Origin of the sequence: Acinetobacter vivianii, from assembly GCF_014635885.1 — a bacterium.
In the GTDB taxonomy this organism is placed as follows: domain Bacteria; phylum Pseudomonadota; class Gammaproteobacteria; order Pseudomonadales; family Moraxellaceae; genus Acinetobacter; species Acinetobacter vivianii.
Map to the genome: position 1 here is coordinate 57,672 of NZ_BMDR01000005.1, position 57,671 is coordinate 115,342.

Below are 57,671 nucleotides of genomic sequence, written 5' to 3' on the forward strand. Positions count from 1 at the left end.
GGCTGGACCGGGCGCTGTAGCTTTTGGCGCTGTAGTGGTCTTAACCATGTTTGCTTCCATGAGTTTTGATCCACGGATTATTTGGGATAATTATTTCAAGGCAAATTCAGTGCATGATCCACACGCTGAACATTTAAAAACAACCACGATTCATCAACTGAAAAGTTAAAACTGTAAAACCCTGTTTTTGACCCATAAAAGAACGATCACTATGTCAGAAAATACACACAATAGCCAAGATTCTGAAGAGAACCTGACCGAGTTAACTCAGCAGGATACGGTTTTCGCGGAACCCGAAAAAAAGAAAGGGCGCTGGAGACCTGCGCTGATCTGGCTGGTTCCTTTTATTGCCTTGTTAATCGCGCTTTCACTTGCTGCAAAAGCCGTGCTGGATACGGGCCCAACCATTGAGGTGTCTTTTCGTACCGCTGAAGGCTTAGTTGCAGGGAAAACCACGGTTCGCTATAAACAGGTGGATATTGGTCTGGTTCGCCAGATTGATTTGTCTGATGATCGTTCTCATATCATTGCCAAAATTGAATTGCGCAAAGATGCCAGTAATTTTGCAGCCAAAGATTCACGCTTCTGGGTGGTGCGACCTCGTATCGGTACAGGCGGGATTTCCGGAATTGATACTTTATTATCAGGCGCTTATATCGAAGTGGATGGGGGCAAGGCAGAAGAAAAGCAGGAAGACTTTGTTGGACTTGAGGTTCCACCTGTTGTTTCCTCGGATATACCGGGTAAAGTGTTTTTTTTAAAGGCACAGGATTTAGGTTCGCTGGATATTGGGGTGCCTATTTACTACCGCAGAATTAATGTTGGGCAAATTACGGCGTATAAACTGGCAAATGATGGCAAAAGTGTAGAGCTCCAAACATTTATTCAATCGCCTTATGATAAGTTCGTGACCACAGATGCACGCTTCTGGCAGGCCAGCGGGGTGGATGTGACCTTGAATGCTTCAGGATTTAATCTGGATACCCAGTCGCTTGCCAGTATTGTTGCGGGTGGGATTGCATTTGGCTATCCAGAAAATTCGTCGGCAGGCATTGCACCTAACCACAGTTATTTTACCTTGTCAGATTCTCGCAAAGAGGCCATGAAAGAGCCTGATGGTAAACCTCGCCCGATTATTATGTATTTTGATCATTCTTTACGTGGTCTGACGGCAGGTGCACCAATTGACTTTATGGGCATTGAAATTGGAAATGTTAAAGCCATCAATGTGGAGTTTGACCAGAATTATACCCAGTTACGGATGCGCGTCGATGCTGTGATTTATCCATCTCGTTTAGCACATGGCAAAGAACTTGATCCAGATGGTGAAATCTTTAGAAACTTCATTGCAAAAGGATGGCGTGCTCAAATGCGCACAGGTAATCTGTTAACAGGGCAGAATTACATTGCATTTGATAAATTTCCGAAAGCCAAACCTGCTGCTTTAAAAATGCGTCCAGATGGGCGGGCTGAGGTGCCAACCACAGCAACTGAACTGAGTGGATTGCAAGCGCAAGTGTCACAGATTGCGGATAAGGTAAGTAAGTTCCCACTTGAAGAGATTGGTCAAGATGTTCGTAAAACCTTGAATAATATGAATACCACCATTGAATCAACCGACAAATTGGTGAAACAGTTAGATGGTAAAGTGGCACCTGGTTTACAAGCGACTCTGAATGATGTCCGTAAAACCATGCAATCGAGTGAATCGATTTTATCTAGTGACGCGCCAATGCAGCAGGACGTGCGTAAAGCATTACAGCAAATGACTCGGGCAGCGGCATCATTACAATTGATGGCAGATTATATTGAACAACATCCTGAATCGTTGATTCGCGGGAAAAAAGCAGAGACGAATAAATGATCATTACAACATTGAAAAAAGCATTTACTGCTCAGGACGCGATACGTTGTGCTGGAATTTGTACGACGACTTTATTAATTGCTGCATGTTCCACTTCACCTACACCGAATTACTATACTCTGGCAAATAAAGTCACGCCTTTGCCGAGCTCTAAAGTGAAGGTGATCGAGGTATTGCCTGTGGGTTTACCTGATCGAATCAATCGTGCGCCTCTGGTGATACAGGAAATCAATGGTCGATCAAATATTCTGGATAATGAACGCTGGACTTCAACCTTAGGGGCAGAGTTAAGAGATAATTTATCTGCTGGCTTACAGCAAAAGCTTGGTGCCGTCGATCGCTATAATAGTGGGATGATCGGTGGAAAGGTGTCTTATCGGGTTGCGACGGACTTTTCCCATTTTGATATTGTGAATACCACTTCTGCGAATAATAAGAATGTTGAAGTTTCTGTGGCATGGATCATTAAACGTAATGATCCGAGTATCACGATCAATCAAGATTCTACCCAGAATCAGCAGTTGGCTTGTCGGATGACATTCACTCAGCCTGTCAGTGCCAATAATAACCAGATTCCAACGATTGTGAGCAGTGCAAGTGCTTCACTGGGTCGCGTGATTGATGCAATGGCAGTTTCGATTGCTGCTTTGGATTCAAAAGTGCCCGTTCGAGTGGAAGGAGCGGTTTGTTCTTAAATCTTTATAAATCAGGGTCGATAGATTCTTAGTGAATAAATACGACTAAATCATCAAAATTAAAAATAGCTTAAATCAGGCTAAAAACTATTTTTATCCTTATGATAAATTTAATTTTTCTTTAAGCTATTTTTTTTATCGTGCTGACATCAAATCATCATGGATCGATTGGCAATGTCAATTGAAGATGTAAATATTAATATATTTCAGTGGATTAATGCCGCTGCGACGCAAAATACATTTTTGGATAAAATCGCTATATTCGCTTCGCATAATTTAATTGGCGGTTTATTAGGATTTTTACTCATTTCTGTATTTTTTAAGAATAAAAAATACAGAACACAATTTATTAAATCTTTAATCTTTGTGCTGGTCGCATTGTTATTTACCAATGTTATCCATGCATTCTATTATCATCCGCGTCCATTTGCGATGGGGCTAGGACATACGCTGGTCGGGCATGGTTCAACTTCATCATTTCCTAGCATGCATACGTTGACCGTTGCCACGATTGCTTTTTCTTATTTGCTGTCAGGATTTAGAAAAATAGGAAGTATCGGATTATTACTAAGCGTTATTGTAGGCTGGTCAAGAATTTATGTCGGTGTACATTTTCCTTTTGATGTGATCGGTTCATTTGTTTTTGCATTTATGATCGTTTGGGGAACGAATTATATATATGAAGAATATAGAATAAAATTAATGAAAATGATTGCTGTTCCTGTGATCGAGGAAAATATACTTTAAATCATTTTTATTAAAATGCTTGTGGTCACTTTTATTTGCAGTAAAGACAGATAATCATCATTATTATAGGTCTATGTATTTTAAAAACTATGAATCACCTGATTTTGCTGTTAATTGACCTTCAGCAATCAATTGATCCGCCATTTCTTTGGTTTTCTTTAAATCTGGCATACGATATTCGGTATGACCATAATCTTTAATTGATTTCCAGCGACCGCCCCAAGTCAAGCCAACCGATTCGGCGACTTGGCCATATAGTTCATAACCCCGCATTGCCCACGGATCTCGTTCACTAATCACGACTTTCCCATTGCGTTTAAAGGCGACATCGGCTGCCAGACCAAATTGGTGATAACTTTGATAGCCTTTGGCACGCGTGGTATTCGGGTTACCCGCCAGCATATTTTGACGATTTGGACTACGATAACCTTCAAGTAGTACCAGTTCATAGCCATGCTGTTCTTTCATGATTTTAAAGACCATGAGCAGACGCTGTTTGTAACGTGGGTTAATTTTATCCCATTTACGATCCACCATTGATGAGTCCAGACTGCCATGAGAATGGGTCAACGGCACTTCAATTTGTGAAGCATCAATGCTTGGATCGGTCATATGCTGAGCCTGATAAGCCTCTTCTAAGCGTGTTGCTTCCACAATCGCATCTTGAATAAGAGTTTCATCGACATCTGGTGGAGGACTGAGCATTTCTCCATTGAGTAGGGCATAGACCTGCGGATCAGTTTCTTTTAAGTATTCAGCTTCAATCCGTGTTGAACTGATAGGACGCGTAAACGCAAAGATCAGAATACTGGCAAATAAAAAGAAACCTGCGATCAAGATCCACCATTGTTGCAAATGCCAATGTGATTGTAATTTTTCTGGAGATGCTGCCTGATGCATATGCTCTGCAAATTGCATGGCATTGGCGATTTTCTTTTTCCCGCTTGGAAGTAAGGATTGTAAAAGCTGCGTACATTTGTAACGCAGCTCATAGGACATCAGTAAAATAAGCCCAATTGCAACCCCGACAAAGCAGAGAAAAATAAACCAGATCATGTGTTACTTGAGTTCATTTACAGCGAAAGGCTTCTGGGTAACTTTAATCTGTACGGTTGCATCAGGTGCTTCCGCTTCTGGCTCTTTGGGTGCGACCACTTTAGCAGGCTGAGCTACGGGTTTTACCACTTTTGCTGGCACAGCTTCGCTTTTTGGATGAGCTGCTTTTGCTGGAGCAACAGGCTGAGCTGCTTTGCCATTGGGTTCATTGGCAAATGGCGATGCATGTTGTGCCGTTTGAGCAGGCGCAGCAGCAGGTGGCGGAGTACGCTGGAAGAACTTATTTAGATCATTACTACCTGGTTGAGTAAAGTTACTGTCTTCTTCTGACTCAGTCGATTCATATTGAACAGGAGCCGCTACTTCTGTTGCCTGTGTCGTTTGCTTGGCACCCGGAAGTACCGTGGTATTTTCTTCTACAACCTGAGTCGGTTCGACATATTCACTGGATGATCCTGTTCCTGTGGACAACATAAAGAAAAATAATGTGGTCAAAATAATCCCTGAAATAAATCCAATCAGTAAATAGATCACAGGAGATAATGTTTTTTTCTTATTTGTCTGTAAGATGCGTAAAGAGGTAGTTCTTTCCTGACTCATACTTCAATCAACTAAGGCAAATGGATAGTAATATGTGCTTCTTCTGCTGGCGCTGAAATCACATTTTGATAGGGTGTTAAAGCATTATGATTTTGTTTGTTCAGCATAAACTTTAAACCTGCGAAGGTCAGCGCTGCGAATAACAATAAGAAAATCAGGATCCAGAAAAATGGCAATTCATGATGAATAATATGTTTGATCTGATCTGGAATCGCGGCGAACGGAGAGAATGCTGCTTTTTTGCCTTTGAGATAATCAATTTCATCACCCACACGTGCAACCAGATGATTGAGGCTTTCAACAGACTCAAGACGATATTTGCCTTGAAAACCAAGCAATAAACAGTAATGAAACACTTCAAGCGATGGCAGACGATCTTTGCCGCGACTACGCAGTTGCTCTAGAATCTCAAAAAAGCGATAACCGGCAAGCTGAGAGCCAAATAAACTTAACTGTAACGGGCTGATGAGCCAGCTATTTTGCAAGTTAAAGTAGGCAGCATCTTGTTGCGTTGCAATGGTTTCATCAATCAATGCACAAAACGCATATTTAGCATCATGAATATCATCTGCTGAAAATTGCAGTCGCTTCGCCTGTTGCTCAAAACGGTTGAGTAAATCCAGAATTTTTTCACGAAAATCACTTGGATTTGAGGGGATATAGCGATTACGCAGCAAGAAAACTAAATAAAATCCATCATGTAACAGATCAATCAGATTCGTTGCTTGTGCTTTATTTTGTGGTTGGTCAGAGCTAGGTAAGCCTGAACCAATTTTTCCATCATCAAATAAAGAAGGAATACCAGCTGGATGTTGAGTCATTGTTATTCTCTTAACTATTCATTACAGCAATGAGTTCAATACTAATATCTTGGAAACCTGCTGGCACATAGACACAGATGGATTCTGACTCAAGCATACGTTGATAGAGTTCGTGATGCGGTTCAATTTCGAAATAACTCACACCTGAACGCACTGGAATTGCTGTTGGGACTTGCATCAAATGATGCAGTGGAACCGCAGGCAATGCCGCAATCACGCGTTGCTCTACATCAATGGTGCTACCGACTTTAAAGCGTAACGGCACAATCTGGATGAGTTCATGCGTTTGCATCATACTGCTTGAGACTGCGATATAAAGACGCGTATCACGGGTAATCTTGTCAGACTCAAGGCTGCCGACCCAGTAAGATGGGCGTGTTTCTTTCAAGGCAATGCTGAAATAGCGACTTGAAATAATGGTATCCAGCAAATCTCTCAGAATGACATCGAGTTGCTGGAAACTGTCCTGTAACTGATGGTGCTTATAATGCGGTAAATGATCGACATCATAGGCGGTTGAGAAGGTCAGCAGGGAACCAGTCAGACGTAATAACTCTGAGAATAAACGTTCTGGATGAATTTGCGGATAATGCAGTAAATGATTCAATCCTGCATAGGCCGTATTCAAGGCATTGATTAACCAGAATGAAACGATATCTCCTGAACGGAACTCAATCAGTTTTTGCTCGTTTTCACGGTTATTGCTTTGAATGGTTTTAATCTTGGCTTTAATCACATTCAAGGTACGTTTTAAGTTGTTGATTAAAGACTCTGACGCAGCCACATGTAAAATTGGTGGAATGAATTTGCTATCCAGCTCAAATGTACCTGAACTTTGGCGTTTTAATCTTCCTATAGCCAAATACAAGAAGCCATCAAGATTCTGGGTCGGTTGAACATGCGGATCAAGCAATTTAAATTCTGCACGACGGCGCAACAAACTTAGCTCAGCAGGGCTAGCATCTGTAAACAGGTCGTGTGTTTCTGACAGATAGTTGTGATAACGGCTCGACAGGGAGCGTGTCTCATCGGCAATATTTTTCTTATTTGCCTGCAAAATTGGCAGGGCAAGGTAAACAATCATTTCACCTTGCAGATTTAAATCATCCAGCAATAGTGGTTCTGGTAATAAATCTTGTGCTGGTGCATGATAGATCTCACCATCTTGCCAGATGATTTCAGCTTCTTCTAAAGCCAGAATATGAGTTGAAAGCTGTACTTCATCAAATTTGAGCTTTTGTACGCCATAAGCATGCGGAATTAACGCCCGAACCGTATGATTCAAGCGTTGCTCGTGGTACGTGTCCTGTATCTGGAAATGCTGAGGACGTAAAAACAGGCCCTCACCCCAAAGAATTTTCTCTGCTTTAAACATATCGATTTACCAACAATTATTCGTATTCATTCTTTGGTTGCACGCCGAGCGTATCTTGCAGCATTTGTAATGGATGCTCATCTTTAATCACTTGGGTTAACCATTCATGCAGCGGCATTTGGCTCCACTTAATGGTTTTTTGCAACATATAGCTCACAGGACTATGCGGTTCATTCTTTTGGAAATAGGTCGCAATTTCCTGTAAAACGCGCATCGCTTGCTCACGATTTTCAACATGCGATTGAACTTGGGGCTGGAAGGTTGGTTGCGCCTGAACCGCAGTCGGTTGAGTCGTCACGTTTTGTGTTGTCGTGGTCATAGCGGGTTCACTGTCAGTCGCCACGGTTTGAGTCACTTGCTCAAACTGTTCTGTTTTATAAATTTTCTTCAGACTAATATGAATATTATCAAGGCTAGAGTCAATTGCAGCAAAGCTTGGTGAATCTAAGCCAAGTAAACCATCCAGCACATTTTTCAGTGTCGACCACTGTTGAAAAATCTCGGTAAAATGCTGATAGTTTTGGCGCTGGAAAGCTTTATCGGTACTGAGTAAAGCTTGCTCAAACTGTTCTAGCTCGCTTGTACTGCTCGCACTTTCATAATCATCACTTTGTTTACGACGGATATTTTCATGATAAAGAAAATTATCATAGTCGAGTAAATGATAAAAAGGTGCGTGATTAATCAAAGGAACTTTTTTAATCAGCAATGGTAACTGGTTAATTAAACCCTGTAACAGCCCAATACGTTGATCCAGATCATCATCTTCTACTTCTGGATGAAGTGTCAGCCAATACTGTTCAAGTAAGCGGTGACTGAGCTCAAGGCTCTTCGCGATACCTTCGAAACCATATAGATTTGCCCAAGCTTCAGAAAGCCAAGTGAGGATACGGATATCTTTACTTTTGGTTTGCAGCAAATCAATCGATGTTGCTGCAACAAAATCCCAATCTGCCTGTTTCGGTTCCGTGACCCAATCGCCTTGATCAAGCAAAAGATCATCTTGAGTTCGGGCCTTTTTAATGGCATGGAACTCATTTGAAAAAGAGTAATCTTCACCACAAGGTGATTGCTCATTAATCGGTGTCAGTAATGGGTTAATATCCATATGTATCACAGTGTTGGCTCAATCTTAAATTTCAGCTTTCGCTTTTTTGCTGGTACGCTTTTTCGTGGTTTTTATAACAGGATCAAGCTGATAGATGATTTCATCATCTTTGGTATCAATATTGATCAGTTTCGGCAGTTTATGATCTGCCAGCGCCACCAGAATTTCTGTTGCCAGCGCTGGTAAAACGGTCGAATTTAAAATGTTGTCCACATTTCGCGCACCACTATCGACTTCAGTACAACGACTTAAAATCAGTTCAATTAAATCTTCTGAATATTGAACCTGAGTTGCATATTGTTTTTCAATACGCGCAACAATCTTCCCAAGCTTGTGTTTGATGATACGAACCAGCAAATCATCATGTAAAGGAAAGTAAGGCACGATTCGCATACGACCAATAAATGCTGGCTTAAACTGTTTATATAAGCTTGGCTTTAAATGCTCGACCAAGTCATCCGCATTTGGCCATTCTTCTACAGGCTGATTTAGGCAAGCCTGCATGATGGCGCTTGAACCCGTATTCGAGGTCAGGATGATGGTGGTGTTTTTAAAATCGATTACACGACCTTCACCATCTTCTAAAGTCCCTTTGTCGAATACCTGATAAAACAGTTCCTGAACGTCACTATGCGCTTTTTCAATTTCATCCAGAAGTACAACACTATAAGGATTACGACGTACCGCCTCAGTTAAAACACCGCCTTGACCATAACCGACATAACCCGGAGGCGCGCCTTTTAATGATGAAACCGTATGTGCTTCCTGATATTCAGACATATTAATGGTGATGAGATGCTGTTCACCACCATATAATTCATTGGCCAAGGCAAGGGCGGTTTCAGTTTTACCCACACCACTTGGGCCGATCAGCATAAATACACCTTGCGGTTTATTTGGATCTTCCAGCTTGGCCTTAGAGGTCTTGATGCCTTTTACCAATTGATTTAATGCATAATCCTGACCCATGACACGCTCGCCTAGCTTATCTTCAAGGGTTAGAATCTGTTTAATTTCATCATTTACCATATTGCCAACTGGAATACCGGTCCAGTCTGAAATGATCTCATTGATGATGCGTGCGTTGACACGCTCAAAGACCAAGGGTGCCTGACCTTGTAACTGAGTGAGTTCAGCTCTTAATGCTGCAATTTGTGCATTATTTTCATCATTATTATCTTGAGTGCTGAGCTGCTGAATCTGTTTAACCAACGCTAGTTCTTGCTGCCACTTAAGCTCAATATCCTTAATTTCTTTATCTAAAGAGGCCAATTGCTGATTGAGATCTTCTAAACGTTCGTGATGAATCGGGAAGTGCTGATGCTCATTGGTCAAAATTTGCTGTTCTAATTTCAGGTTGTGCTGTTGTGCCTTTAATTGATCTAAAACGACAGGTTGCGCATTTTGCGTCAAGGCAACACGAGCGGCCGCAGTATCTAGCACACTAACGGCTTTATCTGGAAGCTGGCGACCACTGATATAACGATGCGACGCTTGAACGGCAGTAATAATCGCCTGATCTTCAATATGCAGATTGAAATGATTCTGCATGACAGGAATCATGGCACGTAACATATCAATAGCGACTTCTTCAGTCGGTTCTTCAATCTTAACCAGCTGAAAACGACGACTTAAAGCTGCATCTTTTTCGAAGTATTGCTTGTATTCAGCCCAAGTGGTTGCAGCAATTGTTCTGAGTTCACCACGCGCCAAAGCTGGTTTAAGCAAGTTGGCAGCATCATTTTGACCTGCCTGACCACCAGCACCGATCAGCGTATGTGCTTCATCAATAAATAGAATAATCGGATGAGTTGAAGATTGAACTTCCTGAATAACTTGTTTCAAACGATTCTCGAATTCACCTTTAACACTGGCACCTGCCTGTAATAAGCCCATGTCTAAAACATGCAAGTGAACGTTTTTAAGTGCTTCTGGCACCAGACCTTGTGCAATCTTTAATGCAAGACCTTCTACAACCGCTGTTTTACCTACACCAGGTTCGCCCGTCAGGATTGGGTTGTTCTGGCGACGACGCATCAGGATATCGAGCATTAAACGAATTTCAAACTCTCGACCAATAACAGGATCAATTCCGCCTTGTTTTGCTTTCTCTGTCAGGTTAATCGTATATTGATCCAGCGCAGGCGTTTTTACCGTCGTTGTAGCGGTGGCTTGAGTGTCATCTGACGATAGGTCAGACGCAGCAGAGGGTTCGGTTGCAGGTTGTTCCGTGCTTTTTCCGCAAATATCCAGAAACTTATGTTTCATGGTATCAATAGGGAAAAGCTCAAATAGACTAGACGCTCGGAAAGCGATCTGTTGTAAATCTGGCGCAGTGAGTAGGGCGATCAATAAATGACTGCTACGAATCACGGGTGTTTGTTCAGCAGACGCTAACAACCATGCCTGTTCAAATAATCTTACAATTGATTTAGCAAAAATAGGGGTGCGGGTATTGCCTTTTGGTAAAGAACCGATGGTTTCTTTTAAATCATTAATTAAGGCTTCAGCAGAGATATTATTTTTTTTTAATAAAATGTGTAAATCATTGGCAGGAGTTTGATTTAATAACTCAACCAGTAAGTGTTCAATCTCAATCTCATAGTTTAATTGGTTAATACAGTAATTTGCTGACTTTTCTAATGCAGTACGAGTAGGAGGTGATAGTTTTGTAATTAAAACCTTTAAGTTACTCATTTAATACTCACAGTAATTTTTAAATACCAAGTTCTATTCGGTACGTATTAACTTGATATGGTTGTTTTCTCTTAAAAAATATTTTTTGAATAAAATCAAAAACTTATCTAAACTCTACAAGAGTATACAGATTATTCTACAACAAAAAATGTCACTTTTAAACAAAAAATGCACGCTATTTAAGTTTTTTTTTACAAGAATGTCTGTCATGAAACTTTAATAATGTTAATAAACGTAACTAGTATTGACTTTATGTGTGTTTTTTTTGTTAAATTCGCGGAAATGATGTAAATGTACAAAAATTGACGAGTAAGAGGGTTTTTTAACAATAATTGTCAGCTCTTCAATTATAAGTTAAATAATGACGAGGCATATTTTGAAAAAAGGTATTGTAATATCAATTCTTTGTATAGCGACTGGTTTAATCGGCAATTCAGTTTATGCTGAAGAGCAGGCGGCGAAACCAATTAAATTAAAAAGCAAATGTATTAAACAGAATCCGTTGGTGGCGAACCAAACGGATCAAACGCTATTGGGAATTTATCAACAAGTTTGTGATAAAGATAATGCTTCACGCGTCAATGACCTGTTAGCTCAAGCAGCAATGCGCATGTATGAAATCAAGCAGCCAATGAATGCTTTGAAACTGGCAACACAATTACAAGAGCAAAATGTACGTGGCGCGGCGTTAACCGATGTTGCTTTTCTAGCGAGTGTTGAACTTGCCAATGAAGCACTTCAGCATATGCGCTCAAGTGAAATGCGTTACTTAAGTAATGAATTGACTTACCCACCTGCAAAACAGTTGAGTGACAATATCCGTGCGGCGGTACCAGCACCTGATACCTCAACCAGTAAAGCAATTACTGACGAATCTTTGAAAAAAGAGGTTCGAAATACGTCGTCGAATACAAATACTCGACGTACAACAAACAGAAAAGCACCTACAACCCAACCAGCACGTAATAATGTAACTCGTACAGCTGCGCCTAAACGACAGGCGCCTGCGACACCAGCAGTTACTAAACAACCAAATACTGTTCAAAAGACAGGTTCGAATCCTTTTGATTCGTTGAAATAATAAGCAAGGGTAGAAAGTTATGGCAAAGAGAGAAAGCGTACAGAAGAAACTGCAACGCATACGTCCTCCTCGTGTTCAGCTGACATATGATGTTGAAGTTGGTGATGGCAAAGAGTCAAAAGAACTCCCTTTTGTTGTCGGCGTTATGGGTGACTTCTCAGCAGCATCTGAGTTAGAGAAAACCAAATTAAAAGATAAGAAATTTATCAATGTCGACCTCGATAACATTGATGAAGTTATGGAATCACTGGCGCCGCGCGCAGCTTTTCAAGTTGAGAATACCTTGACTGAAGAGGGTGGTCGCATGTCTGTTGATTTAACGTTTAATTCAATGGAAGACTTCCGCCCAGAGCAAGTTGTACAACAGGTTGATCCGTTACGTAAACTGGTTGCTGCGCGTGAGCGTTTAACTGATTTGCGCAATAAGATTTCAAACAGTGAACGCTTGGAAGACTTGTTAGATGAAGTATTGAAAAATACTGATCAAATCCGTCAATTGAGTGCGGAGGCAGACAATGAGTAATTTACAAGCTGCTGCTGCGGCAAATAATGTAGAAGCTGAATCAGCGAATCTACTTGACTCAATCGTTGAGCAAAGCCGTATTGCACGTAATGATGATGAGCATGTTCGTGCAAAAAGTCTGATTGGCGAGCTCGCGAAAGAGGTTATGGCTGGAACCATTACGGTTTCTGAGAACATGACGCTATCGATTGATAAGCGTATTGCTGAAATTGATGCTTTAATTTCGAATCAGCTTAGCGAGATCATGCACCATGAGCAATTCCAGAAAATTGAATCGACATGGCGTGGTCTTTACTATTTCTGTCAAGAAACACCTTCTAACTCAATGATTAAGATTCGTATGTTAAATACGACGAAAAAAGAGTTGGTGAAAGATTTTCAGGGTGCGACTGATTTCGATCAAAGCACACTATTCAAAAAGATTTATGAAGAAGAATATGGCTCATTTGGTGGTGCACCGTATGCAGCCCTGATTGGTGATTTCGAGTTCGATCGTACGCCATCAGATATGTATTTACTGGAACAAATCTCTCATGTTGCTGCTGCGGCACATGCACCATTTGTTTCAGCTGCAAGCCCAAGTATTTTAGGCCTTGAATCATTTACTGATATTGATCGTCCACGTGATGTTTCAAAAATCTTTGAAACAGCAGAATACGTTCAATGGCGTTCTTTCCGTGATAGTGAAGATTCACGTTACGTTGCATTGACCATGCCACATGTCTTGGGTCGTCTGCCATACCATCCAAAAGAAGGGACTGCGACTGAAGGTTTCAACTTCATCGAAGATGTCTCTGGTGAAAACCATGATGATTATTTATGGATGAATGCGGCATATGCCTTTGGTACACGTTTAACCAATGCATTTGATATGCATGGCTGGTGTGCTGCGATTCGCGGTGTAGAAGGTGGTGGTTTGGTTGAAGGCTTACCAGTACATACCTTCAAGACTTCAGATGGCGAAGTGGTATTCAAATGTCCAACTGAAATTGCAATTACAGACCGTCGTGAGAAAGAACTGAGTGATCTTGGTTTCATTCCACTCGTTCACTGTAAAAATACAGACTACGCTGCTTTCTTTGGCGCGCAATCGACGCAGAAACCGAAGAAATATGACAGCGATACGGCCAATGCCAACTCTGCACTTTCGAGCCAGATTCAGTACATCATGGCAGTTTCACGTATTGCACATTACTTAAAAGCAATGATGCGTGACAAAGTCGGAAGTTTTGCATCTGCAGGCAATGTTGAAGCCTTCTTAAATGAATGGTTATCTCAATATGTCTTGCTAGATGATGGTGCATCTCAAGAAGCAAAAGCACAATATCCGCTTCGTGAGGCATCTGTAAAAGTTGTAGAAGATCCAGCTCAACCGGGTCACTACAAGTCTGTGGTTTTCTTAAGACCACATTTCCAGCTGGATGAGTTGTCTGTTTCTTTACGACTCGTGACTGAACTACCTCAGTCCTCAAATTAACAATGAGATCAGCTAGATAATAACTTTAAATAAAATAGAGGTAATTTTTAAATGAAAGATATATATGTTGAGTTTCGTGGCAAGTACAAGGTAGACGGAGAATCTCGCGATTCTGAACACAAAGGTTGGCTTGAAGTTAACTCTTGGTCTCATAACATTCGTCAACCAAAATCTGCAACTTCAAGTAGCGTTGGTGGTCATACTGCTGAACGTGTTGAACACTCAGACATGATCTTCGTTAAAGATTTGGATGCAACTAGTCCAAAACTTTGGGAAGCTTGTTCAGCTGGTTATACATTTGATGAAGTACAAATCGATTACTACCGTGCAAATGGTGACAAGCGTATTAAGTACTTACAAATCAAATTGAAACACGTTCTTGTTTCAAGTGTAACTCCAACTGTGAATGAGGAAGGCGTTCCTACTGAAACATTTGGTTTGAAATATGCTGCTGTTGAGTGGACATATAACCAACAAGACATTAACGGTACTGCGAAAGGTGCTGTTACTAAGAAATGGTCACTTTCTAACAACACAGCGTCATACGCTGCGTAATAGAAATCGTGATGTTCTAGTAGAGGTTAATAGTTGCCTATTAGCCTCTATTTTTCCAAGATATTGTTCTTAAAAAATGAATTTAGATCATTTATATCCTTACGGTTTTCGGTCAACTTTGTTTGATCGTTTGGTGCCTGAGCAGGAAGATTATTTAAGAGGAATGTCGATTCAGCAATTACGAGAGTCTGTCGCTCGTGATCTGGAAGACTTGCTCAATAGTCGGATTGCACAATTTGATCGTGATATGGATGAATATCCACTCGCCAAGAAATCTATCTTGCAGTTTGGAATTATCGACTTCGTTGGCCTATCAACAGCCAATCCCCTAGATCGGGATAAGATTTGCCAGTCAATTGAGCAGTCAATTGCAGCACATGAGCCAAGATTGAGACAGATAAAAGTAGAAATGTTATTAGATGGTCACAATATGGGTTCACTTTGTTTAAGCATTCAAGCTTACTTAAACATACATCCTTTATATGAGCCGGTGTTCTTTGACGCTTTACTCAAACCTACAACACAACAATATGTTATTTCTGCCAGAACTTAGTGTGAGCGAACTGTGATAGAGCAACTTTTACCGTATTATGAAAAACAACTACAAGAATTCGGTCAACAATCCAGAGAGTTTGCGCAGAAGTATCCAAAAATTGCGCAGCGACTTTCCTTAAATCAGGAACAGATTGATGACCCGCATATTGAACGGTTAATTCAAGCTTTTTCCCTGATCGCTGCACGTATTGATAAAAAATTAGAAGACAGTTACGACGTATTTACTCATTCTTTGTTTGAGGTGATGTTTCCTCAATATTTACGTCATTTTCCCGCGTGTACGGTTGTTAGCTTTGAAGATATTAATAAACTAAAACAGCTTACGGCTGCCCATATTATTCCGCAAAAAACAGCTTTGAAATCGCGTAGCTTTAAAGGGGTTCAATGCGAGTTTAATACCACCAATGATGTTCGCTTATTGCCGATTTCATTGATACAGTTAGAGTTTCAAACCTCGCCAAGTACCCACATGCATTTGAACCAGAATGCCACTTTGAGCCTGAAATTTGAAATTTTTAATGATGCACAAAAGTGGATGTTAGATGAGAAATTGCCGATTTATCTGGATGCAATTTCAAACTTTCCGTTGCAGGTTCTGGACAGTATTTTCCGCAAAGATACTGGCTTCGCCCTACGTGTTGGGCAGCATGTGGTAGAAATCAGTAATCCATTTGAGGTGATGGGTTTTACGGAGCAGGAAAGCTTGTTACCGATTGATCAGCATACCCATCATGCTTATCGTTTACTGATGGAATATTTTTGCTTCCCTGAAAAATTCAATTATCTGAATCTGGATTTAAGCCGCTTAAAAGGATTGCTTAACCAGCAAAATCAGTTTGAAATCCTGATTCATCTCAAACTGAATTTAAATGATCAGGCGGTAGTACGGAATTACTCTGAGCTGAATATCGCAAACTTTAAGCTATTTACCACACCTGCCATAAATCTGTTTGAAAAACAGGCTGAGCCGCAGAAAATTTCTCATACCCAATTGCAATATCCATTGATCACCGATGCGCATCATCCTGAGCTTTATCAGGTCTATTCGGTGATTGAAATGAATATGGTACGTGAGAAAACCAATCAGGAACAAACTCATCTTCCTGTATTGCCATTTTTTGCGATGAGTCATTACCAAAACGATAAAGTACAGTTCTTTTATTCGCTGAATTACGTGCCTGCACAAAATAAAACCACACAAATGGGCTATTCAATCGTTTCAAAACATTTGAAACCTTATGAAATTAAATCAGATTTTATTAGTACCCGCTTACTTTGCTCAAACGGTGATTTGCCGCATGAGGCTTTAAGCCAAAGTAATAATATCCTGAATCTGAATGACAGCAGTCTGGCGCGACGTGCATTGATTTTAAAGCGTCCGACATCGCCTTTCCATTTTGACAAAAATAAAAATGAACAGTGGCGTATTATTTCCCATCTTTCACTCAATACTTTGGCATTGATGAAAGGGGATGCCTTGAGTCATGTCAAAGAGTTGTTGGCCTTATATAATTTACCGCATTCAAAAGAAAATATTTTACTCATTGATGCGCTTAAGCAGCTGAGCTTTTCAACCACCAATAAACTGGTGAACTCTAAACCTTTCCCGATGTTTATTCGCGGGGTTAAGGCCGAACTTGCCGTCAACAAGAGCGTATTTAGAGGCCATAGTTTATATATTTTCAGTCAATTGCTTAGCCATATTTTCAATCTGAAAGTTCAGATTAACAGTTTTGTCGATGTGGTCGTGAAAGACAGTCTTAATCAGCAGGAGATATACCAATGCGTGCAGAACGTTGGTGGCAAGACTCTTCTGTAGTCGACCAGATTTTTAAAAAAGCAGGCTCATTTGAGTTTATTCAGTCGACGCGTTTATTACGTCATTTACCTGTACCATCTCGTCAGCAGGACTGGTCTGATGACTTTAAGTTTGGAACGTCATTCAGCCTAAGTTTCCCTGCGACCGAAATTGAAGAGCTGAGCTATCAGGATGAGCGTATTCATTTAACCAATCTGGTGGTCGGTCTCACCGGTACACAGGGTGCACTACCTTATACCTATACCAATAAATTAAAGCAGAGTTCGCGTCAGCAACGTCAGGAAATTAAAGCATTTTTAGGCTTGTTTAACCATAAGCTCACGACAAAATATGTCGATGCCAGCATTGCCTATAATCTCCCTGTTCGCTATGAGATTGAGCAAAAAAATCATTATCTCGATATTTTACATGCCTTAAATGGTTATATTCGTTCCCAGCACGAACAGCATGATCTGGATGAATATTTTGCTGAATTTTCTGGTTTGATGCAGGGGCAGAATAATACTGCGCATGCCTTGAAAACCATTTTGGGACGTGTCTTTGATACCCAAGTCCAGATTCAGGAATTTATCAAAGAAAAATTCCAGTTGGGCGATGAACAGAAAACCACTTTAGGCGGTAGTCATCCAAGTTTACTGGGCATTAATACTTTCTGCGGGGATACTGTTGAGCAAATTGACGGAAAAATTGAAATTCAAATTGGCCCACTAAACCGCGAACAATATCTGGCTTTTTTACCGAATCAACCGCTGAATAAAAAATTAAAAGATCTGATCCAGACCTGGTGTAGCCCGACACTGTTTATTGATGTGCGGTTAATTCTCGATAAAAATGAAATCAGTCCGATTTGTCTGGATTCATCTCATGAAATGGGCTTGGGTCAGGGTGCATTTTTAATGCCATCGGTACAGTTACAACATAACAGTGAAACGCGTTATGCGCTTTTAGGAGCTGCATAATGATTAAGAAAATACTCGCGACTTTAATCACCTGTTTTATTCTGGTTGCACTGATTGTGATCTTCTATTGGAGAGATACGCAATATTTACCTGAATCAGCTGACCTGATTAATTACTTCCTGATTCTGCCTATTGTCATTACATTTGTATTGCTTTCGCCTTGGTTGATTTATAAAGGCTACCAAAAATATAAAGAGAAAAAGCAACAAGCTTTGGCCGCTGAGCAAAATAACAATACAGCAGAAGATGAGCAAGCACCTGTCGCACAAGAAAGTAAGTGGTTGAATGTTAATTTATATTCCGCTGCGGCTTATAGTGCATTAGGTGAAAATGATGCCATCCTGACAGGGATTAAAGAATTTGCCAGTCCACAGCTCGATCCACATTTATTGAGCTTTCAGGGATTGCCGATTTTATCCTATCGTATTGAAGAGCTGGATCAGCAAGTCCGTCAGGATGAAGAGGATGAATCGCAGTTTTTATCTATTCGGCAACAGCGGATCATGGCGCTGATTCAGCATCAGATTGAACAGCACAGTGATATTCTAGTTTCTATTTCAGACCATTTAAAACGGTCTAGTCTGTTTTATGAAAGCCAGAATTTGCATGAATATCGTATGCATCCTGCATGGATTGACCCGAGTTTTTCAGGAGAAGAGCACAGTGAAGAGATTCAGATCGAACAGGTTTACCGCTTAGATAAGTTAAATTTACATATTTTGCTGTCTGAGGATGTTGTTCATACATGGAATGACCAAAGTAGTAATGAAATGATCCAGACGATTTTCTATGATCTGGGCATCATTCCACAAAAATTCCATATTGAATATCATTTTATCAGTGCAGCATCGACGGATCAGAATGTGGTCGAGTTAATCGAACGGATTCAAAAGCAGCCCAATGAAATTTCATTGATCATTACTGCAGACTCGGAAATTGATCAGGAAATCGTAGATGAAAAGGTATGGGGCTTGAGTGCCTATACGCCTGCTGAATTTGTCGGTAGTAGTTGTGTGGCGCATCCAGATGTACAGCTGCTACAGCAACAGCCTTTAAAAACGTTAAAGCTGGTCTCTCATCAAAATAATTTAGACCAAATATTCAAAGAGCTAGAAATACATGATTTACCACAATACCAAGATGAAGAACCTTTTGTACTGGTGGTCGAGGATGGCACCGATATCAAGGTGGTCAAAAAGCTGGATCAGTTTTTTGCACAAAGCCCAGTAGAGCAGCATCATTATTTATATTGTAAACCTGCTGCTGGGAATACCCAGAACGTGGCAAAAGTTTTTGGATTGATGTTGGGGGCACATCTTCCAGATCAACAGGTTGCCTTTGTTTATGGACAAAATTTAAAAGCATTTATTCAAACTTTCCCAGAGATCTCACCAGATCAGGAAAGTGTAGCAATTGCTGATTGATTAACTTTATTAAGAATTTGAGAACTCAATGTATACCATTTTAGGTTATCTGTGGCAGTACATCACTAATCCTAAGGCAATCATTGCTTTGTCCTTATTTGTGGCGCTTATTTCTTCATATTCGTCGATTCCGCGTCATATCTTCTGGGCGCTGGCGGCGACTTATGCTTTTGGCCTGATTGTGTATGGAATTTACTGGTTGATCCAGCGAAAACGCCATGCGGAACAAGGTGAGGAACTTGCCAATGCGATTGAGCAGGACAGCAAGGCTGAATACGGACAACAAAAAGATAAAGCCGAACTACAGCTAATCCAGCAGCAGATGAAAGAATCGATCCAGTTGATTCGCAAATCTAAACTGGGCGATAAAAAGGGCAATGCCGCTTTATACGAATTGCCTTGGTATATGGTGATTGGTAACCCAGCCGCAGGTAAGAGTTCGGCAATTTATAATTCTGGATTAAAGTTCCCATTTGAAGAAACCCATCAAAAGATGGTGTCAGCTGGGTTGAGCGGTACACGTAACTGTGACTGGTTCTTCTCAACAGAAGGGATCTTGCTCGATACTGCAGGCCGTTATTCGGTGTACTCGGAAGATCATTCTGAATGGTTGGGTTTCTTAAATATCTTGAAGAAGAACCGTTCTAAGGCACCTGTGAATGGTCTGATCGTGATTGTCAGTATTGCTGAATTGATCAGCCAAAGTCCTGAAAACTCATTGAAACTAGCCAAGAATTTACGTGCCCGTATTCAGGATTTAACCGAGCGACTTGAAGTTATTGTTCCTGTTTATCTAGTGTTCTCTAAAATGGACTTGATTGCAGGTTTTACCGAGTTCTTCGATTGTTATGAATCACAGGAATACAATCAGGCTTGGGGCGCAACGCTGCCGTATGAGCAAAACTCATCTCAGAATGCCGTCGAATTATTCGAAAAACATTACAGCATTCTTTACGATGGTCTCAAAAGCGTCAGCACCACGCATTTAAGTCGTCGTCATTCGCAAAATATTTCTCCAAGTGTGATGACATTCCCACTGGAATTTAAAACCTTAAAACCTGCATTAAAAAGCTTTATCGGCACTTTGTTTGAAGATAACCCGTATCAGTTCCAACCTGTGTTCCGTGGTTTTTATTTCACTAGTGCTTTGCAGGAAGGCATTATTGAAAGTCCAATGACGGAAAATATTGCACAAGAGTTCCAGCTTCAGCAGATTCAGGCCAATGGTCAGGAGGGCGTGAGTCCATCTCTTGCACCAAATCACGGCTATTTCTTACAAGGTCTATTCTCCAATGTTATTTTGCGAGATAAGGACTTGGTCAAACAGCATATTAATCCTGCGAAAAAGCGTCAGCGCTATATTGGGTTTATTGCAGCACTGGTGGGCGTTTCACTGGTCTTGGGTGTATGGGTGTGGTCATATCGCAATAACCAGCAATTGATTGCAGATGTGCAGGCCGATTTAGATAAAGTGGTGCATTTGGAAAAAGCCTCAGGTCAACAGCTTTCAACCCAGCTTGAAGCTTTACTGATCTTGCAGGAACGCTTGCAACAGCTGGATGAGTTCAACGATCATCGTCCACTCAAATTTAGCTTTGGTTTGTACCAAGGCAATCAGTTGCGTGAGAGCTTAAAAGCAGAATACTTAAAAGGGATCAAGCAGATTGTTTTGACGCCGACCCAACAAAATATTGCTCAGTATCTGCAACGTGTAAAAAATAATGAAGCAACCTTGAAAGCCAACCACGTTAATGTGGAAATCAAACAGGTTGCCAAGACTCAACAATATCTGGAGCCTTCGGACAGTAATCCGCAAGATGCCTATAATGCATTAAAAGCATACTTAATGATGAGCAATCCAGAATATATGGATAGCAGTCATTTAAGTGATCAGGTGTCGCGTTTCTGGCGTTCTTGGCTGGATGCCAACCGTGGTCAGATGCCGCGTGGCGAAATGATTCAGGATGCGGAAAAAATTCTTTCTTATGCCATGACATTGGCAAATCAGGAAGGTTTCCCTGTACTTGAAACAGATGCGCAAGTGGTTGATCAAACACGTCAGGTACTGTTGTCAGTCATTCGTGGTATGCCAGCACGTGACCGTGTTTATAACGAAATCAAGATGCGTGCAGCAGTCCGTTTCCCTGCGGTGACAGTGGGACAGATCGTCGGTGAGCAAAACCGTTCAATTGTATTGGGCAGCTATGCATTACCAGGTGTGTTTACACAAAAAGCATGGGATGAATATGTTGAAAAAGCGATTGATGAAGCTGCGAATAAACCAACAGACAGTAAAGACTGGGTGTTGAATAGCCGTCAATCTGATGATTTAACCTTCTCGGGTAGCCCGGAGCAGATTCGCAAACAGCTGGTTGCATTGTATAAGCAGGAATATGTGACGGAATGGAAGAAGTTCCTGAGCGGTATTTATTATGCCAAAGCCGTTCAGTTTAGCCAGCAAGTCAAGACCATTGATATCTTGGGTGAACCACAAAACTCACCAATCCGTACGTTATTACAACGTATTGCTATCGAGACCAACTGGGATAATCCGATTGTACAGGCTGAGCTTGCTGTACCTGAAAAAGGTTTTGTGGCTTGGTTCAAGCGTAAAGTATTGAACAACTCGGATGATAGAGCTGCTGCTCAAGCGGTGAATAGAGCGCAGGGTGCGATTTCTCAAGAATACCAGATGTTCTATCAATTGGTTCGTAAGCGCGATGATTTACAAGATAAATCTCTGTTTGATGAATACATGAATAATCTTGCGCAAGTACGCAGCAAGTTCAATGATCTGAAAACAGCAGGCGAGATTGGCCCAAGCGCGATGGCCTTGGTGAAACAAACCATCAATGACCAAACTTCAGTTTTCAACATCACCCAAAAATATGTGGATGAGAAAATGATGGTAGGTCTTAAAGATACCGATCAGCAATTATTACAAAAACTGTTGATGGGACCGTTGACTCAATCATTTGCCAGCTTGATTGCACCGACACAAGATGAGTTAAACAAATTGTGGGGTATTCAAGCGTATCAACCATTTAAAACCAATTTGAGCCAGAAGTATCCATTTAACTCAAGTGTGACTTTACAGGCAACCAGTAATGAAATTGGTCAGATCTTTGGTGAAACAGGTAGCATTGCACGCTTTGTCAAAGAAGCCTTAGATCCATTTGTGATTCGCCGTGGCTATGTGTTGACTTCTAAAACTTGGAAAGATCTAGGTATTAGCCTGAACCCACAATTTGTGATGGCATTCCAGCAATATGTCGCACCAATCAATGGTATGGCAACCGGTAGTCTGGATCAGCCAGCCGCTGCGCCTGTGTCAAATCAGTCGAACTTCCAGTTCTATCCATTACCGAATCCACAGTACTTGTCGTACACCATTGACATCGATGGTCAGCGTATGGTGTTTGAAAATGGCATTCAGCAATGGGTGAACTTCGTATGGCCAAATCAGGGTGCGATTCCAGGTGCTCGCATTACAGCAGTGGATCTTGAAGGCAAGACCCATACCATTTTCGAAGAGCCAGGCGAATATGGGATTAACCGTTTAATCGATGCGGCACAGCGTAAAGAGCAAAATGGTAGCTTTGAAATGACATGGACCAGCAAAGCTGAACCATCGTTAACCTTAAAAGTGAACTTCCGCCTGATTAGTGGTAATAGCTCAGGCAATATCGGCTCAAGCCGTGGTTATGCTGGCCTGCAACTGGTAGATAAAGTGGTGACAGAAAAAGCGGTACGTGTGGTTTCTGCGCAGGCAACCCCTGCGGGTGCTGCACCTAAACCACAACCAGCTGCACCTGCTCAGCAGGGAGTAACACCGTAATGTTAGGGACAATCACGGAACATCAGGAGGTGCTGGGATGCAACAAGTAAAGACGACACCTTTGTATTACGGAAAGACACCCGCGCGTGGTGACTTTCTAAAATCCAAAGGACAATATGCGTTGATTCAGGTGCTTGATCAATGGATCACAGAAGCACTTGAACATGCCATGCGCGCGCCTGACTTCAAACAACGTTATGAGTCTTTGCCTGCCTTAGATTTCTTTATCGCCAATCCTGCTGAGCCAATGTTTCTGGCCGCCAACCTGATTGCCAGTCAGGACAGCTCAGGGCGAGCATTTCCGATGGTGTTAAGCCAGCTACTGGAAGTTGAACAACCGTATCAGAATCTCTTGCTGGCGCCGTATTATTACAAGTCGGTATTGGTTGATTTGTTTCAGCGTAATCGAGTATTACGCAGTATCCGTGATACCAACATCATGCTGGAAAAGCTGAATAATCTGCCAAACACGGTTCAGTTATTTACGCCGACCGAATGTAATGGTTTCTATGAAAATCATACCATGCACTCATTTGCGCAATTGATGAAAATCAATGTCTATGAACTTGCGCAAAGCATGATTGGTCTGGGGCTATTACTGCAACCGATTTTAAAGAATGGCACCAGTCGCTTAAACAAGGTATTGATCCTGCCGATCAATAATCATATGTATTGCTATGAAATTGCTGCCTTTTGGGTAGGCATGATTGGACGATTCTTAGGAATTAACAATACTGAAATCCTGATTGGTATCTTGCATCGTGAGGAACCGATTCTATTTATTGGTTTTCAGGGAGCAGATATCATGGCATTGAGCGATATCTTTACCCAGAATATGCAGAGTGAACACTGGGTTTCATTGATTCAGGCGCAATGGATCGATGCTTATCTGGAGCAAAATGCTGGCCTTGCTACACTCGAACAATCACTTTGTCAGCGTCAGATGAGCCTTAACCAAGGCTTAAAGCTATTTCGACAAACTTTTTTAGATGAATAAATATGAGAAATAATTCGAAATCTTTATGGGCTGGTTTAGTCTTTGGTTTAACCGTCTTAGGCCAAAGCGCAGTGCTCAATGCGGCTCCGATCGTCGTGGAAGGTGTGGTGCCGAATGATGCCAGCAAACAGGCAATTCTGGTCAAGATGCAGTCTGTTTATGGTGCAGATCAAGTGGTCGATAAAATACAGGTTCGTCCAGTTTCAGCGCCAAATGGATGGAGTGATTCCGTAACGCGTGTGATTACACCTGACTTGAAAAAAGTTAAGCAGGGGCAATTGCGTGTGAGAGGAACACAAGTTGAATTAACGGGAAAAATGACTGATCCTAATGATATTCAGCCGACCACCAATAATTTTCAGGCTTTAGTCCAGCAGCCATATCGTTTTAATGCACAGCTTTCTGTGAATCAGGCAGAGCAAAAAATTATCGATGATGCACTTAAGAATCGAATCATTGAATTTGAATCAGGCAGTGCAATTCTGACTGCGGCAGGGCAACAGATTCTCGATGAAATGGCAGTGGCTTTAAACAAGGTTGGCGGCAAGAAAGTCAAAATTATTGGGCATACCGATAGCTCTGGCGATGCCAATAAAAATACGGTGTTAAGTCAGCAGCGTGCTGCAGCGGTACAAAGTTATCTGGTCGGTAAAAGTATTGCTGCCGACCGTTTGAGTACGGAAGGTAAGGGTTCTAGCCAACCCGTTGCTGATAATGCAACAGCAGATGGACGTCGTAAAAACCGTCGAATTGAATTTGAAGTGCTTTAACAGTTTAAATACCTACATGCGAGGGATGTGATTATGGCAACACCCTATATTGTTGTTGGTTGTCCAACCACGGGCGGTGGACAAGTCATTAGTGGAAACAGTAGCTTTTTGATTGAGGGTATTCCGATTGCCTGTGTGGGCGACAAGGCGACCTGTCCAAAGCATAAAACGGTTGCTACGATTGTGGCGGGTGACCCAAATATGCAGGTGATGGGCAAAGCAGCAGCACGCGTGAATGATCCTTTATCATGTGGTTGCAAGTTGTTGCCGAAGCAGAGTTTGGCGGTTAGAGGCTAAATAAATTTTAAAGCTCTTTGATGTCTCAACGGGCTTTAATTTCTACTATAACTTAAGAAATTGGTTGAATCATTAACATTGATATAACAGGTAAAAGCCTCTATTGGTGTTTCCGAGAAAGTAGTTAGTTGCTTGAATTTTTTATTTTTCGAATGAGGCTTATATTGTTTTGAAACGGGCTTCTATGATCTTGTTATTGACTTTTCTTTGGGGGTGCAAAGAAAAGCAAGTGGAAGATTTTAAATATGAATTTTATGGGAGTAAGATTTGTGCTTTAAAAACAAATGATATGAGAGCGGCTAATGAGTTTGGGCTATTAGATAGTTCATTTAAGTATAAAGAAAATATTTTTGATGAAAAACTATCAGTTGATATATATGGCGAAAGTTTAAAAAATTTATCTAATAAACAAAGTAAGTATATTTTCTGTTTTGACCCATTGAAAGTAAAATATAATAGTTTAGAAACACAAATTAGACTAGAGATTAAAAAAGGTAAATATTTGAGGCAGTATGAATTTATAAATTATTCATGCTTGTCGGGACGTGATTCTAAGTTGAATTTATCGAAAAATGAAATTGTTAAATGTAAATAAAGTGGGAAGGGTTATGAGTGGTAGTAAATATTGATTGTCTTTTAGTTTTTCAAATATGAATAAATATACTTTATTTGTTTTTCTTATTATTCTTGCATGCTTAACTGGATGTAATCCACAAAGTAAGGGTCTTGAGGTAAAACTTAATCAGGATAATTTATGCGTATCTACGAATAATCCCAAAACCTATTATGGTACTGATAATACGTTCCTCATTTATTTAGGTAAGATTGACTACAAGAAAGATTTTAAAAGTACTTATGAAAAACTATACACCAATACTCCTCTGCCTATAGACGAAAAAAATTGTGTTGCAATACCATTAAACGAAATTGAACGTAATATTGCTTATGAAATTATTTTAGATACAAATAAAAGCTTTCATACAAGTATTTGTGTTATGGATAAAGGTAATAAGCTAGAGGTTAAATATCTTGAGCCAGGGAAATCAACTTGTAATTAATTTATAATATATCTAACCAATTTTTAACTGGTCTAATAAAATAATAAAAATATTTTATGAGTTCGATTTTGGGTAATAGGGACGGTTAGTAGAGTTTTGGTTTGATGCATGTTATTTACAAGAGGTTAGACCGGGAAGATTACATCATCAGCGCAGTTTAAAACTTTTAGATCACATAGAAAGAATCTTTATAGATTTTATTCTAAATCCATATGATAAATCATTATTGCTGAGATCATAAAAGATGAAGTCTACATATTTAAATCTATTATTTTTTTTGGGTTTTTGTGTTTTTATCACTGGATGTAATCCTCAAAGTAAGGATCTTGAGGTAAAACTTAATCAGGGTAATTTATGCGTATTTAAGAATAATCCTAAAACCGATTATGGATATGATAGTAGTATTGTTATCTCTACAGGTAAAGTAGATCATACAAAAGAATTTCAAAGTAATTATGAGCAGCTTTATAAAAATGGAGTATTGCCTATAAATGAAAAAAGCTGTACCAAGGTACCTATAGATATTTTTGAAAAAAATGTTGTATATGAAATTACTTTGGAAACAAATAAAATTTATCATAGAAGTATTTGTCTGCTGGAGAGCAATGGGCGGATAGACATAAAATATATTGATCCTGATAAAACTATATGTGAATAATCTAAAAAGAAAGGGTGTCTCAAGTATTTAATATAGTTTTTTTATTTAGTCCGTAAAGTTGAAAGAAAATCAGAGATAGTAAATCATATTGCTGGTCCATTTGTTACTGTCTCATTCCTAAGATAACAACTCCTGTTATCCACTCAAGATAGACGACGTCTATTCAGCATCATTAACTTGATGTTTGAATAGACGTTTTTTTGTTTTTGCATCTAAAAATACTGATCACAACACATAACGTTCGATACTTGATGACGTTACAAACAGATGAATGATTAAGAAGAACAAGACTAGCGAATTGTTATTTTTAGTGTATCTTTATTAAGCGATATATTTTTGAAAACATATCGAAATTTGAGGACAGAATAATGTCAATAACGATGAAAAAGACCTATCAATACTGTGCAGTTTTAGCCACCAGTTTATTTATCCATACGCATGCGTTTGCGGGGAATACCATCACTGTTTATGCAGCGGCCAGCTTGACTAATGCAGTGAATGAACTTGAGAATCTGTATGAGCAAAAAAATAAAACTGAAGTCAAAACCTCTTATGCGGGGTCTTCAACCTTAGCTAAACAGATTGAAGCAGGCGCGCCAGCAGATGTATTTATGTCGGCTGATGTACAATGGATGGATTATTTACAGAATAAACAGTTGGTTGTGCCAACAGATCGCATCAATCTATTAGGCAATCGTTTAGTGGTGATTACACCTAAAGATCGTCCGATTAAATTAAAAATGGATAAAAGTGTTGATCCAACCAAAGCCATTCAAGGCAAGCTCTGTACAGGCGACACCAAAAGTGTGCCTGTGGGGAAATATGCAAAACAGGCTTTAACCTCACTCGGTTGGTGGGAGAAACTTGAACCACGACTGGTTGAAACCGAAGATGTACGTGCTGCGTTGAACTTTGTCGCACGTGGTGAATGTCAGGTTGGGATCGTTTACGCGACAGATGCTGCGATCAGCAAAGATGTCGTAGTTGCAGGAATCTTCCCTGAGAATACCCATCCACCGATTATCTATCCTGTGGGTCTGATCAAGAAAAATGCGGATTCAGTCAAATTCTACAAGTTTCTGCAAAGTGGGCAGGCAAAGGCCGTATTTAAAAAATATGGCTTTAGTGTGTTGCAGTAACTGAATGATGATCTTGAGTCCTGAAGAAATCGAAGTATTGAAGCTGTCATGCAAAGTGGCGGCAGCGTGTTTGCTGTTTAGCCTTATTCCGGCAACGCTGGTCGCTTGGGTTTTGGCGCGTAAAGAATTTTGGGGTAAATCACTGTTTGAGACGCTGGTGTATTTACCTTTGGTTTTACCGCCTGTAATTCCGGGTTATTTATTACTGCAATTGTTTGGTAATCGAGGATTATTTGGACAATATCTTGCGCCACTTGGTTTGGAGTTTGCCTTTAACTGGAAGGGCGCTGTATTAGCCTCTGCGGTGATGGGTTTTCCATTGTTGGTGCAATCGATCCGACTGGCAATTGAACTGGTCGACCAGCGCTTGGAAATGGCTGCGAAGACTTTGGGGGCTTCTTCCTTTGGCGCATTTATGCAGGTGACATTACCGCTAGCTAGTAGCGGGATTTTGGTGGGTGGGATTTTATGTTTTTGCCGAAGTTTAGGTGAGTTTGGAGCAACGATTACTTTTGTGGGGAATATTGCGGGTGAAACCCGTACTTTACCTTTGGCAATGTATAGTCTGATGCAACAACCTGATACTGAAGCAGCATTGTGGCGATTGATTATTTTGTCATTGTCGGTAGCGTTCTTCGCCTTGTGGTTTGCCCAGTGGTTTAACCGTTACCAAAAAAATAAGCGGGGTCACTCAGCATGATTGATTGTCATATCCAACTGCAACAAGGGCAATTTTGTCTGGATCAACGCTATCAATCTGATCAGCCTGTGATTGGCTTATTTGGAGCTTCTGGCTCAGGAAAAACTACGATTTTACATAGCATTGCAGGTTTAATTCGGCCGCATTCTGGCTGGATTCGAGTTCAGGATCAGACGTGGTTTGATCAAGCTCAGAAAGTTAATCTCAGCACACAACAGCGTCGGGTCGGGCTCGTCTTTCAGGATGCACAGTTATTTCCGCATAAAAATGTTAAACAGAATTTACTGTTTGGTTTTAAGCATATTGCACTACAGCAACGTCAATTTGAACTGGACTATATGATTGAGCTGCTCAAATTGGGACATTTGATTGAACGTATGCCGATTAAGTTGTCAGGAGGGGAAAAACAGCGAGTGGCTTTAGGGCGAGCTTTGCTGTATTCACCGCAATTGCTGTTACTAGATGAACCTCTTTCTGCGTTGGACACGGCACATAAAGCAGAGATCATTCCTTTTTTTCAACGTGTGAAAGAGGAGGTGAAAATACCGATGCTCTATGTCAGTCATGATCGATCTGAAATCGAACAGCTTACTAACGAAATTTGGCACTTATAAATAGCGTTGCAATAATGCAAGAAACTGTTGGACTTCCTCATCATTAACGTGATCAGCATCTTTAAGCACATGCTCTTTTAAATGCTGTTCAATCAGTTGATTCATTAGGCCATTCACAGCACCTTTAACCGCAGCGACTTGTTGCAAAACTTCGATACAGGAACTTTCAGGACTTGAAAGTGACTTTTCAACGGCATTGAGCTGTCCTTGAATCCGTTTAACCCGATTTAAAATTTTTTTATCATGATGCAGATGAGCCATACTTTTTTTCCTAAAAAATATATACTGGGGTGGAGTATATTGGAAGCCTAGAATAAATGCAGCATACTAACCTAGAACGACGTCATTCTCATCAGTTTGATCAAGGAAATCCATTAGCACAAAAAAGAATTTTAATCGCAACGATTTTGACCGCCATAATGATGGTACTGGAAATTCTGGGTGGCTGGTTTTTTAATTCCATGGCTTTACTTGCCGATGGCTGGCATATGAGTTCACATATGCTGGCGTTGGGACTGGCCTATTTTGCTTATCGTATGGCGCGACATTATGCACAAGATCAGCGCTTTAGTTTTGGTACATGGAAAATTGAAATTCTGGCAGGTTATAGCAGTGCTATTTTATTGATGGTCGTGGCCTTGTTGATGGGCATACAGTCTCTAGAACGTTTATTTAGCCCGGTGACTATTCATTTTAATGAAGCGATTCCAATTGCAATAGTGGGTCTCGTTGTCAACCTAATTTGTGCATGGTTATTACATGATGGCGGTCACGATGATCACCATCACCATCACCATCACCATCACCATTCGCATAGCCACAATCATGAAACGCATCATCATGGACATGACCATCATGATTTAAACCAAAAAGCAGCATTCCTGCATGTGGTCGCTGATGCGGTGACTTCAGTTCTGGCGATTATTGCTTTATTTGCGGCCAAATATTTTGGCTGGAATTTTCTGGATGCTTTGCTCGGGATCGTTGGGGCATTGCTGGTTGCAAAATGGTCTTGGGGATTGATGCAGGAAACCGGAAAAACTTTACTGGATGCAGAAATGGGGCATCCCGTTGTAGAAGAAATTAAAGAAGTTATTGCACAGTTTCCACAGGTCGAAATCACGGATTTACATGTATGGAAGGTTGGGAAAGGGAAATTCTCTTGTATTCTAGGATTAGAAACCGTACTGGCTGATCTGACTCCTGATCAGGTTAAAGCTGGATTAGCGATTCATGAGGAAATCGTGCATGCCTCTATCGAGATCAATCATATTTAAACCGCAAGCATTGAGTAGATAACTTTACTCGATGCATTGAACTAAGTACCGATATATAAAATGAGGCCACAAAAGGCTGAGGCAAAAATCACATACAGGACATTGAGCTGAAATTTAAATAAGGCAATCAGTGCACCTACTGTAATCAAGGCTGCTTCGTAATTAAATGGATGGTGAAAACCCTTTGGCCATAACACATGATAGCTAAAGAACAAGGCCAGATTTAAAATAACGCCAACTACGGCCGCAGTTATCGCAGTGAGCGGTGCAGTAAATTTCAGTTCATTATGAGTCGATTCAATAATGGGCGCGCCAGCTAAAATAAAGACAAAGGAAAATAAAAAGGTAAACCAAGTGACAATCACAGCACCTATTGCACCAGCTAAAAATAGCTGATGATTGCCCAATAAGGCATGATTATAAGCCCCCAAGAAGCCTACGAAAGCCACCACCATAATCAGTGGACCCGGGGTACTTTCGCCGAGTGCCAAACCATCAATCATTTGGGTCGGGCTGAGCCATCCATAATGATTGACTGCACCTTGATAGACATAGGGCAGAACCGCATAAGCACCGCCAAAAGTGAGTAAAGCCGCTTTGGTAAAGAACCATGCCATTTGCGTATAGCCATGTTGCCAACCGAGACTTAGGGTTAAAAGCATGATTGGAATCAGCCAGAGCAAAGCTGCGATGACGATGATTTTTATCAGGTTTGACCAGCGAAAAATGGCATGTGCTGGTGTCGGCCTATCATCATCAATCAATGCTGTACCATAGTTTTTTTTGCTATTTTGATGAGAGGTTTGATGGGTAAATAAATCTGGTTTTTTCTTACTCAGCAAATAGCCTGCAAGCGCGGTAGCGAATACGATCAAAGGAAAAGGTATGTTAAAAACAAAAATGGCAATAAAGGCCGCAGCTGCAATTAACCAAAGAAATGAATTTTTGAGCGTTCGGCTGCCTATGCGGTAAGTTGCATGAAATACAATGGCAGTAACCGCAGGTTTGATCCCATAAAACAGTCCTGCAATGATGGGCACGTCTCCAAATTTTACATAAATCCATGACAGTGCAATCAGGATGAACAAAGAGGGCAGTACAAATAGAATTCCTGCAATCATACCACCTGTGGTTCGATGCATGAGCCAGCCGATATACGTCGCGAGTTGTTGTGCTTCGGGACCTGGAAGTAGCATGCAGTAATTCAGTGCATGCAAGAATCTTTTCTCAGAAATCCAGCGTTTTTGTTCCACCAGTTCCTGATGCATCACTGCAATTTGCCCAGCAGGGCCACCAAAGCTAATAAATCCTAATTTCAACCAGAACAGAAAAGCTTGCCAGAAAGGAACTGATTGAATTGGGGGCGTTATATCAGTTTGTGGCATGGTGGTTTCCAAAGCGTTTTATTTTTATCGTTGTATCATAGGGGATGATTACAATTGAGCTTAGCTATTTTAGTGGCTTAATAATTCAAAATAATGAAAACAAGCGGTCTATAGATCGATTTCTTCAGTTTTAATATGGAACTCAGCTACTCAATTCCTTTAAAAAAGCCCAAGGGAAAATCCCTTTATCGTGTCCATCATCAAAACAAATTTGAATCCCATACCCTTGAGAAAAGATGGCGGAGATGGCAACACGATCTGGATATTCAATCTCTCGTTGCTGTAGGCGCTTGGTTCTACAAAAACCGCAAGGGCAACTGGCTCTGAGATGAGCATGGCTAAAATCCTTTTCTGTACCATCTTCCCACGAGAGAAACAGACGTTGTTGTTCGATATCTACTTTAAGTTGACTCGGTTCAAGCGGCATTGAATTTCTCCTGAATGAGTGCCAATCCAATACGAATCGATTTACGGACTTCGGGATCAGGATCTTCGGCATGCTGTAATAAAATATGCTGAGCTGATTCTCCGCCTATTTCCCCTAAAGCAATCGCGACTTCTTTACGTAAGTTGCTGATGTCATGTTGGAAATTTTCTTGTAATTTGGCAATGGCTGCTTTGGATTTGAGTAAACCCAGACCACGGCTCACAGCAATTCGGACTTGCCAATAAGCATCGTCGAGTTGTTGCAAAAGAGGTTGTTCTAATTCAATCGCTTTTAATTTACCGATAGTCAAGGCGGCTTCAACTCGGAGTTGCCATGCTTCAGCGATCAGAGAACGGTGCAAGGCAGATAAAATTTCGGGCGTTAACGTTTGGCTAGCCGCTAAAGCACCTGTCGCAATACGACGAATTTCGATATCCACATCTTGCTGTGCGATCTGTGCCAGTGTTGCCAAGCTGTCCTGTTTCTGCAACCAGCTCAAGGTGCTGACCGCCTCTTTACGGACTAAAGGATTGGTATGCTGAACATGCTTGAGAATGGCATCAAATAACGATTCAGCACGCAACTCTTTAAGTGCTCTCAAAATGGATGCAAGCACAAAGTCATTAGTATGCTGCAAATAGGTAGCCAGATGATGGGCAGATTCAGCATGTTTGATTTCACTAAGACTTTGCGCTGCTGCGGTACGTACATTTTCATGTTTATCACTCAACGCTTGAGCCAACGTATGTAAAAAGGTTGCATCTTCCCAACCTTCTAAGCGGGTGGCTGCCAATTCACGTACTTTACTGGCGGGGTCATGTAAAACGGCATGCTGTAACCAAGGTAATAATGCTGTTTGTTCTTCATCGGCAATATTCATCAGTGCGACAAAGCGGATGTTTTCGTCGTCCTGATTCAGTTGAAAGAGATAATCCGCATAATCGTCATCAAGATCTGCAAGGCTTGGATAATTTAGGCTCATATTTATTCTCCCCAAATTAGACTATTTGCCAAGTTATTAAATCTCATGCTGTTCCCTTTATTTAAGTAAATATGGAATGTTGACCTGAATGGCATCGGTCGGGCAGTCTTTCTCGCATGGCATGCAATACCAACATTCATCAAACTGCATATAGGCTTTGTTACTTTCTGGATGAATCGCCAATAAGTCCATCGGGCAAACATCCACACAGACGGTACAGCCTTTGTCCGCAATACATTTGTCTTCATCTACCAATACGGGTGCGGTAGTACGATGGGAAATTTCTTTAAAAATAAATGCCATGTGATATTCCTTATTCGGTTGTTTCAGCCACTAATTTTTTATTAATCCGTAACAGGTTGTATGAATTGGCCTCATCTTCATCAATCGGAATCAGATAAGGCTCAACCGCTTTTTTAAAGCTGACCATAGCGCCGTGCTGATCTTTTTTCAGATGGGCATGACAGAACCATTCCCGATCATTCTTTTCTGGGCAATCTGCACGATAGTGATAGAGGCCCCAACGGCTTTCTTCACGGAATAGCGAGGCACGTGCTGCCATTTCGGCGCAGTCGCGAATCACGGCAACTTCGGCAGCACGCATCAATTCATGTGGATGGCTGGCATTGATTTGCTCAATATCAGTTTTAATTTCTTCAAAGCGTTTTAACGCAATCTCAATTTTTTGTCGGGTTTTCGGTGGCTGTAAATAGTCATTCACCATACGGCGTAACTTGTATTCCACCTGTTCGGATGACAATCCTTCTGGACGGTGTAATGGGGCAAAAATACGGGCTTTTTCGGCTTCAATTTCATCGGCATTCAGTTCTGAATCTGTCTGTTCTACAACATATTCAGCGGCATTCACCCCAGCAAACCAACCATAGGTAAAGGCACCGAGCATGTAGTTATGTGGAACAGCTGCCATATCGCCTGCGCTATATAAACCCTTGACCGAGGTTTCCGCTTTTTCATTGACCCAAACCCCAGATGCACTGTGCCCACTACAGAAGCCAATTTCTGAAATCTGCATTTCCACCATATCCTGACGGTAATCTGTGCTACGTCCTTCATGAAAACGACCACGGCTTGGACGTTCATTGGTATGTAGAATATCTTCAATGGTTTGAATGGTTTCTTCCGCCAGATGATCCATTTTTAGGAACACGGGGCCATTGCCACTTTGCAGTTCCTGATAAAATTCCCACATCATTTGACCTGACCAGTAGTCACACTCAATAAAGCGTTCACCTTTGCTGTTAGCGGTATAGCCACCCAAAGGTCCCGTTACATAGGCGCAGGCAGGGCCGTTATAATCTTTAATCAGTGGATTGATCTGGAAACATTCCAGATTGGAAAGTTCCGCCCCAGCATGGTAAGCCATGGCATAACCATCACCCGCATTGGTTGGGTTTTCATAAGTTCCCATGAGATAGCCAGATGCAGGCAAGCCCAGACGTCCAGCAGCTCCACAGCATAAAATCGCAGCCTTGGTTTTGATTACATAGAAATCACCATTACGACAGTCAAAACCCAGTACCCCGTTGATGGCACCTTCTGCATTTTTCAGCAGGCGAGTGGTGACAATGCGATTATTAATTTTGACCTGAGCGCGTTTCAGTTGGCGATACAACACTTTTTTAATGTCGTGACCTTCGGGCATTGGTAATACATAAGCGCCCATGTGATGGACTTTTTTGACCGCATATTCACCTGTTTCATCTTTTTCAAATTTCACGCCCCACTGATCCAGTTGCTGAATGGTGGTGAAACTGTGTTTGGCATAGGCATAGACGGTGGCTTGATTAACAATGCCATCATTGGCAATGGTAATTTCCTTAGTATATTGCTCAGGCGTGGCATAGCCCGGAATCACGGCATTATTCAAACCATCCATGCCCATTGAGATTGCGCCGCTGCGTTTCACATTGGCTTTTTCAATTAATAAAACTTTCAGGTTAGGGTTGGCTGTTTTGGCTTTGATGGCTGCCATTGGACCAGCCGTCCCCCCACCGATGACGACAATGTCATAGTCCAGTGTAATCGTATTCATGTTGTACCTTTTTTGAGTGCGTTTTAATTCACAAAGTAATAGTGCTTAGGTATTTCGCTTTCGGTCTACTCTTAAACGGTATTGGAAGCACTCTCCTGAAAAATAGAGATATTCGAAATCAATAGGATGTCCTGCATGATCGTGAGTCAGTCGCTCCACTCTTAATAGCGGTGCATGGACATTAACTTGCAAAAGTTCACTGAGTTCTTCGTCAGCAAGTGTGGCATCAATATTTAAATCGGCATGTCCCAAGGCAATCGATAAATCCTCTTCAATCGCTAAAAACACATCGCGAGTGGAGAGATTGATCTGTTGCAAAGCTATTCCAATCGCTTCGGGTAAATAAGTCAGTTCAAATGAAACGGGCTTACGATTGAGCAAACGAATCCGTTTGATTTCCACCACCGTGCTGTTGACTGAAATTTTTAATTTCGAGGCAATGTGCGGTGTGGCGGGAATAAAGCGAAATTCTTTGACTACGTTAAAGACTTCATGTCCCAGATCGGTCATAGCTTCGGCAAAGCCTTGTAACTCAGAAATATTCTGAAAGCTTTTCGGTGCGCTAACGAAAGTGCCTTTGCCTTGAATTTTGTAAATCAAGTGTTCGAGCTGAAGTTGATTAAGTGCCTGACGAATGGTGATACGACTGACATTAAATAATTCGCTCAGTTCTTTTTCCGACGGCAACTGCTGATGAATCTGATAAATTCCATCGACGATCTGCTGGAGCAGGGCCTGATAGACTTGATCATACAACGGGCGTTCGCCGTTCACTTTATTTACAATCGCTTGGTTCATTGAACTTAAACTTGTTATAACAACTTGGTTGTTAGATTAGCGATTATGTAAAATGAAGAAAAATAACTTATGCAGCAAAAAATATCTGTTTTTGTGCATTACCTGATTGGTCGAATGAGAAATAAAGATGCTTTTTATTGTTTTATATATCTCTATATATTATGGTTAAGTAATTAAAAAATAAAATTATTGTTGTTTTATGGGCTGCTGGTTTATTTGCTATTTTTGCTTAATTTATAAATGAAAGTGATCGTTTTAATTTGGATTGTTTTGCTGAAAAAGGACGGGTTCAGCGGCTAATTTTTCAGCTAGATATTGAATGAAAACACTCAGTTTAGGCGGAACATGGCGGGTAGGTGGATAGAGTAACCATGCGCCACCGCTGTAGTGGGTTTTAAAATGCCAATCAGGTAAGACTTGAACCAGTGTGCCTTGTTCCAAAGCATGGCGTGCCACGAAGTACGGCAAACTGGCAATGCCTAAATGTTGTAAAGCGGCACTGAGGCGCACCCCTGTATGATTGGCAGCATAACGACCACGCACCGCAACGGTAATGGATTTCTGTTCCTGCTGGAATTTCCATTTCGAATCGTTGGGTTGTTCGCCCAAATAGATACATTGATGCTGTTTTAAGTCGTGGGGATGCTGTGGGATGCCATTTTTCTGCAAATATTCAGGTGTGGCACAAATCAAATGATCAATATCAATCAGTTTACGTCCCATCAATCCACCGGGCGGTTGTTCGGTAATGCGAATTGCCAGATCTACACCGTCATCAATCAAGTCAATATAACGATCTTCCAATAGCAACTGAATATCAATTTTTGGATATAACGCCAAGAACTCAGGCAAGTGAGGATGCAGCATAAAATGCCCAACCGCCTTGGGCACACTGATCCGAATCACGCCTTGTGGTTCGATATGAAATTGTCCTGAACTTTCCATGACCGCTTGTGCTGCATTGACCAGATCCACGCAGCGCTCATAGACCTGCTGACCACTTTCACTCAAGCGTAGTTTTCGTGTGGTGCGATGCAATAAGCGTGTGCCCAGAGCACGCTCTAAACGGGCAATGGCACGACTAACCGCAGAAGGGGTGGAACCAAGCTGACGTGCCGTTTCAGAAAAGCTTTCCGTTTCGACAACTTTGACAAAGGTTGCCATTTCATTTAACAGAATCAGACTTTGATTTGTGCTCATGACGCAAAAGTTATTTGGATTTTGATTGGATTATCGCGCTTTAAAAATCGCAATACAATCTTTTCCTGTAGTCATGATGTGGAGTTAAATGAAATGTGGCAGTTGTATGGACATGAGTTTCTGGCCTTGGCATTGATCCATTTTATGGCAGTTGTTTTACCAGGACCTGATTTTATTATTACGGTACGACAGAGTGTTCGATATGGCTATTTAATTGGCTGTATCACCGCGATTGGTATTGGTGTCGGCATCTCGGTACATGTGTTTTACACCTTGGTCGGCGTTGGGGTATTGATTCAGCAGAGTATCTGGTTAATGTCGTTACTACGCGTGGCGGGTGCCGCTTATTTGATTTACTTGGGCTGGCAATGTTTACGTAGTCAACCGAATGCCAATCTAGATATTTTGGCAGGTGAGGTAATGGGTAAACCAAGCTTAATCCAAGCCTTTAACATGGGTTTCTTAACCAATGCGTTAAATCCGAAAGCGACCGTTTTCTTTCTGGCGATTTTTACCACCATTGTGAATCCCGCGACACCGTTGAAGGTTCAAATTGGTTATGGCATCTGGATGTGTTTAGTCAATGCACTTTGGTTTATCTTGGTGAGTATTATGTTTTCACAACCGATTGTACGGAAACGCTTTTTAGAGTTTGGGGTGTATTTTGAACGCGTGATGGGCGTTATCCTGAGTGTGGTTGCAATACGATTAATCTGGAGTGTTGCATTTTCCTGAATATAAAAAAGACTGCACTAAGGCAGTCTTTTTTATTGGAGAGTGGTTAAGCACTGCGTTTGTTTCTGGTCAATTGATGCAAGACTGACACTAGCAAATCAATTTCTTCCGTGGTGTTATAGAAGGCCAAAGAGGGACGTACGGTCTGTTCTACACCAAAACGACGTAAGATTGGCTGAGCACAATGATGTCCAGAACGCACTGCAATGCCATGTTGATTCAGTGCTTTACCCACTTGCTCTGTCGAATAACCTGCAAGGGTAAAGGACATTACACTGGCTTTGTTTTTCGCCGTACCAATGGGTCTTAAGCCTGCAACCGTACTCAATGCATGCTGACCATATTCCAGCAAGTCATGTTCATAACGGGCAATATTATGAATGCCTAGGCGTTCCACATATTCCAGTGCTGCACCGAGACCCACAGCATCGGCAATATTACCTGTCCCTGCTTCAAACTTATTGGGGGCAGGTTGGTAGACAACTTGTTCAAAACTTACATCCTGAATCATATTACCGCCGCCTTCCCACACAGGCATAGTCTCTAGGATTTCAGGCTTGGCATACACTGCACCAATTCCTGTTGGTCCAAAGACTTTATGTCCTGAGAATACAAAGAAGTCGGCATCAATCGCTTGGACATCGGTTGGCATATGCGAAACAGATTGGGCACCATCGACCAAGACGCGGACACCTTTGCTATGGGCAATCTTGATCACTTCAGCCACAGGAGTGACTGTACCTAAGGCGTTAGACACTTGGGTAATCGAGATCAATTTAGTCCGTTCATTAATCAGTTTGGGTAGTTCTTCCAAAATGATTTGTCCCGTATCATCCACAGGAATGACACGCAGTTTGGCACCGACTTTTTTGGTCAACTGGAACCACGGTACGATATTGGCGTGATGTTCAAGATGCGAAACAATAATCTCATCACCCTCACCAATATTCTGTTCACCCCATGTCTTGGCAATCAGGTTGATGCCTTCGGTGGTGCCACGAACAAAAATAATTTCTTTTGATGATTTTGCCCCAATAAAACGTGCCACCACATTACGAGCGTGTTCATAAGCATCAGTTGCACGTGCTGCTAGTTCATGTGCAGCACGGTGAATATTGGAATTTTCGTGCTGATAAAAATAGGCAATCCGATCAATCACGCTTTGTGGTTTCTGTGTAGTTGCTGCATTGTCAAACCAGACCAAAGGGCGACCATTGACGCGTTCTTGTAGAATGGGAAAGTCACGACGGATCGCTTGAATATCCAAGGGCTGAGCGGCATTGGCAACAAACTGTGGTTGTGAAGGTTGATAATTTCCATAACCCGCATTGTGTTGTGGCAGATCCAAGAAGTAAAAGCCTGAAGAGGCGTTATTTTTTGCTTGAGTTGAATTTTGAGTATCTTGCTGCAATAAGCTTTTCAGTGCATCACCATGAGGTAATTGAAAAGATTGCGCTGCGGCAAAATTGGCAGCATCAAATTCAGAACTTGATGAACTCGGTGCTGAAAAATCATTTAAAAAATAAAATGGTGAAGTTTCACTGCTTGAAGGACGAGATGATTCAACCACAGGTACATTCGGCGCACTATGAACCACCTGTGGAAAATTAGGTTCAATGGGCGGACGTGGTAAATTGGCACCGCCCACGACCGGCGCAGAGGCAATCGCACGACGTTCAGGATAGTCGGGATAATTCGGAATATGCTCCGGGTATTCTGGATTTAAACTTTTTTCATAAGCAATATTGGGCGCACGACCACTCAGCGCCGCTAAAGGTTCAGCGGGCTGGGGTTGATGGGGCGGCGTACCGACATTGGGTAAGTCCAGATTTAGACCAGAAGAATGTCCATTACCAGCACTTGGTCGGGCAGCAAAAAATTCAGAGGCAAGCCGTGAAAGTGTTGCTTCATCTGGGAAGTTGGACGGTGGGTGAACACCATCCACTTCAGACCCTGATGGACGACTGTTTAAATTACTTGTAGTTAACTGGGTAGTCATGATATTTGTCCACCTCCACATCTTCGAGCACAGCCAAGGCATCCTCGGTCAATACCGCCAATGAGCAGTACAGCGAGATCAGATAAGAGGCAATCGCATTGCGGTTGATGCCCATGAAGCGTACCGATAGGCCAGGGGATTGTTCACCTGCCAAGCCTGGCTGGAATAAGCCCACCACGCCTTGACGTTTTTCACCCACACGCAATAACAAGATTTTGGTTTTACCATCTTCCACAGGAATCTTATTCGATGGAATCAGGGGAACACCGCGCCATGTAATGAACTGCGAGCCAAATAAACTGACGGTTGGTGGTGGAACTCCTCGACGGGTACATTCACGACCGAAGGCCCCAATCGCATCTGGATGAGCGAGGAAGAAGCCCGGTTCTTTCCAGACTTTACGGAGTAAATCATCAAAGTCATCGGGTGTTGGTGGCCCATTTAATGTGGAGATCCGTTGTTCATCTGCAACACTTGCCAATAGACCGTATTCAGGATTATTGATTAATTCGCTTTCCTGACGTTCTTTAATGGTTTCAATGGTTAAGCGTAATTGTTCTTTAATCTGGTCATGTGGGCTGCTATACAGATCTGCAACACGGGTATGAATATCTAAAACGGTTGAAACTCCATTCAAGAAATATTCACGGGGTTGCGGATCATAATCCACAAAAGTTTGTGGCAAAGTTGCTTCATCACGTTGTGTACAAGCCACTTGAATGTCATCTGTATTATTGACACGGTTAACGCGATAAATACCTGCTTCGACAGGAATCCATTGCAATAAATGCGTGAGCCAACGCGGTGTAATGGTTGAAAGTTGTGGAACGGTCTTGGTGGCATTTGCAAGCTGTCTGGCTGCATGGTCCCCAAGCGCAAGTTGGACTTTGTCTGTGGTTTTTGCCATGAATCATTTTCCTGTTGTTTTGGCTTTGTTAAAAAATAATTAATTTTTAATGACGCATTTATTGAATGAAATAAAAGAGTTTTTTGAATACATATTTTAATTGGGAAATAATTGGTTGTTTTTATCCAGTTAAAATATCAATATAAATTTTTAGCGTTTTGTATTTTCAAAATCATTTCACTTATTTATTTCATTTAATTAGACATTAATATTCTGTAAAGACTCACTTGGTGACTGTAGAATCTGGCTGCCTGCTGCAACGTTATGGGTAAGCCATACATTCCCGCCAATAATTGAACCTTTGCCGATGGTGATGCGCCCCAAAATTGTTGCACCTGCATAAATCACCACATGGTCTTCAACAATGGGATGACGGGCATAATCTTTCTTTAAAGCACCATCATCATTCAGTTCAAAGCGTTTTGCTCCGAGTGTGACAGCCTGATAAATCCGAACATATTCACCAATCACGGACGTCTCTCCGATCACCACACCTGTGCCGTGATCGATAAAGAAACCTTGGCCAATTTGTGCTCCCGGGTGGATATCAATTCCAGTTGCCGAATGTGCCAGTTCAGAAATAATTCGTGAAAGTAACGGTACGCTGTGATAGAGCTGATGGGCTACGCGGTGATGAATAATTGCCAAGATTCCTGGATAACAGAGTAGTACCTCGTCGACGCTGTGCGCTGCAGGATCACCTTCATAGGCCGCACAGACATCTGCATCCAGTAAGCGACGAATAGTAGGTAGCGTATTGGCAAAGTCTTGTACGATCGTTTGTGCCAAAACCACTTGCTGTTCATAGAGCAGTCTGTCATTGCTGGAAACGGGAATCTGTTTGACCCGACTTTTGGCTTCATAATTTAAGGCCAGTTTGACTTGTACAAACAGTTCATTCAGGACACGATCAAGGGTATAAGCAATATAATAATCTTCGGTTTCCTGACGCAGATCGCTTGGCCCCAGTCGCATTGGAAACAGGATGCCACATAAATCATCCAGAATAGATTTAAGTGCCTCCTTGGAGGGAAGCTCGCGGCCACCGAATTCTTTAATCCTGTGCTGGCGTTCGCGCCATTCATGGCGTGCTTGCTGTAAGCCCTCGATGACGGGCTTTATTTTCCATTGGCTCACGAGAATTCCTTAAAATAAGTCTTACAAATCATCAATACGTGTTTAAACAGCCGTCTTAATCTTGTAACCAAGGAAGCTGATGGATGCGCCAGCCATTACTTTGATTACGTTGCTGCTGATCATTTAAATCGCCTTCAAAGCCTTCCAGCACGTTATAAACCTGAGCGAAACCAGCGCTAAACGCGGCGGTTGCAGCCAAAGCGGAACGTTTTCCACTACGGCAGAGCAACAAGATGGTTTGCTCTTTTCCGACTTTGCTATCGAGTTCTTTGACAAAGCGGGGATTACGATTAAATGACGTGCCTGTTGCCCATGCAACATGAAGACTTTCAGGAACATAACCGACGAACTTACGTTCTTCTACCGTGCGTACATCGACTAAAACGGCATGGCCGTTTTGAACCAGAAACCACGCTTCAGCAGGGGGAATACTCCCTGTAAAATCGAGTTCATTTTCTTCCGCATATTGTTGTGCACGCTGCAATATCTCTTGTGGATCTGTCGAAAAACCGTGAGAACTGGCGGAAGATTCTACTGTTTGAGCAGAATCAAATTGAGCATTCATTGTTATAACCTTTATATTCATCAGCGGGATGATGTTTTTATCTTAGGCATGTTTTTATATTCAGGAAAATAATCAAAATTTATTTATATATCTACTTTTGATCAATAATCAGATTTTTATGCAGATTATTAATATGATTTTTATTACATATCTATGTTGAAATTATTGTTATGAGTTTTAATGCTGTTTTTATTAAAAATAAATATTTTACTTTTCAATTAAAGCCCCGTTTAACTATCAGCAACATCTCATGAGAAAATAAAATGAAACAGCATTAAAAACTAAGTGGACGATAAAAACAGCAAAAATTGTTTAAAGCTTATTCTTATCTTTAAAAAGAATAAGTAACTCACTTTTTCTTATTTTTAATCATATAGCCTCGCGCATACCATAAGCAGATATTGTTGAAAGATCATCTAATTATGGGCATCAAGAACACCAAGCCGTTAATCGTTACAGCGATCGTCCTTGTGGCGATTGTTGCTTTTATTGTCTATCAAAATCAAAAAGATGCCGCACCCGCACAGTCTAGAAATACTAAAGCGGTGGTGATTGCCTATCAGACTGGTATTGATCCAACCAAAGTCGCACAAGCCAACGGTGACTATGAGCGAGAGAGTGGACAGGCGATTCAATGGCGTAAATTTGATGCGGGTTCAGATGTGGTCAATGCATTGGCATCGGGTGATGTCGTGATTGGCAATATTGGCTCAAGTCCATTGGCGGCTGCAGCCAGCCGTGATTTACCGATTGAAGTGTTTTTGGTGACAGCAAAATTAGGTGGTTCTGAGGCATTGGTGGTCAGCAACAAATCAGGCATTAAAACGCCGCAGGATTTGATTGGAAAAACTATCGCTGTGCCATTCGTTTCAACCACACATTACAGCTTATTGTCTGCTTTAAAGCATTGGAATATTGCAGACAATCAGGTCAAGATCATCAATTTGCGTCCACCTGAAATTACAGCGGCATGGGAACGTGGTGATATTGATGCGACTTATGTGTGGGAACCAGCTTTAAGCAAAGTCAAAGCCAGTGGCCATGTTTTAACTGACTCGAAACAGGTCGGTGAATGGGGCGCGCCAACATATGATCTTTGGGTAGTGCGTAAAGACTTTGCCGAGAAAAATCCTGAGTTCTTGAAAGCATTCGTGAAGACCAGTTTGCAACAGATCGAAGCCTATAACCAAGATCCAAAAGCATTTGAGCAGAATGCCGATCATATCCAGAAAATTGCTCAATTGACGGGTTCTGATGCCAAAGACATTCCATTATTACTTTCAGGAAATATTTATCTGGATGGTCAGCAGCAGCAAGCGACTTTAGCAGGTGAATTTGCCAAGAATATTTTTGATACAGCGACTTTCTTAAAAAGTCAGGGCAAGGTCGATCAGGTGAAGCCTGATTATCAGGGCAATGTCACGACTCAATTCTTACAGCCATAGGAGATCGAAATGAGCGTATTAGCTGCTGAGCATCTTCATTTAACTTTTCCAAAGCAGACGGTACCTGTGCTTCAAGATATTAATCTCAAGATTGAAGAAGGCACTTTAACTGTGATTTTGGGTGAGTCAGGCTGTGGTAAAACCACTTTGTTAAATATTTTGGCAGGTTTCCAAGCACCGAGTTCAGGCCAGATTAAACTGGATCATGAAGTCGTGACTGCGCCTGATGCGCGCCGTGCGGTGGTCTTTCAGGATCATGCATTATTGCCGTGGTTAAATGTCTCGGAAAATATTGGTTTTGCTTTGCAGCTTAAGGGCTTAAAAGCGCAAGAGATTCAACAACAGGTCGATGCTATTCTGAAAATTGTGGGTCTAAGCCATGTTGCTCAAGCCAATATCTGGGAATTGTCAGGTGGCATGAAACAACGTGTCGGTATTGCGCGTGCTTTGATTAGCCACGCAGCTTTTATTTTATTGGATGAGCCTTTTGCAGCTTTAGATGCTTTTACTCGTGAAACCATGCAGCAGTTGGTTCTGGATTTGTGGATTGAGCAAAATAAATCGTTCTTCCTGATCACGCATGACATTGAAGAAGCTTTGTTGTTGAGTAATCAACTGGTGTTGATGACAGCTCGACCGGGCAAGATTGTGGAAACGTTAAAGCTGGATTTTGCAGATCGTTATAAGCAGGGCGAATCGATTCGAGCAATTAAATCCGATCCGCAATTTATTCAATTGCGTGAACAACTGTTTGAACGTTTACGTGTGCAGAAACAGGCAGGGCATGAGGTGGCTGTATGACGGGTCAAGCTAAAAATACAGCCTATGAAGTGACCAAGCCAGTTGCACTTCAAGCATCGGATAAACAATCGGCTTCAGTTTTGAATGCATTAGGTGGATTTATTGCTCGCCATCGTAGCTTGGTATTGAGTTTATCGAGCGTATTGAGTGTCTTGATCATTTGGTACCTGATCACTGCATTAAAAATTGTTCCAAGTTTATTTCTGCCGAGTCCACAAGCCGTATGGCAAAAGTTCCTTGAAGTCAGCCAGCAAGGCTTTATGAAAGCGACCTTATGGCAGCACTTGGCAGCGAGTATTTCACGCGTCTTGCTGGCACTTGTTGCAGCGATTGCGATTGGCGTGCCTTTAGGTTTGTGGATGGGGCTGAATAAATGGGTTCGTGCAGTGCTTGATCCTTTGGTTGAGTTGTTGCGTCCAATTCCACCGTTAGCGTATTTGCCATTATTGGTGATCTGGTTCGGGATTGGTGAAACCACCAAAGTGCTTTTGATTTTCTTCTCCATTCTTGCACCAGTGATTATCAGTAGTACGCATGGGGTGCTGAGTCATCAGCTTAATCGTGAACGTGCAGCCTTATCATTGGGCGCAAGTCAGTCACAGGTATTTTGGCATGTGATTTTACCGACCGCATTACCGCATATTTTAACGGGTATTCGTATTGGTTTAGGTGTCGGTTGGTCAACATTGGTGGCTTCAGAATTAGTCGCGGCAGATCGTGGTATTGGTTTTATGGTGCAGTCGGCGGCGCAGTTCCTGATTACGGATACCGTCGTGCTTGGCATTATTGTGATTGCGATTGTCGCAGTCAGTTTTGAATTATTCTTGCGTTGGTTACAGAAGCAATTATCTCCTTGGTATGGTCAACAGCTGTAAGTGCAAATGGTAAAGATGAGAGAGTTAGAGATGACGTTAAATATTGAAATGATTAAACCAACAATCGGTGCAATTATTCACGATGTTGATTTAAACACGGCTGATGAACATACCACACAACAAATTCAACAAGCATTGCTTGATCATCATGTCATTTTCTTTCGCAATCAGCAGCTAGCACCACACGCGCAAGCTGAATTGGCACGTAGTTTTGGTTCTTTGCATATTCATCCGATCTATCCATCAGTTGCCAATGTACCTGAAATCATTGTACTGGACAGCTGGAAACAGGATTTACGTGACAATGAGCTTTGGCATACCGATGTGACCTTTAGCCAGAAGCCGCCATTGGGCTGTGTATTGCAAGCGATTAAAATCCCACCTGTAGGTGGTGATACGTTATGGTCGAGTGGGGCTGCTGCATTTGCTGCACTTGATCAAGATTTGCAGCAGAAGTTAAAGGGCTTAACCGCAACGCATGATATTCGTCAATCTTTCCCGATTGAGCGTTTTGCACATAATGATGTTGAGCGTCAAAAGCTAGAAGAAACGTTTAAGCGTAATCCACCTGTTGTTCATCCTGTGGTGAGAACGCACCCAGTTACAGGTCAGCCGATTTTGTTCGTGAGCGAAGGGTTCACCACGCGTATTAATGAGCTGGATGAGACTGAAAGCGCTGAGTTGTTGCAGTATCTATTTGCACATGCCACCAATGAGCAGTTCCATTTGCGTTGGCAATGGCAAGCGGGTGATGTGGCGATTTGGGATAATCGTTGTACGCAGCATAAGGCTTTATTTGATTATGGTGATGCGCATCGAATTATGCATCGTGCTACGATTAATGGTGATGTGCCGTTTTATCAAGCAGCAAGTTAATATTTAGTTTTGATAAAAAGCTTTGGGAAAATCCTGAGATTTTTTATTTTATAGTTTGATCCTTTCGGTTTTATTTTATAATTTGATCGCTTCGGTGGAATCTTACAGAGATCTCATCCTATTTTAGGATTTGCCTTCGGCTGGAGTTACTTTTTTGAAAAAGTAACCAAAAACTTTGTCATCCACAAAACCTGTTTACTTCCAACATCTCTTTAAATTAATCGCAGAAATAGCATTTGATTAATCTCACGCAGGTTGTGGATGACGTGTAGCACCAGTGATTCCAGAGAGAAGTTCTTTATACAATGGTGGATAGCACCAATTAATTAATCCAGAATTTTCAAAGTATATTTAATTAAGATGAGCCTCTTGTTTATAAACCGAAGGGGCTTGTCCTGTCCAACGTTTAAAGGCACGTCGGAATTCACGTAATTCACTAAAACCCAATTGCAGGCTAATCTCACTCATGGACAGGTTCTGTTCAATAAGCTGCTTGGCCTTACGTTCCAGTACATTTTGTCGAATTTTTTGAAAACTCAGTCCTTCCAATAATAATTGCCGTCTTAGATGACGTTCACTAATACGTAAATGCTCAGCAGCATGTTGCATCTCGAAACGTTCAGGTAACTGCTGTTCAATCAAATGATGGAGTAAATGCACATAACTGACCTGATTGAGCTGATCAATTTCTTTTAGGGCCTGCTCACAGATTTGGATGGCAGTTGCATAGTTGGCTGGGCTGTAATTCTTTAAGCCACGTTGCAACATGCTGGTATTAAAGCGGATGATATTTTTAGAACTGTTAAATTGAATCGGACAGCCAAAGATATTTTTATATTGTTCTTGATATTGGTTAGGGAAATAGCTGAGTTCAAGACTAATCACATCATCATGATCGCCCAGCATCGCGTTTAAACAGGTGATGATGCTGCTAAATAATTCATCGTGGAAAAAAGCTTTCAGATCATCACAGGGATGAGACTCAATCACTTCCAGCTCACAGGCATCCGCTTGGAGACTAAAGTTGAGGTTGAGCACGCTGCCAGAAATACGATGGTAACGCAGCGCAATGTCTAAAGCATCGGCCACGGTTTTGCATGATTGCATGGCAAAACCTAAAATTCCCATTGAAATCAAACCTTCACTACTGCCAAGTTTTAAGCCGAGGTCGGGTTGTTGATAGGCTGCAATGGCCTGACGTACAACCTCACAAAGCTGGGGAAAACGAACCACGCCTTGGGTTTGCTGAATTTGAGCGATATCCAGACCAGAGTCTTGAAACCAGGCGGCATATTCCCAATGCTGTTGTTCAGCGTAGTGGATCAGACTGGCTAAAATCGTGGGTGGAATAAACTGTTGTTGGTCATTTTTATAGATGCTGTGTTTAGGCATAAGTCCGTTTTGCCCCCCAAGAAAAGTTCCTTTAACCCTGTTGGGTATCGCATAATTTTGATTAACTTTCAACAGGCTTAAGACAGCTAGAAAAAGAATTTTAAAAGGAAAGCACCAATGTATCAGGTGGGTAGGGATAAAAAGGAAATTAAAATAACGCCTAAAGGCTATGCCATGTTTGGTTATGGGCAATGGTCTCATCGTGCTTATGAGCAACGTACAGCTTTATATGCCCGAAGTGTGAGTATTGTCGATCAATACCACAATCGACTGCTGATCTGTTGTCTGGATTTAGGCTGTATTACCCATGCCATGCGTAGCCAAACAGTCGCGCAATTAACTGAACGATTAGGCTCAACATTTGATGAAAATCAATTGGTGTTAACAGCAACGCATACCCATTCAGGGCCAGGCGGTTGTGCGCATGAAGCTTTGTATAATCTGCCGACACCGGGTTTTGTACCTGAACATTTAAATGCAATTGTTGAAGCGATTGTACTGAGCATTGAACATGCGATTGCCGTAGAACAACCCACGGAAGTTTTTACCAGCACACAGCATTTTCCCGAACAGATACCTGTCGCATGGAATCGTTCAATTAAAGCCTATAATCGAAATCTAGAGGTAAGACTACATTCCGGAGCTGAAACGCATTTGGCTCTAAATCGGGAAATGCAGCTGATAGGTTTTTACCGCGAGCAGAAATTACAGTCCTTTATTTCTTTCTTTGGTGTACATGCCACCTGTTTGGGAAATACCTTAAAAGCATATGATGGTGATAATAAAGGTTATGCGGCTGCATTTTCAGAGCAGGCTTTAATCCAACAAGGCATCCAAAATCCTGTAGCAATTTTTGCCCAAGCCACAGCAGGGGATGTATCGCCGCATTTTCATGGTAAAGATCAGCTCAAACTTCGTCATCAGATTAAAGGTGAGCAGGAGTATCAATACGCACAACAAAATGGACGTTATCAAAGTGAATTGGCTTTGACAGCTTTACAGCAGGATATTTCTAAAAATCTGGAAAAAGTTGAAGGCAAGATTGATGCCGTTTTGTCCTATGTCGATCTGAGTAATATTGAAATCCCTGTAGATCTAGCAAATGGGCAGCATAATGCAAAAACCAGCCAACCTTGTCATGGCACGGCATTTTTTGCAGGCACACCTGTCGATGGTTTAGGTGCACCCAAACCATTCATTATGGGGATGCAATTTTTAGCGGATCAACTGCGTAAACACAGACTTAAAAATCCTGATTCAGCAGATTTTATTGCCAATCAGCAGTTGTATGCTTCACAAGGACCAAAGCAGATTGTATTGGAAGCAGGCGCTAAAAAGATTTTAGGCCAGCCGATTGGCTTTCCACCCAGTATTCTTGATCCATTGATTGCCGAGATGAATCGACAAGTTAAAGCGGGGGCGATTCAAGACAGTCCTTTAGTGCCGAGCGTTGTTCCCTTACAAATTGTGCGATTAGGGTCTTTGGCACTGATATGTTGTCCGGGAGAATTTACTACGATTGCAGGGCAACGTGTTATCGCTACAGTGAAACAGACGGTTGCTGCACAGACTTCAATTGAAAAAGTTTGGTTCGCTTCATACTGCAATGATTATATGGGTTATGTCACCACCTATGAGGAATATCAAGAACAGGCCTATGAGGGCGGACATACCTTATTCGGGCAATGGACTTTAGCTGCCTGTCAAAGCAAATTCAAAGATTTAGCAGAACAATTATTATTAGAAAAACATAAACGTCATTACGATGAAATGACACGTCCACAACCCATTCCAAAACAAGAACTCGCAAAACGTACGAATCATGGCAACTTAAAAACTGCCGTCAGCCAAGGAGAGGCAGTATGAGTGATCTAAAACAAGGGATTTGGGCAAATTGGTCTGGTTTTCAAAAAGCCAAGCCGCAACATATTCTTCGACCTGCCCATATTCAAGAACTACAGAACATTGTGCGAGAACATCAAAAAATACGGGTAGTGGGTGCAGGACATTCATTTACACCGTTGGTCTGTACCGATGCCACCTTATTGTCTCTGGATCGTATTGCAGGGATTGCATCGACTGATGTTGATCGATGTCAAAGTAGTATCTATGCAGGCACACGTTTATATGACTTAGACCAACACTTAAAACAGCAGCAAATTGACCAAGCCCTGATGAATCAGGGGGATATTGATCAGCAAAGTCTAGCAGGAGCGGTGTCTACAGGGACACATGGCACAGGGGCAGATTTGCATTGTATTTCGGCCTATGTTGAAGCTTTTGAGTTACTGACAGCTTCAGGTGAAATCCTAAAATGCAGTCGTACTGAACATCCTGAAATTTTTGCAGCTGGGCGGGTGTCTTTGGGGAGTTTGGGGATATTGACTCAGATCACCATGCAAAATCGTCCGCGTTATAAATTAAAAGAACATATTGAACTTTGTCCTGTAGAGGACATGATGCAGCATATTCAGCAATGGAAGCATCAGCATCGGCATATTGAATGTTTTGTATTTTCCTATGAAAAGCAGTTGATGCTGAAAACTCTGGATGAGACGGATGAAGAGATTTTGCCACGGAAGGAGAATTTCCCTTCTGATGATACCTTACTGACTTTATGTTCTGAGCTAACCAAAAACTTTCCTTCATTAAATCCGTATTTACAGAAGCTTTTGGGAATCTTTGTTAAACCGACGACCTATGTGGATTGGTCGAGCTCAATCTTCCCAACGCCTCGTAATACCAAGTTCAATGAAATGGAATATCAGATTCCTGTTGATCGTGGAATTGAATGTTTGGATGAAGTATTGCGTGCTTTAAGAGCCAATAAGGTTGCGACTTTTTTTCCGCTCGAATTTCGCTTTGTGAAGGGAGATGATATTTGGCTCAGTCCTTTTTATCAGCAGGATTCGATTTCGATCTCGGTGCATCAATACCATAAACAAGATCCGCGTTTGATTTTTGATGTGGTTGAACCGATCTTGCAGAAATATCAGGGTCGTCCGCATTGGGGTAAAATGCATCATATGACCACGACCCAGCTTCGTGCTTTATATCCAAAGTGGGATGATTTTATGGCTTTACGTCAGCAGCTTGACCCAGAAGCTAAGTTTTTAAATCCCTATCTGGAAAAGTTGTTTTTAGATGAGTTTTAACTTGGGTTTGATTTAAATGTTTATTTAATTTATTGAAAAAAATTAACTTAACGGAGTCTTGCCGAGTTTTTATCCATTTTAGGATAAGCCTGCGGCTCGCCTTACTTTGGTTTCGCCCTGAGAAGCGTACCAAATTGTATGTAAATTTTCTTGGATTGAAAAAAGGTATCGCCATGTTGGATCATTATTTTAAGCAACTCAATCTCGACCTGAAAAAACAGGGGATTGCTACACCGCAACTGATCGTCGATGAAGCGGCTTTAAAACAAAATATCCAGCATGTTCAAATTCGTCTTGCTCATGCCAAACACTTAAAAGCACGCTTGGTAGTAAAGTCTTTAGCCAGTCTAGATTTACTCAAGGTGTTATCTGAACAGATCAATACACAACGCTTTATGGTGTTCCATCAACCGCATATTATTTCAATCTTAGAAAATTTTGCCGAAGCTGATATCCTGTTAGGCAAACCGATGCCTGCCCAAGCGGTTCGTCAATTTTTTGAACAGCATGCAGAATGGTCAAATGCCAATATTCAGTGGTTGATTGATACCAAACAACGCTTACAGCAATATCTTGAGATTGCTCAGCTTTATTCTCTGTGTCTGCATGTGAATATTGAGATTGATGTTGGTTTACATCGTGGTGGGGTGCAATCGACAGCACAATTGGCTGAAATATTAAAGCTGATTCAACAATATCCGCAGTATTTAAAACTTTCTGGTTTGATGGGCTATGATGCGCATGTCAGTAAAATTCCTGCCATCATTAAAAAACCTGAACTGGCTTATCAAAGTTCGCAACAGACCTATGCCACTTACCAAAAGTTAATCCAAAATCATTTTCCGATGCTCTGGAATGATGAGCTTTGTTTTAATGGCGGCGGCAGTCCGACCTTTAGCTTTCATACCACTCAAAGTGTCTGCAATGATTTGTCTTTTGGTTCAATGTTGCTCAAACCGAGTGATTTTGACAGCGATTTTTTACAAGCCTTACAACCTGCCTTATGGATTGCAGCACCTGTGTTAAAAGTCCTGCCATTTACCAAGCTTCCTTCGATGTCTTTATTGGATAAATTGCCACATAAATGCAAAGCGTTGTTTATTTATGGCGGCTATTGGCTGGCTGATTATGTCTATCCTGCTCAAGCGCATACGCATGCGTTGTATGGGCGTAGCAGTAATCAGGAGTTGGTCAATGTGCCGAGGAATTGTTATATTCAGGTCGATGATTTTGTGTTTTTAAGACCGACGCAGAGTGAAGCGATTATATCTCAGTTTTCCAAGCTAAAGCTGTATAGCAAACATGCTTTTGAGACATGGCAAACTTTTAGTGAGTAATCTAGCTTTGTGCTGCGATATTCGACCAAAAGTTTGCTAGAGCGTGAGCGTCTTAAAATAAATCTGTTAAATGACAGCTTTTGGCTTCAGTCAGATTTTCAATCGAATCCACCAGTAAAATATTGGTGTCATTTTCACTTTTATAAGCGGCAATGACTTCTGCATAAATCGGTTGTTTAAGTTTTTTGGCTTTTGACAGGAAATTGGAGATGACTTTTTCATTTGTCCAATCAGCATCTTTGAGAACATATTCATTTGCTGCAATATCACAACGCGTCAAAATGGCTTTTTTATCTTTTATGCTTAAGGTGCCAATAAAAATATCCATACTTTCTTTGGGATCAGTCGAATTGGCAAAAGCTGCTACAGGCAGGAATAGGCTCAATATAAACAAAAAGCTAAGTGATGTTTTTTTCATTGGTTTTTCCTAGAGATCAAATGGGTTATAAGAATAATGCTGCTGAGATTCTAATCTAATCCGTGTATTTGATACTAGGAGATAGCCAGGTAGGAACAAGACTTAAAGCACTGTTCCTACTCGGATGAATTTACTGTCTAAAAGCGATAACCAATTTTCAAACCATAACCGATCGCACTGTTATCTTTAAAGTCGGCTTGTTCAGCAATCGGTTTTATGCCGGCCACAGGAATGTAATAAGTGCCATCTTCGGCAACGACATCACCGAGCCAGAAGTACTTGATCCCGCCCGCAATAAAGTAGTTGGGTGCTGGATTAAATTGAACACCTATACCTAAGCCCCATGATCCTTGCGTTGGATTCAGAGTGGAGGCAGGATCGCCTGTGCCAGAGTCCCAACTCACTTCCGTAGATGCACTCCATTTTTCGCTAAACTGATGTCCAATACCCACATTCGCCATCCACTGATCTTTTTGATAGCTGTCCAAATCAAAACCACCTGTGTATGTACCTTCACTGATTAGGCCTGTCAGATATTCTGTCACTGCGCCAAACTGGGTTGGGCGAATATGGAAATCTTTCCAGTTGACCCAGCGGACATTGGCATAGGCGAGCGTGTCTTTATACACACCTGTTTGAAAATCAAGACTCACCGATTGTGGCGTACTGATTTTGGTTTTACTTGGTGTTGTCACTTCTAAAGGCTGACCAAACATGGTTTCGGTAACTTGCATGTCGTGGTCGATCTTGGAACGATAGGTGACTGCGGCTTTTAAGGCAATATCTGGGATTTGATAACTCAGACCCGCCAGCCAGCCGACAGCATGATCCTGTTTAAACTTGGCATCATAACCATTAAAGGCTTCGCTATAAGAATTCCCCCGCAGTGCCACATCGCCTTTGACGGATTGATAAACAGCACCACCATACAGTTGAAAATTGCTAAATGGACTAACCCCAAAAATCATACTGATGCTTTCGGTGTCGACATTGACTGAGGTACCTTGTTGGGTAAATTCATTGTCCGAAAAGGTATTATTGGACTGCATCGGATAAGTAATGTCCGCACCAAAAGGCTGGTCATAGAGCAGACCAAAGCTGATTCGGTCGGTGAGTTGTAGCTTGAGCGCGGCAGCATAATATTGAAAACTATTGCCCATATTGCCTGAGTTCAGATTCTGCGGATCATTGACCAGTTCTGGGCGATTACGGATTTTCCCTGAAATATCTGGATCTACCGCGGTCGCACTCACTTCAACATAATTGCCATTTTCCAGAAAAGCTAGAATGGATTGGCCTGATTGATCCAGTGCAGCAGCATGGTTCGCTGTACTGGCAAAAAGGGCACACAGGCCGATTAAAATTGGATTGCGTTTCATATTGATCATCCTTGGAAAACCGTGTCTTATTTTTAGCGCTGATATTTTTATTAACGGTCATTTTTTCTATTAGCAGTAAATTGATTTCACTCAATATTTAAAATAGAAAATCAATGTCCATGCAGGTAGTGAAGCATCTTTTCAAGGCATGGAATAGGGTTGTAAATGTTCAGGATGGGGGGATTAACGGTCAAAAGGTTTTGATCTAGACAAGAAAAAACCTTGTGATAAGGCACAAGGTTTTTTGGGAAAACTTACAGATTATTGTTTGATGATCAGCACTGGAATATGCGATTCAGTCAAAACGGCACGGGCTACGCTTCCTAGCAATAGGCGTTTCACGCCAGTACGTCCATGTGAACCCATCACAATTAAATCTGCACCGACTTCATCGGCAACGAAAAGAATGCCTTCACTGGCTGAACCATGATGAATTTTGGTGTTAACCTCAATACCATCCCGGACAAAAGATTGGGAAATATCCTGTAGTTGGGTTTTTGCATGCGCTTCGGCCTGCATAAAATAATCGGTAACCGCAGGTGCAAATTGATAAAAATCAACACCAACAAAAGGATCAACCACAACCACACTGAGGATGGTTACCTTTGCTCCTGATAATTTTGCTAAAGAAAGTGCATGCTCAACCGCTGCATAGGAAATTGGAGAATCATCAACAGGTACTAATATATTTTGATATGACATCTTATATTACTCCTTTATGGTTATAAAAAATGAAAGCATAAGATGTTGATAACATATTGAGTCTAGGTGAGCAAATCAGCATCGTTTGAAAAGTGATGATAAAACTGAAAATAATCTAGAAAAACAGGGGATTCCCCCGCAAAATAGAGCGATAAGAAAATCACTGTATTTTTGTAATTCAGCTTAAGATGAACTTGAGATTCAACGAGAAAATTTGAGCGTTATTTAAATGAATAAGGAAGTGTTGTGTTACTGAGTCTAGATGCTTTTAAGCAAAAAAAATTTGACCAGATGGCAGCCAAAATCATGGCTGATCCAGACATGTATCTGGATTTTGATTCGGTTTCAGATTTTTATAAAGCGGCATGGTTAGATGAGTTTCCGCAAGGCACGATATGGTCAGCCACTGGACTGGATGATGGTGCTGAGCAATTTTATGCGGTGATTGAATATGGAGATCACTATTTGTATATCAGCCGAACAGAACGCGTTACGGTCAAATTAGGCATGCGTCATCATTACAATAAAAATAACTAATCCGAGCAGTCATCCATTTTTGCCTGATCAGATTTTGAGATGTAAATGCGAATGCTATACTTTTGCGCAATGATGAAATCCTAATAAAACGAAATGGAAATTTAAAAATGGCACATCAATTTACGGTGAGTGAAACAATTCATGGTGTTTCAATTGAGGACTTTTCACGACTGGTGGCGGATACTTCATTGCATGAAGCAGTGTGCAAACGTATTCCTGGGGAAAATCTGGAAATTATTGAATCTGCGGTCAATGGTGATATTTATACCTTACGCCGTGAATACAATCTGGATGTGAATATTCCAGATGTGGCAAAAAAATTATTAAAAAATGCATTCCGCTTAAAACGTTCTGACATCACACATTTGAAAAACTTAACCTCTACGGTTGAGTTGGGGGCGAACTTGCCTTTGGAAGCGAAAGGTGAGCGTAGCGTGACAGGCGATAGCGAAAAAGTGAATATCTCTTTAACGTGGACGGTTAAAGTGAAAGTGCCGTTGATTGGCGGTATGTTAGAGAAACATGCTGAAGGTGAAATCCGTAAATTCAGCAATCTTGAAATCGAAATTGTTGCAGATGAATTAAAGAAACATCTCTAATTTCTAATTTTCAATGCATAGAAAACTCTCCATTTGGGGAGTTTTTTGTTTTTAGAAACGTAAGAAATAGGGAAGGATTGAAAGAATTATTCCAATAATGCTGATCATCGCCGTGCTATCAATAAAATAGGTAAACAGCATTAAGACCAAGCCACAGACCAACGGCACCGTCATTTTCTGTTTTTTTCCATACAGGAAATAGCCTAAGCCAATCGAGCTAAAGATGACACTTAGAAATAGTTGAGTCGCATTCATTGAGGGTTGTCATCGTTATTTTTTTCGCAAATATATTATGACAATATTCTTAAATGAAAATTATGGTAACTCGATAAAATATCCAATACGATATTCTTCACTATTTGGTCAAAACAATTATAAGGGCGTGGGATGAGTGTAATTCTACCTGTAGCACAACGTGGTGAAGAAATTTTAAAAATTAAAGCGGCGGCAGTCGCGAACGGGGAATTCAACAGTGAATGGTTATTGCAACTGGCATCTGCCATGCATGCGACCATGCTTGAGCGCAATGGCGTCGGGATTGCAGCGCCACAAGTCTATATTTCAAAGCGTTTAATTATTGTGGCTTCTCGGCCGAATCCACGTTATCCCGATGCACCTGAAATGGATGCGGTGGTGATGGTCAATCCTGAGATTTTAGAATTTTCTCAAACCACCTGTTTGGGTGAGGAAGGCTGTCTCAGTGTGCCAAATGAACGTGGACAAGTTGAACGCGCGCAAGCAATTAAAGTCCGTTATTACACCTTACAGGGTGAAGTCATTGAAACCACTTTTGAAGGCTTTCCTGCACGCATTGTTCAGCATGAAGTCGATCATCTGGATGGGATTCTATTTGTTGAACGATTGAATTAATTTCTCTAACCAATGACAAATTGGTTTTAATTCCAGTCTTGTATCGTGCTCTTAAATCATTACAAAAGCTATAATTTTTATATGATCGGTACTCTGTACTATAGATTTATCTGAATAAAACTTGAAAAGCTTAAAGGCTAGATGACCATGAAAACTCCTCTTCCTGATTATTTGGCACATGTGATCGATGCCTGTGATACTGATAACAGAGGAAATCTCGCCGATTATATTCCTGAGTTAGCCAATGCCAATCCCAACCGACTGGCGCTGGCATTGTCTACTGTTGATGGTGAAATCTATTCTGTTGGCGATGATGAAATTGAATTCACCATTCAGTCAATGTCTAAACCATTCACGTATGCCTATGTGCTTCAACAGCTTGGCATTGATGCG

Annotated in this window: 57 protein-coding genes and 1 pseudogene (2 of these 58 cut by a window edge); 35 read left to right on the forward strand and 23 right to left on the reverse strand. The window is 41.4% G+C overall.

From position 1 onward, the window contains the following. From IEV36_RS11290 to IEV36_RS11305, 4 genes are all read left to right on the forward strand, one after another. Positions 1-169: the final stretch of a paraquat-inducible protein A gene (locus IEV36_RS11290; protein WP_005256593.1), read on the forward strand. It extends 605 nt beyond the left edge of the window; the window shows 169 of its 774 coding nt (coding positions 606-774); its start codon lies off the left edge, out of view; it ends in the stop codon at positions 167-169. 42 nt (positions 170-211) lie between these two features. Further along, entirely contained in the window at positions 212-1,864 is a 1,653-nt protein-coding gene (locus tag IEV36_RS11295; protein ID WP_005256594.1) for a PqiB family protein, read from the forward strand. Continuing rightward, positions 1,861-2,559 carry a PqiC family protein gene (locus tag IEV36_RS11300; protein WP_005256595.1) on the forward strand — a complete coding sequence of 233 codons (699 nt, stop codon included), beginning with the start codon at positions 1,861-1,863 and terminating at the stop codon, positions 2,557-2,559. Before IEV36_RS11295 ends, IEV36_RS11300 begins: the two co-directional genes overlap by 4 nt. A gap of 174 nt (positions 2,560-2,733) precedes the next feature. Then, entirely contained in the window at positions 2,734-3,306 is a 573-nt protein-coding gene (locus IEV36_RS11305; RefSeq protein ID WP_005256597.1) for an undecaprenyl-diphosphatase, read from the forward strand. Between the two features lie 87 nt (positions 3,307-3,393). On the opposite strand, the gene IEV36_RS11310 is transcribed toward IEV36_RS11305, so the two are convergent. The 6 genes from IEV36_RS11310 to tssH are packed head-to-tail and all read right to left on the reverse strand — an operon-like array spanning position 3,394 to position 10,963. Next, positions 3,394-4,362: a M15 family metallopeptidase gene (locus IEV36_RS11310; protein ID WP_005256598.1), complete on the reverse strand. Its 969-nt coding sequence runs from the start codon at positions 4,360-4,362 to the stop codon at positions 3,394-3,396. Between the two features lie 3 nt (positions 4,363-4,365). Then, a complete protein-coding gene (locus IEV36_RS11315) occupies positions 4,366-4,962 on the reverse strand; it encodes a hypothetical protein (RefSeq protein ID WP_005256601.1) in 597 nt (198 codons plus the stop codon). An 11-nt stretch (positions 4,963-4,973) separates the two neighbouring features. Continuing rightward, complete coding sequence (icmH, locus tag IEV36_RS11320; RefSeq protein WP_005256603.1) at positions 4,974-5,783, reverse strand: type IVB secretion system protein IcmH/DotU; 810 nt, start codon at positions 5,781-5,783, stop codon at positions 4,974-4,976. A 10-nt stretch (positions 5,784-5,793) separates the two neighbouring features. After that, positions 5,794-7,158, reverse strand: a complete 1,365-nt coding sequence (gene tssK, locus IEV36_RS11325) for a type VI secretion system baseplate subunit TssK (RefSeq protein WP_005256605.1) — start codon at positions 7,156-7,158, stop codon at positions 5,794-5,796. 16 nt (positions 7,159-7,174) lie between these two features. Then, complete coding sequence (gene tssA / locus IEV36_RS11330; protein WP_005256608.1) at positions 7,175-8,266, reverse strand: type VI secretion system protein TssA; 1,092 nt, start codon at positions 8,264-8,266, stop codon at positions 7,175-7,177. Positions 8,267-8,290: 24 nt separating this feature from the next. Then, entirely contained in the window at positions 8,291-10,963 is a 2,673-nt protein-coding gene (gene tssH / locus IEV36_RS11335) for a type VI secretion system ATPase TssH (protein ID WP_005256610.1), read from the reverse strand. A 376-nt stretch (positions 10,964-11,339) separates the two neighbouring features. Between tssH and IEV36_RS11340 the strand changes: the two genes are divergently transcribed. From IEV36_RS11340 to IEV36_RS11425, 18 genes are all read left to right on the forward strand, one after another. Then, positions 11,340-12,044, forward strand: coding sequence for a hypothetical protein (locus IEV36_RS11340; RefSeq protein WP_005256612.1), 705 nt, complete (start codon positions 11,340-11,342; stop codon positions 12,042-12,044). Positions 12,045-12,063: 19 nt separating this feature from the next. Continuing rightward, positions 12,064-12,567, forward strand: a complete 504-nt coding sequence (tssB, locus tag IEV36_RS11345) for a type VI secretion system contractile sheath small subunit (protein WP_004771195.1) — start codon at positions 12,064-12,066, stop codon at positions 12,565-12,567. Next, positions 12,560-14,044, forward strand: a complete 1,485-nt coding sequence (tssC, locus tag IEV36_RS11350; RefSeq protein ID WP_005256620.1) for a type VI secretion system contractile sheath large subunit — start codon at positions 12,560-12,562, stop codon at positions 14,042-14,044. Before tssB ends, tssC begins: the two co-directional genes overlap by 8 nt. A gap of 51 nt (positions 14,045-14,095) precedes the next feature. Further along, positions 14,096-14,599 carry an Hcp family type VI secretion system effector gene (locus IEV36_RS11355; protein WP_004654761.1) on the forward strand — a complete coding sequence of 168 codons (504 nt, stop codon included), beginning with the start codon at positions 14,096-14,098 and terminating at the stop codon, positions 14,597-14,599. Between the two features lie 76 nt (positions 14,600-14,675). Next, a complete protein-coding gene (gene tssE / locus IEV36_RS11360; RefSeq protein WP_004771197.1) occupies positions 14,676-15,152 on the forward strand; it encodes a type VI secretion system baseplate subunit TssE in 477 nt (158 codons plus the stop codon). A gap of 12 nt (positions 15,153-15,164) precedes the next feature. Continuing rightward, entirely contained in the window at positions 15,165-16,973 is a 1,809-nt protein-coding gene (gene tssF / locus IEV36_RS11365) for a type VI secretion system baseplate subunit TssF (protein ID WP_005256622.1), read from the forward strand. After that, positions 16,937-17,932: a type VI secretion system baseplate subunit TssG gene (tssG, locus tag IEV36_RS11370; protein WP_005256624.1), complete on the forward strand. Its 996-nt coding sequence runs from the start codon at positions 16,937-16,939 to the stop codon at positions 17,930-17,932. Before tssF ends, tssG begins: the two co-directional genes overlap by 37 nt. Then, positions 17,932-19,356, forward strand: a complete 1,425-nt coding sequence (locus IEV36_RS11375; RefSeq protein ID WP_005256627.1) for a hypothetical protein — start codon at positions 17,932-17,934, stop codon at positions 19,354-19,356. Before tssG ends, IEV36_RS11375 begins: the two co-directional genes overlap by 1 nt. A 28-nt stretch (positions 19,357-19,384) precedes the next feature. Further along, entirely contained in the window at positions 19,385-23,194 is a 3,810-nt protein-coding gene (gene tssM / locus IEV36_RS11380) for a type VI secretion system membrane subunit TssM (protein WP_005256629.1), read from the forward strand. A 37-nt stretch (positions 23,195-23,231) separates the two neighbouring features. After that, entirely contained in the window at positions 23,232-24,191 is a 960-nt protein-coding gene (gene tagF / locus IEV36_RS11385; protein WP_005256630.1) for a type VI secretion system-associated protein TagF, read from the forward strand. A 2-nt stretch (positions 24,192-24,193) separates the two neighbouring features. Then, the gene (locus IEV36_RS11390; protein ID WP_005256633.1) at positions 24,194-24,961 is read left to right on the forward strand and encodes an OmpA family protein; all 768 of its coding nucleotides are present in this window, start codon (positions 24,194-24,196) and stop codon (positions 24,959-24,961) included. A 33-nt stretch (positions 24,962-24,994) separates the two neighbouring features. Then, positions 24,995-25,258, forward strand: coding sequence for a PAAR domain-containing protein (locus IEV36_RS11395; RefSeq protein ID WP_004771208.1), 264 nt, complete (start codon positions 24,995-24,997; stop codon positions 25,256-25,258). A gap of 184 nt (positions 25,259-25,442) precedes the next feature. Continuing rightward, positions 25,443-25,853 carry a hypothetical protein gene (locus IEV36_RS11400; protein WP_005256635.1) on the forward strand — a complete coding sequence of 137 codons (411 nt, stop codon included), beginning with the start codon at positions 25,443-25,445 and terminating at the stop codon, positions 25,851-25,853. Positions 25,854-25,908: 55 nt separating this feature from the next. Then, a complete protein-coding gene (locus IEV36_RS11405) occupies positions 25,909-26,316 on the forward strand; it encodes an NF045616 family extracytoplasmic (lipo)protein (protein WP_005256637.1) in 408 nt (135 codons plus the stop codon). Positions 26,317-26,560: 244 nt separating this feature from the next. Continuing rightward, a complete protein-coding gene (locus IEV36_RS11410; protein ID WP_005256639.1) occupies positions 26,561-26,974 on the forward strand; it encodes an NF045616 family extracytoplasmic (lipo)protein in 414 nt (137 codons plus the stop codon). A 368-nt stretch (positions 26,975-27,342) separates the two neighbouring features. Continuing rightward, positions 27,343-28,113, forward strand: coding sequence for a molybdate ABC transporter substrate-binding protein (modA, locus tag IEV36_RS11415; protein ID WP_004771214.1), 771 nt, complete (start codon positions 27,343-27,345; stop codon positions 28,111-28,113). A gap of 4 nt (positions 28,114-28,117) precedes the next feature. Beyond that, on the forward strand, positions 28,118-28,813 hold the full coding sequence (modB, locus tag IEV36_RS11420; RefSeq protein WP_032863853.1) for a molybdate ABC transporter permease subunit: 696 nt from the start codon (positions 28,118-28,120) through the stop codon (positions 28,811-28,813). Next, positions 28,810-29,427, forward strand: a complete 618-nt coding sequence (locus tag IEV36_RS11425) for an ATP-binding cassette domain-containing protein (RefSeq protein WP_005256643.1) — start codon at positions 28,810-28,812, stop codon at positions 29,425-29,427. The genes modB and IEV36_RS11425 overlap by 4 nt, the downstream gene beginning before the upstream one ends. On the opposite strand, the gene IEV36_RS11430 is transcribed toward IEV36_RS11425, so the two are convergent. Beyond that, entirely contained in the window at positions 29,422-29,688 is a 267-nt protein-coding gene (locus IEV36_RS11430) for a metal/formaldehyde-sensitive transcriptional repressor (RefSeq protein ID WP_005256644.1), read from the reverse strand. The two genes, IEV36_RS11425 and IEV36_RS11430, sit on opposite strands and share 6 nt — an antisense overlap. Before the next feature lie 56 nt (positions 29,689-29,744). Here IEV36_RS11430 and dmeF point away from each other — a divergent pair, with 56 nt between their 5' ends. Next, positions 29,745-30,704, forward strand: a complete 960-nt coding sequence (gene dmeF, locus IEV36_RS11435; RefSeq protein WP_005256646.1) for a CDF family Co(II)/Ni(II) efflux transporter DmeF — start codon at positions 29,745-29,747, stop codon at positions 30,702-30,704. A 41-nt stretch (positions 30,705-30,745) separates the two neighbouring features. Here dmeF and chrA read toward each other — a convergent pair whose 3' ends face one another. From chrA to IEV36_RS11470, 7 genes are all read right to left on the reverse strand, one after another. Then, positions 30,746-32,089 (reverse strand): chromate efflux transporter, encoded by a 1,344-nt coding sequence (gene chrA, locus IEV36_RS11440; RefSeq protein WP_005256647.1) that lies wholly within the window; start codon positions 32,087-32,089, stop codon positions 30,746-30,748. Between the two features lie 142 nt (positions 32,090-32,231). Next, positions 32,232-32,516, reverse strand: a complete 285-nt coding sequence (locus tag IEV36_RS11445; protein WP_005256649.1) for a gamma-butyrobetaine hydroxylase-like domain-containing protein — start codon at positions 32,514-32,516, stop codon at positions 32,232-32,234. Beyond that, entirely contained in the window at positions 32,506-33,498 is a 993-nt protein-coding gene (locus IEV36_RS11450) for a HEAT repeat domain-containing protein (protein WP_005256650.1), read from the reverse strand. Before IEV36_RS11450 ends, IEV36_RS11445 begins: the two co-directional genes overlap by 11 nt. 57 nt (positions 33,499-33,555) lie before the next feature. After that, positions 33,556-33,801: a 4Fe-4S dicluster domain-containing protein gene (locus IEV36_RS11455; protein WP_005256653.1), complete on the reverse strand. Its 246-nt coding sequence runs from the start codon at positions 33,799-33,801 to the stop codon at positions 33,556-33,558. A gap of 10 nt (positions 33,802-33,811) precedes the next feature. Then, on the reverse strand, positions 33,812-35,551 hold the full coding sequence (locus IEV36_RS11460; protein WP_005256655.1) for a fumarate reductase/succinate dehydrogenase flavoprotein subunit: 1,740 nt from the start codon (positions 35,549-35,551) through the stop codon (positions 33,812-33,814). Positions 35,552-35,596: 45 nt separating this feature from the next. Further along, a complete protein-coding gene (locus IEV36_RS11465; RefSeq protein WP_005256657.1) occupies positions 35,597-36,349 on the reverse strand; it encodes a GntR family transcriptional regulator in 753 nt (250 codons plus the stop codon). A gap of 255 nt (positions 36,350-36,604) precedes the next feature. Continuing rightward, positions 36,605-37,549: a LysR family transcriptional regulator gene (locus IEV36_RS11470; RefSeq protein ID WP_005256660.1), complete on the reverse strand. Its 945-nt coding sequence runs from the start codon at positions 37,547-37,549 to the stop codon at positions 36,605-36,607. Positions 37,550-37,642: 93 nt separating this feature from the next. Between IEV36_RS11470 and IEV36_RS11475 the strand changes: the two genes are divergently transcribed. After that, the gene (locus tag IEV36_RS11475) at positions 37,643-38,284 is read left to right on the forward strand and encodes a LysE family translocator (protein WP_005256662.1); all 642 of its coding nucleotides are present in this window, start codon (positions 37,643-37,645) and stop codon (positions 38,282-38,284) included. A gap of 46 nt (positions 38,285-38,330) precedes the next feature. Here IEV36_RS11475 and IEV36_RS11480 read toward each other — a convergent pair whose 3' ends face one another. The 4 genes from IEV36_RS11480 to IEV36_RS11495 form a co-directional block, all read right to left on the reverse strand. Next, the gene (locus IEV36_RS11480; RefSeq protein WP_005256663.1) at positions 38,331-40,283 is read right to left on the reverse strand and encodes a family 2A encapsulin nanocompartment cargo protein cysteine desulfurase; all 1,953 of its coding nucleotides are present in this window, start codon (positions 40,281-40,283) and stop codon (positions 38,331-38,333) included. Then, positions 40,258-41,190 (reverse strand): family 2A encapsulin nanocompartment shell protein, encoded by a 933-nt coding sequence (locus IEV36_RS11485; RefSeq protein WP_005256665.1) that lies wholly within the window; start codon positions 41,188-41,190, stop codon positions 40,258-40,260. The genes IEV36_RS11480 and IEV36_RS11485 overlap by 26 nt, the downstream gene beginning before the upstream one ends. Before the next feature lie 198 nt (positions 41,191-41,388). Next, a complete protein-coding gene (gene epsC / locus IEV36_RS11490; protein WP_005256668.1) occupies positions 41,389-42,327 on the reverse strand; it encodes a serine O-acetyltransferase EpsC in 939 nt (312 codons plus the stop codon). Between the two features lie 55 nt (positions 42,328-42,382). Then, the gene (locus IEV36_RS11495) at positions 42,383-42,892 is read right to left on the reverse strand and encodes a rhodanese-like domain-containing protein (RefSeq protein ID WP_005256669.1); all 510 of its coding nucleotides are present in this window, start codon (positions 42,890-42,892) and stop codon (positions 42,383-42,385) included. 404 nt (positions 42,893-43,296) lie between these two features. Here IEV36_RS11495 and tauA point away from each other — a divergent pair, with 404 nt between their 5' ends. From tauA to tauD, 4 genes are read left to right on the forward strand one after another with little or no spacing between them, the layout of a single operon-like run. Next, positions 43,297-44,337, forward strand: a complete 1,041-nt coding sequence (gene tauA, locus IEV36_RS11500) for a taurine ABC transporter substrate-binding protein (RefSeq protein WP_171067981.1) — start codon at positions 43,297-43,299, stop codon at positions 44,335-44,337. Between the two features lie 9 nt (positions 44,338-44,346). Next, positions 44,347-45,138, forward strand: a complete 792-nt coding sequence (locus tag IEV36_RS11505) for a taurine ABC transporter ATP-binding protein (protein WP_005256673.1) — start codon at positions 44,347-44,349, stop codon at positions 45,136-45,138. Beyond that, the gene (tauC, locus tag IEV36_RS11510; RefSeq protein WP_005256674.1) at positions 45,135-46,013 is read left to right on the forward strand and encodes a taurine ABC transporter permease TauC; all 879 of its coding nucleotides are present in this window, start codon (positions 45,135-45,137) and stop codon (positions 46,011-46,013) included. The genes IEV36_RS11505 and tauC overlap by 4 nt, the downstream gene beginning before the upstream one ends. A 30-nt stretch (positions 46,014-46,043) precedes the next feature. Next, on the forward strand, positions 46,044-46,889 hold the full coding sequence (gene tauD, locus IEV36_RS11515) for a taurine dioxygenase (protein WP_005256675.1): 846 nt from the start codon (positions 46,044-46,046) through the stop codon (positions 46,887-46,889). Positions 46,890-47,240: 351 nt separating this feature from the next. Here tauD and IEV36_RS11520 read toward each other — a convergent pair. Beyond that, a pseudogene (locus tag IEV36_RS11520) lies at positions 47,241-48,334 on the reverse strand (AraC family transcriptional regulator). Between the two features lie 64 nt (positions 48,335-48,398). On the opposite strand from IEV36_RS11520, the gene IEV36_RS11525 reads away from it, so the two are divergent. From IEV36_RS11525 to IEV36_RS11535, 3 genes are all read left to right on the forward strand, one after another. Continuing rightward, a complete protein-coding gene (locus tag IEV36_RS11525) occupies positions 48,399-50,147 on the forward strand; it encodes a neutral/alkaline non-lysosomal ceramidase N-terminal domain-containing protein (RefSeq protein WP_005256678.1) in 1,749 nt (582 codons plus the stop codon). Then, positions 50,144-51,436, forward strand: coding sequence for a D-arabinono-1,4-lactone oxidase (locus tag IEV36_RS11530; protein WP_005256680.1), 1,293 nt, complete (start codon positions 50,144-50,146; stop codon positions 51,434-51,436). Before IEV36_RS11525 ends, IEV36_RS11530 begins: the two co-directional genes overlap by 4 nt. Before the next feature lie 173 nt (positions 51,437-51,609). After that, a complete protein-coding gene (locus IEV36_RS11535) occupies positions 51,610-52,773 on the forward strand; it encodes an alanine racemase (RefSeq protein WP_005256683.1) in 1,164 nt (387 codons plus the stop codon). A 52-nt stretch (positions 52,774-52,825) separates the two neighbouring features. Here the strand turns inward: IEV36_RS11535 and IEV36_RS11540 are convergent, their stop codons facing one another. From IEV36_RS11540 to IEV36_RS11550, 3 genes are all read right to left on the reverse strand, one after another. Continuing rightward, positions 52,826-53,191 (reverse strand): hypothetical protein, encoded by a 366-nt coding sequence (locus IEV36_RS11540; RefSeq protein WP_005256685.1) that lies wholly within the window; start codon positions 53,189-53,191, stop codon positions 52,826-52,828. A gap of 137 nt (positions 53,192-53,328) precedes the next feature. Further along, positions 53,329-54,570, reverse strand: coding sequence for an OmpP1/FadL family transporter (locus IEV36_RS11545; RefSeq protein ID WP_005256687.1), 1,242 nt, complete (start codon positions 54,568-54,570; stop codon positions 53,329-53,331). 261 nt (positions 54,571-54,831) lie between these two features. Next, positions 54,832-55,272: a universal stress protein gene (locus IEV36_RS11550; RefSeq protein ID WP_004771257.1), complete on the reverse strand. Its 441-nt coding sequence runs from the start codon at positions 55,270-55,272 to the stop codon at positions 54,832-54,834. Positions 55,273-55,518: 246 nt separating this feature from the next. Here IEV36_RS11550 and IEV36_RS11555 point away from each other — a divergent pair, with 246 nt between their 5' ends. Together IEV36_RS11555 and IEV36_RS11560 are read left to right on the forward strand one after the other, a co-directional pair. Further along, complete coding sequence (locus IEV36_RS11555; RefSeq protein WP_005256688.1) at positions 55,519-55,809, forward strand: hypothetical protein; 291 nt, start codon at positions 55,519-55,521, stop codon at positions 55,807-55,809. Between the two features lie 107 nt (positions 55,810-55,916). Beyond that, positions 55,917-56,408, forward strand: coding sequence for a DUF2505 domain-containing protein (locus IEV36_RS11560; RefSeq protein ID WP_005256690.1), 492 nt, complete (start codon positions 55,917-55,919; stop codon positions 56,406-56,408). Positions 56,409-56,459: 51 nt separating this feature from the next. Here the strand turns inward: IEV36_RS11560 and IEV36_RS11565 are convergent, their stop codons facing one another. After that, complete coding sequence (locus tag IEV36_RS11565; protein WP_005256693.1) at positions 56,460-56,663, reverse strand: hypothetical protein; 204 nt, start codon at positions 56,661-56,663, stop codon at positions 56,460-56,462. Positions 56,664-56,795: 132 nt separating this feature from the next. Here IEV36_RS11565 and def point away from each other — a divergent pair, with 132 nt between their 5' ends. After that, the gene (gene def / locus IEV36_RS11570; RefSeq protein WP_004771264.1) at positions 56,796-57,278 is read left to right on the forward strand and encodes a peptide deformylase; all 483 of its coding nucleotides are present in this window, start codon (positions 56,796-56,798) and stop codon (positions 57,276-57,278) included. Between the two features lie 147 nt (positions 57,279-57,425). Next, a protein-coding gene (locus IEV36_RS11575) for a glutaminase (protein WP_005256694.1) crosses the window boundary here: on the forward strand, positions 57,426-57,671 show its beginning. It continues 1,032 nt past the right edge of the window; only the first 246 of its 1,278 coding nucleotides appear in the window; the start codon lies at positions 57,426-57,428; its stop codon lies beyond the right edge, outside the window.

Coding starts and splice junctions, on each gene's coding strand:
- tauD (WP_005256675.1), top strand. CDS start 46,044: ATGACGTTAAATATTGAAATGATTAAACCAACAATCGGTGCAATTATT.
- chrA (WP_005256647.1), bottom strand. CDS start 32,089: ATGCCACAAACTGATATAACGCCCCCAATTCAATCAGTTCCTTTCTGG.
- IEV36_RS11315 (WP_005256601.1), bottom strand. CDS start 4,962: ATGAGTCAGGAAAGAACTACCTCTTTACGCATCTTACAGACAAATAAG.
- IEV36_RS11545 (WP_005256687.1), bottom strand. CDS start 54,570: ATGAAACGCAATCCAATTTTAATCGGCCTGTGTGCCCTTTTTGCCAGT.
- dmeF (WP_005256646.1), top strand. CDS start 29,745: ATGCAGCATACTAACCTAGAACGACGTCATTCTCATCAGTTTGATCAA.
- IEV36_RS11460 (WP_005256655.1), bottom strand. CDS start 35,551: ATGAATACGATTACACTGGACTATGACATTGTCGTCATCGGTGGGGGG.
- IEV36_RS11295 (WP_005256594.1), top strand. CDS start 212: ATGTCAGAAAATACACACAATAGCCAAGATTCTGAAGAGAACCTGACC.
- IEV36_RS11480 (WP_005256663.1), bottom strand. CDS start 40,283: ATGACTACCCAGTTAACTACAAGTAATTTAAACAGTCGTCCATCAGGG.
- IEV36_RS11430 (WP_005256644.1), bottom strand. CDS start 29,688: ATGGCTCATCTGCATCATGATAAAAAAATTTTAAATCGGGTTAAACGG.
- IEV36_RS11455 (WP_005256653.1), bottom strand. CDS start 33,801: ATGGCATTTATTTTTAAAGAAATTTCCCATCGTACTACCGCACCCGTA.
- IEV36_RS11445 (WP_005256649.1), bottom strand. CDS start 32,516: ATGCCGCTTGAACCGAGTCAACTTAAAGTAGATATCGAACAACAACGT.
- IEV36_RS11405 (WP_005256637.1), top strand. CDS start 25,909: ATGAATAAATATACTTTATTTGTTTTTCTTATTATTCTTGCATGCTTA.
- tssA (WP_005256608.1), bottom strand. CDS start 8,266: ATGGATATTAACCCATTACTGACACCGATTAATGAGCAATCACCTTGT.
- IEV36_RS11300 (WP_005256595.1), top strand. CDS start 1,861: ATGATCATTACAACATTGAAAAAAGCATTTACTGCTCAGGACGCGATA.
- IEV36_RS11450 (WP_005256650.1), bottom strand. CDS start 33,498: ATGAGCCTAAATTATCCAAGCCTTGCAGATCTTGATGACGATTATGCG.
- IEV36_RS11540 (WP_005256685.1), bottom strand. CDS start 53,191: ATGAAAAAAACATCACTTAGCTTTTTGTTTATATTGAGCCTATTCCTG.
- IEV36_RS11565 (WP_005256693.1), bottom strand. CDS start 56,663: ATGAATGCGACTCAACTATTTCTAAGTGTCATCTTTAGCTCGATTGGC.
- IEV36_RS11505 (WP_005256673.1), top strand. CDS start 44,347: ATGAGCGTATTAGCTGCTGAGCATCTTCATTTAACTTTTCCAAAGCAG.
- IEV36_RS11475 (WP_005256662.1), top strand. CDS start 37,643: ATGTGGCAGTTGTATGGACATGAGTTTCTGGCCTTGGCATTGATCCAT.
- IEV36_RS11395 (WP_004771208.1), top strand. CDS start 24,995: ATGGCAACACCCTATATTGTTGTTGGTTGTCCAACCACGGGCGGTGGA.
- IEV36_RS11495 (WP_005256669.1), bottom strand. CDS start 42,892: ATGAATGCTCAATTTGATTCTGCTCAAACAGTAGAATCTTCCGCCAGT.
- IEV36_RS11560 (WP_005256690.1), top strand. CDS start 55,917: ATGGCACATCAATTTACGGTGAGTGAAACAATTCATGGTGTTTCAATT.
- IEV36_RS11305 (WP_005256597.1), top strand. CDS start 2,734: ATGTCAATTGAAGATGTAAATATTAATATATTTCAGTGGATTAATGCC.
- tssM (WP_005256629.1), top strand. CDS start 19,385: ATGTATACCATTTTAGGTTATCTGTGGCAGTACATCACTAATCCTAAG.
- IEV36_RS11400 (WP_005256635.1), top strand. CDS start 25,443: ATGATCTTGTTATTGACTTTTCTTTGGGGGTGCAAAGAAAAGCAAGTG.
- tagF (WP_005256630.1), top strand. CDS start 23,232: ATGCAACAAGTAAAGACGACACCTTTGTATTACGGAAAGACACCCGCG.
- IEV36_RS11410 (WP_005256639.1), top strand. CDS start 26,561: ATGAAGTCTACATATTTAAATCTATTATTTTTTTTGGGTTTTTGTGTT.
- IEV36_RS11535 (WP_005256683.1), top strand. CDS start 51,610: ATGTTGGATCATTATTTTAAGCAACTCAATCTCGACCTGAAAAAACAG.
- IEV36_RS11310 (WP_005256598.1), bottom strand. CDS start 4,362: ATGATCTGGTTTATTTTTCTCTGCTTTGTCGGGGTTGCAATTGGGCTT.
- IEV36_RS11425 (WP_005256643.1), top strand. CDS start 28,810: ATGATTGATTGTCATATCCAACTGCAACAAGGGCAATTTTGTCTGGAT.
- modA (WP_004771214.1), top strand. CDS start 27,343: ATGTCAATAACGATGAAAAAGACCTATCAATACTGTGCAGTTTTAGCC.
- IEV36_RS11525 (WP_005256678.1), top strand. CDS start 48,399: ATGTATCAGGTGGGTAGGGATAAAAAGGAAATTAAAATAACGCCTAAA.
- icmH (WP_005256603.1), bottom strand. CDS start 5,783: ATGACTCAACATCCAGCTGGTATTCCTTCTTTATTTGATGATGGAAAA.
- IEV36_RS11485 (WP_005256665.1), bottom strand. CDS start 41,190: ATGGCAAAAACCACAGACAAAGTCCAACTTGCGCTTGGGGACCATGCA.
- tssH (WP_005256610.1), bottom strand. CDS start 10,963: ATGAGTAACTTAAAGGTTTTAATTACAAAACTATCACCTCCTACTCGT.
- IEV36_RS11550 (WP_004771257.1), bottom strand. CDS start 55,272: ATGTCATATCAAAATATATTAGTACCTGTTGATGATTCTCCAATTTCC.
- IEV36_RS11530 (WP_005256680.1), top strand. CDS start 50,144: ATGAGTGATCTAAAACAAGGGATTTGGGCAAATTGGTCTGGTTTTCAA.
- tssG (WP_005256624.1), top strand. CDS start 16,937: ATGCGTGCAGAACGTTGGTGGCAAGACTCTTCTGTAGTCGACCAGATT.
- IEV36_RS11470 (WP_005256660.1), bottom strand. CDS start 37,549: ATGAGCACAAATCAAAGTCTGATTCTGTTAAATGAAATGGCAACCTTT.
- IEV36_RS11355 (WP_004654761.1), top strand. CDS start 14,096: ATGAAAGATATATATGTTGAGTTTCGTGGCAAGTACAAGGTAGACGGA.
- modB (WP_032863853.1), top strand. CDS start 28,118: ATGATGATCTTGAGTCCTGAAGAAATCGAAGTATTGAAGCTGTCATGC.
- IEV36_RS11375 (WP_005256627.1), top strand. CDS start 17,932: ATGATTAAGAAAATACTCGCGACTTTAATCACCTGTTTTATTCTGGTT.
- IEV36_RS11390 (WP_005256633.1), top strand. CDS start 24,194: ATGAGAAATAATTCGAAATCTTTATGGGCTGGTTTAGTCTTTGGTTTA.
- def (WP_004771264.1), top strand. CDS start 56,796: ATGAGTGTAATTCTACCTGTAGCACAACGTGGTGAAGAAATTTTAAAA.
- tssK (WP_005256605.1), bottom strand. CDS start 7,158: ATGTTTAAAGCAGAGAAAATTCTTTGGGGTGAGGGCCTGTTTTTACGT.
- tauC (WP_005256674.1), top strand. CDS start 45,135: ATGACGGGTCAAGCTAAAAATACAGCCTATGAAGTGACCAAGCCAGTT.
- tssB (WP_004771195.1), top strand. CDS start 12,064: ATGGCAAAGAGAGAAAGCGTACAGAAGAAACTGCAACGCATACGTCCT.
- tssE (WP_004771197.1), top strand. CDS start 14,676: ATGAATTTAGATCATTTATATCCTTACGGTTTTCGGTCAACTTTGTTT.
- tssC (WP_005256620.1), top strand. CDS start 12,560: ATGAGTAATTTACAAGCTGCTGCTGCGGCAAATAATGTAGAAGCTGAA.
- IEV36_RS11465 (WP_005256657.1), bottom strand. CDS start 36,349: ATGAACCAAGCGATTGTAAATAAAGTGAACGGCGAACGCCCGTTGTAT.